Consider the following 53,439-nt stretch of genomic DNA (forward strand, 5'->3'; position numbering starts at 1 on the left):
GGCGGCCCGGGTCGGCATGCGATATGCCTGCCGGGCCGCCCAGCGGGGTCAGTTGAAGATGCGGTGGTCGAAGGCGTGGGAGCCGGCGTTCACGGCCTGCCACTCGCCGTGGGTGCGCTCGTAGAACCGGTGTCCGTCATAGCGGTACTGCCGACCGTCGGCGTTGCAGTACCAGTCCTTACCGGTGCGCTCCCACCTGCGCTGACCGTCCCAGCGGTGGTCGCGGCGGTCGTCCCGGTCGTTCCGGTCGTTCCGTCGGTGGTCGCCACGGTTGTCCCGGCGGCCCTGGCCGTCCCGGTCACCGCGGTTGTCGTCGTGGCGGTTGCCGTACTCGGTCCGGTCCGAGGAGTGGTTGCCGGTGACCGTGATCTGACCGGTCGCCGTGCTCGGCGCGGCTGAGGCGGTGCCGCCCACTGCCAGCAGCGTGCCGACGGCAACGGCGAGCGCCGCTGCCGTGGTGGCCGCACGCCGCGCGACGTGGAGCTTCATGATGGTTCTCCTTGCTGTCTGCGGAGCCTCGGATGGAGGTCCGCTTGGTGGGTGGGGGACGTCACTGTCCCCGGAAGCGATCGGCTCCCTTACCCGGCCGCCGCCTTCCGGTTCGACTGGGCGGGGGCTCTGTGTCCCCGCGGCGACGCGTGTCGGCGGCCTCGGAAGCTTTAGTTGACGCTTCAATGAGAACGTATGAGGACTTAGGTGATACGTCAAGCAAAAACGGGCAAAGGTGCACCAAGTCACTTTGATGACACATCAACTGGTTAGGGCGCGGCAACTGATCGCGTGTAGCCGGTGCCCTCGCGAGAGGTGTTCCGGTGTGGCTCGGCTCAGGCCGATGTCCTGGCCGGGCGCGGGGTCCAGTGCCTGTCGGCGTGGTCCAGGTCGGCCAGCAGCCTTTCCATGTCGATCATCAGTGAGCCGTAGAAGTGCCATGCGCCCGGTTTCACCAGCGTGCCGTGACCGATGAGGTCGGTCATGGTCTGGTGCCAGGCCACCACGGTGTCTATCGCCTCTCGGAGCTGCTCGCGGGCGTCTGCGTCCGCTGGATCGACCGTGGAAGACGGCCTGGCGAATTCCCGGACCGCCGCCCCGGTCAGTCGGAGGGTGTGGGCGTACTTGTCGAGGAACTGCTGCCCCAGATGATGGTCGGCGTGGCTGTCGTGTGCGTTGTCGGCCAAGGTTCGCGCGATACCGCGGACCTGGAGCGAGACCCCGCGCAGGGCCGTGAACGCTTTGCCGTAGGGCATGGAGCTGCTACGTGTTCGGGCGGCGCACCGCGGGTTCCATCGCAGGCTTTCGTCGGTCTGCCGCACGTGCTCCGCCGTGTTCGCCAGCCGTTGCTCCAGCCGGCGTGCCTGGTAGAGCCAGGTGTGCGCCTTCGAGGTGAGTTGCCGTCGGGCGAGTCCGTCACCCATGTCGGTCAGTAGTGTTCCCATGGCTCGGGCGAGGTCGCGCACGGCGGAGTCCGACTCGCTGAGGCGGAGTGGTGGCAGGACGAGCGCATTCACCGTGATGCCCACCACGGTTCCTGTCAGTGTCTGGGACACCGGGAGAACGAGGCCGTGTATCGGGTCGGTCGCCGTGGTGGCCAGGGCGATCACCGCGGTGGAGGCGCTCTGGAGGCGGTCTTCGGTGTTGCGGCGAGGTCCTGCCAGTACCGCGACGAGCGCGATGACCGCGACGGCACCTGCGGTCGGGCCCAGCATCTGTGTCGTCGTCAGGGCCAGGAGGAGCCCTGCCAGCTTCGTGCTGATGTTCCGTGCGGCTTGGGTCACCGACCGGTAGATCGTGGATGCGTTGACCATCAGCAGAGCCGTGGCGACCGCGAGGTAGGGGCGGTCGTGGGCGGACCAGGGGGCTGTGACGGCCCAGGTGAGCGACGCGGCGATCAGCGTCTTGAAGCTGGTCACCGCGGGATCCGGGGCATCGGCGCGGAGGCGGCCGACGAGACGGCGGGCAGTGGCGCGAGGGCCGGCGGACCGTGACGCCGTTTTTGTTGATACATCCACGAATGAGATGATGGCATTTCATATCGGAAATAGCGGGGTGAATCCGGCCACGTCGTCGTCGCTTGCGTGAGGGCCGGGCGGTCATCTGTCTTGCGTGCCGAGGGGTGACTCTTGTGGCGATCATGGCTCAATCTCGTCCCATAGGTTGATCCGTCAACCGGAATGTGCTTCGGTTGACACATCAACCATCCCTCCGTGAACAGGAGCAGTGGCATGAGTGAGAAGAAGGTCATCGCGGTCGCCGGAGCCACCGGTGCGCAGGGAGGCGGCGCCGCGCGGGCGATCCTCGCCGATCCCGACTCGGGGCTCACCGTGCGCGCGCTGACCCGGAACCCCGACTCACCGGCCGCCAGGGAGCTCGCGGAGCTGGGGGCGGAGGTCGTACGGGCGGACTTCCATGACGAGCCGACCGTGCACAAGGCGTTCCAGGGTGCGTATGGCGCCTTCCTCGTCACCAACTTCTGGGCGCATGGTTCGGCGGCCAAGGAGACGGAGGAGATCGAGGTCCTGGCGCGGGCCGCGAAGGAGGCGGGCCTGCGGCACGTGGTGTGGTCGACGCTGGAGGACACCCGCGAACTGCTGCCGCTGGAGGACGAGCGGATGCCCGTTCTCCAGGAGAGGTACAACGTGCCGCACTTCGACGCCAAGGGGGAGGGCAACGAGCTGTTCCGGCAGGCCGGGGTGCCGACCACTTTCCTGAACACCACCTTCTTCTTCCAGGGCTTCCTGTCGATGATGGGCCCCAAGCGCGCCGAGGACGGCGTGCTGACGCTGACCCTGCCGCTCGAGGACGGCAAGCTGCTGGCGGGTGTGGACGTGGATGACATCGGCCGCACGGCGCTCGCCATCCTCAAGGACGGTGAGCGGTTCGTCGGCCGGACCGTCGGCCTCGCCGGCGACCACCTGACCGGCGCCCAGTACGCGCAGAAGCTCGGTGCGGCGATCGGCGAGCCGGTGCGCTTCCAGTCGGTGCCCTACGACGTCTTCCGCTCCCTGGGCGTACCGGCGGGCGACGAGATCGCCAACATGTTCCAGTACTACGGCGACTTCGACCAGGAGTTCACCGGCGCCCGCGACCTGGACCTCCTGCGGGAGATCAACCCGGCGCTCAAGAGCTTCGACGACTGGCTCGCCGAGAACGCCGCGCACATCCAGGTGGGCTGAGCGGGACGCGCACGCGGCCGACTCCGGGCGCCTATTCGGTGAACTGTCAACTACGTTTACACTTGTGCCATGGAACAGACGGTGCGTTGGCTGACGGCGGAGGAGCAGCATGCGTGGCGGAGCTTCGTCCGCATGCATGAAAGGCTCATGGGCCGCTTGTCCCGCCTGCTTCAGACGGAGTCCAACGTGTCGCCCGCGGACTTCGCCGTACTGGTCGAGCTGACCGACGTGCCGGACGGGCGGCGGCGGTTCCTGGACCTGGCCAGGGCACTGGAGTGGGAGAAGAGCCGGATGTCCCACCACATCGCCCGGATGATGAAACGTGGGCTGGTGGAGCGGGACGAGTGCCCCGAGGACGGCCGTGGCGCGTTCGTGGTGATCACGGACGAGGGGCGGGCGATGATCGAGGCCGCCGCCCCGCGGCATGTCGAGGCCGTGCGTGAGCTCTTCCTGGACAACGTCACGCCGGCCGAGCTGCGGCTGCTGGCTCGGATCTCCGAGCGTGTGGTGGAGAAACTCGACGAGGAGCCGGCCTGACCGCAACGGGCGGCCGGCGTGCGGGACAGCCGGGGCGTCGTCGTCGTACGGCGGCCGGCTGCCGCTACTCGTCGTGCGGCGGCGGTACCGGGTGCCTGCTCATGATCGACACGCGATTGAACGCGTTGATGGTGACCGCCGCCCAGATCGCGGCCGAGATCTGGTCCGAAGTGAGAACCTGCCGGGCGGCCTCGTAGGCGGATGTCTGGGCGTCGGCGTCCACCGGATCGGTGGTGGCCTCGGCCAGTGCCAGGGCGGCGCGCTCCGAGGGAGTGAACAGGCCGGTGTCCCGCCACGCGCTCAGGACACCGAGCCGCTGCGGTGATTCACCGGCGCGCAGGGCCGCTCTGGTGTGCACGTCGAGGCAGTAGGCGCAGCCGTTGAGCTGTGACACGCGGAGGTTGATCAGCTCCACGGTGGTGCGGTCGAGCCCCGCCTCGGAAGCCGTTGCCCGGACCGCCTCCGAGACCTGCACCAGGGCATGGAAGGCCTTGGGGCTCTGCTTGTCGATGAAGATCCTGCGGGGTGCGGAGCCGGGGATGGGGTGGTCGTTCACGTCGGGGCCTCCTTCGGGCCACGCTCGCGGTGGCCTGTGCTCGGGTGAGAGCTGTGGCCATCGGCCTGCCTCCGTGGCATCATAGTTGATGTGACAACCAGATCGTGTGGGAGGTGCTCCCGGTGAGCAACGTGGAAACGGACGCCGCGGCGCTGCACTGCGGCGAGCTCGTCGAAGGCGACCGTCCGGCCGGAGCGCCCCGGGTCGATGTCCTGGCCGCACGCGAGGTCCCCCTGGGGGGTCCGCGTGCGATGCGCGTGCGGCGGACGCTGCCCCAGCGGGCGCGCACCCTGATCGGCGCCTGGTGCTTCGCCGATCACTACGGCCCGCACCAGGTCACCGCGGCCGGCGGCATGGACCTGCCCCCGCATCCGCACACCGGCCTACAGACGGTGAGCTGGCTCTTCAGCGGCGAGATCGAGCACCGCGACACCCTCGGCACCCACGCCCTGGTCCGGCCCGGCGAGATGAACCTCATGACCGGCGGATACGGCATCGCTCATTCCGAGGTCTCCACCGCGAACACCACCGTCATCCACGGCGTCCAGCTGTGGGTCGCGCTTCCCGCGGAACACCGCGACACCGCCAGGGACTTCCAGCACCACGTGCCCGAACCCGCGCAGGTCGACGGGGCCGAGATCAGGGTCTTCCTGGGCTCGCTCGCCGGCCGGACCTCCCCGGTCCGGACCTTCACCCCGCTGCTCGGCGCCGAGATCGTCCTCGAACCGCACGCGACGCTCACCCTCGCCGTGGACGCCGGCTTTGAGCACGGCCTCCTCGTGGACAGCGGGGACGTCCGCCTGGTCGACACCGTGCTGCGGCCCGCCGAACTCGGCTACGTCCCGCGCGGCGCGGACGCCCTGACGATGGTCAATGAGACCGACGCCTCCGCGCGGACCGTGCTCCTCGGCGGGCCTCCCTTCGGGGAGGAGATCGTCATGTGGTGGAACTTCATCGGCCGCAGCCACGAGGACATCGTGAAGGCCCGCGAGGACTGGGAGGCCTCCTCGGACCGCTTCGGCGTCATCGAGGACTTTCCCGGCGGCCGCCTCCCCGCGCCGGCCCTCCCGAACGCCGTCATCACACCGCGCCGCAACCCACCGACCCGCTGACCTCCCCTGCGAAAGGCACATCATGAGCGAGTCCTCCACCACCACGGCCGTCGAGCGGGTGGACGGCGGTCACCGGTACGACATCCTGGTCGACGGCCGGCGCGCCGGCCTGACCGCCTACCGTGACCTGGGCGCGCAGCGCGTCTTCTTCCACACGGAGATCGACGAGGCCTTCGCGGGCCAGGGCCTGGGCGCGCAGCTGGTCCAGCAGGCGCTCGCCGACGTGCGCGCGTCCGGAATGCGGATCGTCCCGGTCTGCCCCTACGTCGCCAAGTTCCTCAAGCGGCACGACGAGTTCGCGGACATCACCGACCCGGTCACACCCGATGTCCTGCGGTGGCTGGAGGCCCAGCTTGGCTGAGTGGTCCGGGTGAACAGGGCATCAGGACGGTTCGGTCCGGCGGAGGGTGACGCCTGGCGCTGTCTGGCCCGGATGCAGGAGAGGCTGCACGGCCGGGTGGCTCGCCGTCTCCAGGCGGACTCCGGCCTGTCCGCCGCCGACTACGTCGTGCTCGTCCATCTCACCGAGGCGGTCGGCGGCCGTATGCGCTCCGCGGACCTGGCCAGGGCGGTGGAGTGGGAGAAGAGCCGGATGTCGCACCAGATCTCCCGCATGGTGAAGCGCGGGATGGTCCTCCGGGCGGAGTGCCCGGAGGACGGGCGCGGCGCGTTCGTGGTCGTCACCCCGGTGGGGCGGGAGATGATCCAGTCGGCCGCGCCCGGCCATGTGGCCACGGTGCGCCGTCTCTTCGTCGACCTCCTCACGCCGGAGGAACTCGGCACGCTCGCCGGCGTCGCAGGCCGTGTCGTCGACCAGCTGGACAGACGGTCCGAGTAGCTCCACGCCCGGCGGATGCGGAATAGACATCACCATGCCCGCGTTCCGAGACGGTGTAGTTGATGCATCAACAAAATGGAAAGGGTGAGGACGATGCAGTTCGGCATCTTCACCGTCGGTGACGTGGCCACCGACCCGAACTCGGGTCGCACGCCGACCGAGCACGAGCGGATCAAGGCGATGCTCGCCCTCGCACAGAAGGCCGAGGAGGTGGGGCTGGACGTGTTCGCGACCGGCGAGCACCACAACAGGCCGTTCGTGCCGTCGTCCCCGACCACCATGCTGGGCTGGATCGCCGCGCGTACCGAACGGATCATCCTGTCCACGTCGACCACGCTGATCACCACCAACGACCCGGTGAAGATCGCCGAGGACTACGCGATGCTCCAGCATCTGGCCGACGGCCGCGTCGACCTGATGATGGGACGGGGCAACACCGGCCCGGTCTACCCGTGGTTCGGCAAGGACATCCGGCAGGGAATCGGTCTCGCCGTCGAGAACTACGCGCTGCTGCGGCGGCTGTGGCGGGAGGACGTCGTGGACTGGGAGGGGAAGTTCCGCAGCCCGCTGCAAGGCTTCACCTCCACTCCGCGGCCGCTGGACGGTGTCCCGCCGTTCGTCTGGCACGGCTCGATCCGCTCGCCCGAAATGGCCGAGCAGGCCGCGTACTACGGCGACGGCTTCTTCCACAACAACATCTTCTGGCCCAGGGAGCACACCGGGAAGCTGATCGACCTGTACCGGCAGCGGTACGCGCACTACGGCCATGGCACCCCCGAGCAGGCGATCGTCGGCCTAGGCGGCCACGTCTTCATGCGCCACAACTCTCAGGACGCCGTCCGCGAGTTCCGCCCGGTCTTCGACCACTCACCGGTGATGGGCGGCGGAATCTCCATGGAGGAGTACATGGAGCAGACCCCGCTGACCGTCGGCACCCCCGAGCAGGTCATCGAGAAGACGCTCACCTTCCGCGAGTACGCGGGGGACTACCAGCGCCAGTTGTTCATGGTGGACGGCGGCGGCATACCGCTGAAGACCGCCCTGGAACAGATCGACATGCTCGGAGCGGAGGTCGTACCGGTGCTCCGCAAGGAGTTCGCCGGGAATCGGCCGGTCGGCGTCCCCGACGCCCCCACCCATGCCTCGCTGCTCGCCGCACGCGATGCGGCCGGCGCACCGACCGCCACACCGGCAGGCTGAAACCGTCCTTCACGGGACTTGGGGAACGGAGTTGGACGATGACCGACAACTACAACGCATACCAGGCGACTGACGGCGTGTCACCAGATCGCTGGGCAAGCGCACTCCACCTCTTCGACAACGGGGCCGGCGTACCGCACGAGGAGACCACCAGGGAGCGCTGGGAGCGCGCTCAACTGCTGTTCGAGGCCAGGGACTACATCGGCGCCGCACGGCTGCTCGGAGACGTTGTCGAGGAAGTTCCGGAACAGACGGGCCCCAGGCTCCTGCTGGCCCGTTCCTACTACCACTCCGCGCAACTCGGCCGTGCCGAAGAGCAACTGCGCCAGATCATCGAGCGCGATCCGGTGGAGCACTACGCGCACCTGATGCTCGGCCGGACTCTGCAACGCCAGGGTCGCCAGGACGAGGCGCAGCCGTGGCTGCGTATGGCTGCCGCGTTCTCCGGAGAGTTCCCGCACAGCGACTGAACGATGCGACGGCGAATGTGCGTGCGGCGGTTACCGGTCGGCCGGTGACCGCCGCTCACACATGCGTCCGATGACGCGAGACTGTTTCACACATGCCTCGGCCGTGGGCGGACCGAGTGGTGGGCCCGTCGTGGCAGCGGAAAGCCGCACCGGCGATTCATTTGCGCATCAGACCGAACAGGATCCCGCACCGGACTCTCGGGCACCACATGCGCCGGCCCGGGCCGACGCTCGGTGGGCTTGGGCTTGGGCTTGGGCTTGGGCCTGCGCCTGGGCCTGCGCCTGGGCATGGATGAATTCTTCCAACACATGGGCCACACCGTCCTCGTCGTTGGAAGGCGCGCGATAGCGGGCAGCCGCCAGGACGTCTGGATGGCCGTTGGACATGGCGTAGGAATACCCGACCGCACGCAGCATGGGGAGGTCGTTGGGCATGTCACCGAAAGCGGCGATCTCATGGCTGGCGACGCCCTGCCTGCTGCTCCAGGCGACCAGGGTGGTCGCCTTGGTGACGCGAGGCGCGCTGAACTCCACCAGGGACAGCCCGGTGGAGTGCGTGGTTTCGGCGCTCCGTCCGGCGGTGCGTCGTGCTTGCTCGTAGAAGCCGTCCAGCGGAAGGTCCGGATGGTGGGCGAGGATTTTGACCAAGGGGCTGCCCGCGATACGGGTGACAATCTTTTCGGCCGGAGCGACCAGTTCGACCGCATCCCCTTCGAACGACCACTCCGGATAACCCGGTTCGTGACCGAAAACCTCGCCGAACTCAAGAGCGAAGGACACGCCGGGGATCGCCGCACGCATCCGTCGCACGAGCTGCACGGCTGTGCAGGACGGGATCGGAAACGCCTGAGCGATGGCCCCGTCCGGGAAATGGACCGTGGCGCCGTTCGCGGCTATGACGACGTGGGGTCCGACACGCTCCAACAAGGCAGGCACGCCACGCGGCGGACGGCCCGTGACGAGCACCACGCGTGTCCCGGCCCTCTCCGCCGATGCCAGCGCAGCTCTCGACCGGGGTGACAGCGACCCGTCACTGCGCAGGAGCGTGCCGTCCAGATCCGTGGCGATCAGCTTCGGAGGCACGGCAAGCGGCGGGAACGGCACGTTGGTCACTGGTGGTTGCACCTTCGGAATCGGTGGTTGCTCGCTATGTGCAGCAGTAGCGGGATGTGGCGCCCGCGGTCATGGTCAAGAGGGCGGCATAGAAGATGACGGTGATCGCCACGCCTGTCGCCCAGCGACGCAAGCCGCGCCGCGCCCCCGTTCTACGCGCCGTCTGGTCGCGCGGCGGATCGGGTGGGGTCATGACGCTTCCCGGCCGAGTCCGGGCGATGCCTTCGACCCGGAGGCCCGCTCGGGAGAACGCGGGTGCGTCCAGGCGAAGGACAACGTGGTCGGAAGCATCGGAGAACTCAGTCCCCGGGCCGCCCTGGCCAGTTCCAGAGCGGCGTCGCTCACCGTCGTCGGTGCCCGGCGGTACTGGTGCTGTCGAGGCTGGTGGTCGATCAGCAGTAGGCCACTTGCCTCGGGCCCCGGCAGTGTGACGAGGCCGCTCGTGGGTGGCGTGCTCATGGGACCTCCTCGGCCCGTCCCAGGGTGTCCGGGATAAATAGATGACACATCACCTATGGTGCTGGTGTCAACTATCCGGCCGCGCTCGCGGGGCCGCGGGCAGCAGCTACTTCTTCTAGCCAGCTGCGAAGCCTCCCGCGAGCCCCGCCTGGGATACGTCCACGCACAGGATCACGCGGGGCGCAGCCACGCTCGCATTCGCCACGGCTGCCGATGCTGACGGGATGTCATTGATCTCGTCGGAAGGGCGCTCGGGGTCATTCGGTCCGCGGGGCGTGGGCGCGGCGCCATTCACCGCGCACAAGCAGGGAGAGGAGGATCGTGGTGCAGACGGAGAGAGCGACGATGGCCCATTCGAGGGCTCCGCTGTGCTGATCGGGGTCGATTCCGAACAGCGCCTCGATCCAGGCGGGCCATGCCAAAGTCAGAACGAAGAGGCTTGCACTGACAGCAGCGGCGACCGCCTCGACCCACCCTCGCAGACGCACATCTCGCTTCATGCCGCGCTCCCTCCGCACCGTGCAGGCAGGGACTCCGACAAGACCGTCACATTCAGTAGGTTCCTGTCCGGGGCGCCTGTCAAATTCGTCTCGTGCAGCCGCCGTATCGGCCTGACTGGCAGGCAGGCGGGCGGAGTGGAACATTGGGACGTATGAACGTAGCTGGTGCTGCCACGCGGTGGCACCGATGTCACCGCGGGATGCCGAGGAGTTGTTGGCGCCGCCTCCGCCGCTGTCGATCGTCCTGGGCCTACCGTCAGCCCGACCCGCTGATCTACAGCCAGCAGTACTTGCAGGCACAGGGCTTCGCCGACACGCAGGCACAGGGCTTCGCCGTCACGTGGGACAGTCCCGACCTGGACGGACGCGTTGATCACAGCGCGGCTTCCTCCGGGGCCAGGGCCGGCACCAAAGTCCTTCCAACGGGCGCTCACGGTGCCAGGCAGCCCTGAGGATCGCCCGCACCCGATCCTCGTGCGGGATCCGCCCCGCATCGACCACGTGTCATTCGTACCCGGCACGAGGGCGGTCGTGCGTCGGGACACGGTTGGCAACGTCCCGCTGCCTCCGAGCACGGCAGGCCTCGGCTTGAGTTTGATTCATCCAACACAACACCGTGGCCATTTCGGCCCGCGCGGTGCGCCCGGAGGCCGCGAACGGTTCGGTTGAGGAGTTGGTGTCATGGATCGCATCCGTATCGACACCGCGGAGATCGCGTTCGAGGTCCGCGGGGTTGGCGAGCAGGTCCCGCTCGTTCCCCCGGACAGGTGGGCGGCTCATGACCCCACTTGGCGGCGATTGCCGTGAGTGCCGTCTTGCGTCAGATGCTCGCGATCTTGCTATTCATGCTGCGCGCGCTGCTTTATGACTGGCTGGTCGCGGTGGTTCGGTTGGCCTTGGTGCTCTGGGCGAGGCTGGTCACGGCACGGCGCCGAGGTCGGCTGCCCGATCGCCTCGGTCGTGCTGATCCGGGCCGTTGTGTGCGTGTGAGCGACCCGGCGTACAAACGACCTGACCCGCTCATCTACGACCAGTACTACCTGATGGCTCTCGGTCTGGGCGTTACCTGGGACAACCCTGACATCATGCTCTTCGAGGGCGGCGTTCCCGTCTCGTCCTCCGACATCAAACCCGATACCGACTACGAAATCTCCGCTCGGATTTGGAACGGCTCTACAGAGGCGCCCGTCGTCGGCCTGCCGGTGTCGTTCTCGTACTTGAGCTTCGGCGTGGGCACGGTGAGCCACCACATTGGTGGCGCAACGGTCGACCTCGGCGTCAAGGGAGGACCAGGTTGCCCGGCCACCGCGACGCACGCTTGGCGCAGTCCGGCGACGCCCGGGCACTACTGCATCCAGGTCGAGTTTTCCTGGCCGGACGATCTCAACCCGGCCAACAATCTCGGCCAGGAGAATCTCCTAGTGGTTCCGGTGAACTCGTCGGCTACCTACACGTTCGCGCTCCGCAACGACACCGACCGGACTCAGAACTACCGCTTCGAGGCCGACGGTTATGCGATTCCTGACCTCCTGCCGTGCGAGCCGGTGGGTGATCCGCCCCGGCGGGATGGCGGGGTCCGGTACATGCTGGCTCTTCAGGCTCGACATAGTCGGGAGGTCTTCCCGGTTCCCCGTGGTTGGAGCGTGGGCTTCATACCCGCGGAGCCGACCCTGCGGCCTGGTGAGGAGACCGCGGTCGCGGTCGCGGTCACGCCGCCCGACTCGTTCCGTGCCCGACAGCCCATCAACGTCCATGCCTTTCACGCGGGTGGGCTCGCGGGCGGGGTCACTGTCTACGTGGAGCGTGGCTGATGGCCTTCCGCCAGTACACGAAATGTGTCGCCCCTGGTAGCCATCACGGCAAACAGTATGCCCAGGTCGTGATCACCGCGGCCGCGGCCGCGGTTGTGATGATCGGGGCCGGAGTCGGATTCGCACCCGGGGTCGCCGTCGTCGCGCTGACAGCCATCCTGATCTACTGCCGCTGGTGGCTCTGCGACCGTCTCGTCTGTCTCGACGGAGGCAAGGACGTGTGCGCGGTGGGTCTGGTGATCGGTGTCGAGCCCGCCAATGAGAAGAGCGGGCTGAACTCGTTCGACACCGACTACAGCGTCAACCTTATGCTCGCCGGGACGTCGATCGGCGACGACCGAGCCGCAGCAGAGGCGTCGTTCCAGGGCAACCTGATCAAGAACCAGCTCGGCGGCGTGAAATTCCCGATCAACGAGACGCCTGACTTCACCGGCCATTCGGTCTTCGACGCCGACACCGCAGCCACGATCAAGGGGATCATGGGCAAGTCCGACGACTTCAGTGATTCCGAACAGAAGCTCGTCGATCAACTCGTCCAGCAGCTCCACCTCCCCAACCCGACGGCCGTTCTGCACGTCGAGTTCGAAGGCGGTGGCGTCTATGACCTCATGCTCGCGGCGCTCGCCGCGCTCGCGATCGCCTCTGTCGCGGCGGCCCTGTGCGCGGCCGGGATCATCGGGATCATCGCCTGCCTCATCCTCTCCGCCATCGCCGCGGTGGTGACCGGCATCGGCGCCCTCGTCGGCCTCAGTGACACCGGCAACCCCAACGACGTGAACGCCAACCTCGGCGAGCTTCACCCCATGCGGGACTGGCTGGTGGTCCAGGGCAGCTGGGTCTACGACTCGGCGCATGACGGATGGAACGAGATTCATCCGATCAAGCACTGCCAACGGATCACCCCTGACACGGCCGACGAGGACGGACGCCGTCGGTGGGACGCGGCGATCAGTACCGCCTCAGCCGCAGCGACCGTGTCCGCTCAAGGTGAGCCGACGAACACATGGCAGGTGCACCCCAGCGTCGACGGCTGCCGCCAGAGGACATCGGAGGGCCCGGGGCCGCACATCGGCTGACAGCTGCCGTTCGGGCCACCTCCCGGGGTTGGCGTTCGCTGTCCGTGCCGGCGCACCAGCCGCCAGTCGGAGAGGTGGCGGCGACCAGCGGCGACCGGAGGTTGGGCGCCCGCTGGTCGCGGCCCTGCGACGACCTGGTTCCCTCCCTGTGCGGTTCGGATGTCGGCGCCGACGCACGTACCGGAGTCGGCGCGACCGCCTTGCCTCTCGACCTCCGGGTCGTCATCGCCGCCGAGGTCGGGATCGCCGGCTGATCACCTCCCATCCCTTCCACCGGCCATGCCATCCCGGGGCCGAGTACGTCTGCCGGGACGGCTCCGGCTCTTACGGCGGGGTGATTCGCCAGGTCCTGCCTGAAGCGTGCAGGTCAGCGACACGTGGCATCTGTGCGGGCATCTGTGCGGCAGGGCCCGAGCCGAGGTCCGCTCCCAGTCCGCTCCACCGCCCAGGGACGGGACCGGACGATGAGGGTGCGCTGCTGACCCACAAGGTGAGGTCACTGGTCACGGTTGGTTCCCTGCCCGGCGTCTCGAAGGCATCGGTAGTCGCGGACGACGGTGACTGCCGTGTTCGTGCAGACGCTGACGGCGAGAGCTGCGAGGGTGAAGGTGAGCCAGCTCATCTGCGAGTCCCGGAACGACTGGAGTGCCGTTGCGGAAACGGTCCAGGCGCCCAGAAGCGGGATCCGGCTCCTTTTGATCGTTCGCCGGATGAGGCCGGGCCCGCTGACGCCTGCCCGCACGGTGTTGCGGGCGCCCCCGAGAGCGAGGGGGGCCGCGTAGCGCAGACCGTTGACGAGGCGGCCGAGCCAGGGCGCAGCGTCGTCGCTCAGGATGTAGTGGAGTTCGGCCACCCACTCGCCGTGCAGACGCCGCCATTGGGCCCGACTGACGGTGATGCGCGCCAGATAGAGGATCAGAAACGGCAGACGCAGGGTGATCTTGCGTGTGGCGGCCATGGCGAGTTCGTAGAGGACGGCCGCGACCACGGCTGCGATGAGCGCGGTGCGCCAGGCGACGAGACCCTCGCCGAGAACCGTCGGGCCGCCATCGGTGCCGGCCGCCAGCTGCACCGCTTCCTGTGGAATTCTCACGACGTGTCAGGCCCCCTCGGCGCCCGCGCCGGGCAGCCATCCCGGAGTACGTGCGGGAGGCCGGGACCGCTCGCTCAGCTCGGTGAGTTCGCGATGCGCTGCCCGCGCGCCGTCCCGGGTCATCGTGTAGTAGCGGCGGGCTGGTCGGCCCGCTTCCGCGGGATCGATGTCCTCGTTCTCGCCGGTGATCCAGCCTGCCCGTTCCAGCCGGGCCAGCGCCGGATAGAGGGTGCCGCTGGAGACGCGGGCCTCGTTCATGAGCTGCATGCCGTACCGGGGAGCGTCAGGGTCGGCGAGAAACACCTGAAGCACCCGCACAACAGCAGGCGTGAGCGTGAAATCCATGGCGCGACCGTACACCCAATATCGCGACCCGATATAGGCTTCAACTGCATTGATGCCAGCCGACATAGGGGTCGAGCCATGGTGGGGGTCGAGCGGGCTCGCGAGCCCCGAAACCGCAACCGCTCCTGGGAAAGGCGCTGGCTTCCGGGAGCGGTTGGGGAGTGAGCTGGGTGGGCTGGTGGCATTCGTTCGGGCTAGGGCGGCTGTTACACGCTTCCGGGCCGCGGCACGCCTGCCGGAGACGGGGCGGCCCCTGCGTTCGTGGCGGCGAGCTCGCCGATTCAGCGGGACTGGCTGATGACAGGCCGTCAAATAGTCATGTTCATCGCATACATGCATGTTCCATGCGAGAGTCACAGAAATATCCGTGATTCGTCACGCGCTTCGCGTTTCCCCCGGATCGTGTCGGCCGGCGGGCAGGGTGTGGATGCGCGGCCGACCGGCCGCCAACTCGCCCAACACACCCATCCTGACCTGCGGCTTTGTTGCCGTGTGTCCGGGGGTGTCCGGCCCCGTGAAGGGGGACCCTGTGTCCGTTTCTGTGACCGCCCGCCGTGTCACCGCCGCCGTTGCCGTGGCTGCTGCCTGTGTGGGTGGGCTCGCGTTGCCCGCCGCGGCCGTCGGCCAGGCCGCCGCCCGCCCGCACGACGGGGCGGTGGTGATCAGTGGCGTGCAGTACGACTCCCCGGGCCGTGACGACGGCACCAACTGGTCCGTGAACAAGGAGTGGGTGGACGTCACCAACACCTCCCGGCGGGCGGTGAACCTGGACGGCTGGACGCTGTCGGACGAGGCCGGCGACACCTACACCTTCGACCGCTTCCGCCTGGACGGCCGCTCCACGGTCCGTGTCCACACCGGCATCGGCCGCGACCGCGCCGCCGACGTCTACCAGGACCGCCGCACCTACGTGTGGGACAACTACTCCGGTACCGCGACTCTGCGCAACGATCACGGCCGCTTCATCGACGAGGTCTCCTGGGGCTACCACCGCGGTGGCGGTCACTGGATCGGAGAGGGCGACCACCGCGGCCATGGCGACCACCGGTTCGGTGACGGCGACCACCGCGCCGGCGGTGAACACCGCGGCCGTGGCGACCACCGGTTCGGTGACGGCGGCCACCGTGGTGGTGACGATCGCCGGTTCGGCGGCGATCACCGCAGTGGTGGCGAGCACAGGTTCGGCGGCGACCACCGCGATGAAGGCCGCGGGCTCCATGACCACCGCGGTCTTGGCGATCACCGCAACGGCGGTGACCACCGGCGCTGACCGCCCGTGGCTGCCGGTGGCCGGAAACCCCGGTCCGGTCACCGGCACCCCGCTTTCGGCGGTGCACTTGTCCCCGGGGGAGTACCGCCGGCCGCCGCGGCGTAATGTCTCTTTCCGTCCGGCCCGTCACCCGCTTCCGCCGTGGTGACGGGCCGGACGGCTGCTCAGCATGCGAGGGCACAAGATGGCGGGGCGTCATTCGCGAGTGCCGGCGGACAGTGGCCTGGGGGAGGGGAGTTGGGGCGAGTGGCGGCTTGAGGACGGATCGGCGGGTTTCGCGCGAAGAGGCGAGTCTGGTCAACCCGGCTGTGTGGAGTGGCTGTGTGGAGTGATAGTCAAGTCCTGTGGATCTGAGTCGCTTTCATGACGATACGGGCTTGCGGGCGAGGATCTGGATTGCCGTTGACTCGTGGCCGTTCATGGTGGGCACGGTGATGGTCCGGGTGTCGATGGTGTGGAACCCGGTGAGCAGGGTGGAGAACCACTCGCGAGGGTGGTGGCGGCAGACCGCACCGTCGCCGGTTTCGAACACGCCGTAGCTGCCGTGACGATCAGCGTGGCGGCCGTAACGAATGCGGTTGCGTTCATCGTCTTGCAGCAGCAGATCGCTGATGTAGAGGATCCCGCCGGGCTTGAGGATGCGGTTCAGCTCGGCGATCAACCGGTGCTGGGCTTCATCGCCGGGAATGCAGGTCAGCACGGCGAAGAGCAGAACGGCGTCGAAGCCTGCGTCTGGACTGGGCGCGGCGGGTGGTGCGTCCAGGGCGGCAAAGCGCATGGTGGGGTACAGGCTGCGGGCCCGGTCGATCATTCCCGGTGAGGCATCGAGGCCCGTGAGGTTGGCGAAGCCTCGCTGTTCGAGCTCCTTCATGATGCGGCCGTAGCCGCATCCGTAGTCGAGGATCGCGGCCTGCCTGCTGATCCTGTCGAGCCAGGGGAGATGGAGGGGGTGGGTGAACGTCTTGGTGGCCGCGGCGGCATCCCAGTAGGGAACCTGGCTGTCGAGGTCGGACAAGGCGGGCGCCTTCCTGGGCTTGGCTGAAGCCGGTCATGCTGCCACGGTGGTTGGGCGTTCGACGAGTTGACCGCATTCGAAGCGGGCTCCGGCACGGACGAGGGCAACGAGACGGGGTACGTTCACGGCCCGCCACCGCTGCTCGGCGGACTCGACGAGCTTGAAGACCATGGCCAGGGCGGCGGTGCGGGAGCCGGTCCCGCGGGTGACCTTGGACCGCAGCCGGACGGACGTTGAGGTGGACGCCGTCAGCCCACACGGGCCCGCAGCAGGCCCCCTCGGCCTGAGTGTCGTCGGCACCAGCCAGGCCGAACCGGGCGCAAGCCCCACGACAGTGCGTGCCGTCGGCGTTTCAGTCACCGCGTGCCGCGCGGGTTGGGGGAGGGGCAGTTGCGGCCGGTCATGACGCCGCGTGCCTGCCCAGTTGGGCACTCGGGGTCTCAGCAGCGACCGGTGGGAGCGGTGGATGAGATAATTGATCCGATGTTTTCTTGTATCGGCATTGACCTCTCACTGTCGCGCACCTACTTTGCCTGCATGTTTCCCACAAGACAGCAGGCGCGTCTCGCGAAACCCGTCGACGTGGTGCGCTTATTCATCGGGCCTTATCGGATCGTTGCGGCCTTCCTCTGCACGCTCCTGTCTCTCGGAGCACTGGCTCTGCCCGCACACGCGGCGGCCGCGGTCACCTATTTCGTCTCGCCCGGCGGCAGTGACAGCAATCCGGGGACCAGCGCCGGCGCCCCCTTCCGCACGCTGACCAAGGCGCAGGCGGCGGTCCGAGCGATCGACAAATCAACCTCCGGGCCGATCACCGTGACCTTGGCCGGTGGCGTCTACCGGCTGTCCAAGACACTCACCTTCACTGCCGCTGACTCGGGCGGCGGTACCGCGGGTACCGTCTGGTGGAAGGCGGCGTCCGGACAGTCCCCGGTCATCAGCGGTGGTGCACAGATCACCGGCTGGGCACGGACCAGCGCCGGCAGCGGCATCTGGTCCGCCCCGGCCCCCAGCGGCCTGGACACCCGGCAGCTGTACGTGGACGGCGTGCGCGCCCAGCGTGCGACCGGCACCCTGCCCGTGTCGGTGACGCAGACGTCGACCGGATACACCACGGCCTCCGGTGACCCGTTGGCCGGCTGGCGCAATCCGTCGTCGATCGAGTTCGTCTACCGGGGCGGACTCGGGCTGTGGACCGAGCCGCGCTGTCCGGTCGCCTCGGTCACCAGCACCGCCATCACCATGGCCCAGCCGTGCTGGAACAACTCCACCCAGCGTGTCATGCGCACCGACGACTCGGGCCGCACCTACAACCTGGTCGGCCGCAAGTCGATCACCGAGGCACCGACGGCGGTGGAGAACGCCTACGAACTTCTCGACAAGCCGGGCGAGTTCTACCTGGACAGGAGCGAGCACCGGTTCTACTACGTTCCCCGTTCCGGGGAGGACCTGACCACCGCGGACGTCGAGGCACCCTCGCTCGACACGCTGGTGGCGTCCTCCGGCAGTGCCTCGGACGAGCCCAGCCACGTCGGTTTCCAGGGCATCCAGTTCAGCTACGCCAACTACACGACCTCCGACACCGGCACCGGCTTCTCCGAAATCCAGGCGACGTACCAGGTCACCGGTGCCACGGGCTACGCCACCCAGGGACTGTGCCAGTTCGTGCCGGGCGGTACCTGCCCCTACGGCAACTGGACGAAGATGCCCGGTGCGGTGCGGTTCACCTATGACAAGAACATTCACTTCGACCACGACTACTTCGTCCACCTCGGTGCGGCCGGACTGGACCTCGGCAACGGTTCGCAGGGCGACACGGTGACCGCCTGCGTGTTCACCGACATCTCCGGCAACGGTCTCGACCTGGGAGGCGTGGACATCCCGCAGCCGAGCAGCTCGGCACAGCACACCAGCGGGATCACGGTGAAGGACAGCCACTTCTACGACACCGCCGCCGAGTACCACGGCGGGGTCGCCATCGACGCCGGCTACATCGAGACGTCGACCATCACCCACAACCAGATCGACCATGTGCCCTACACGGCGATCTCCATCGGCTGGGGCGGCTGGCCCGACAAGGTGAGCCTGCCCGCGCAGCCGAACTACTCGAACAACAACACGGTCTCGAACAACCTGATCTACGATCACATGGCGTTGCTCGGGGACGGCGGTGCCGTCTACACCAACGGCATCACCGGAACGTCGATGGCGACCGGCGAGAAGGTCACCGGCAACGTGGTCCACGACCAGCTCAACACCTCCGGCGGCCACGTCCTGTACACCGACAACGGCGCCACCTACGTGTCGATCCTCGGCAACGCGGTGTGGAACATCAACGTCTCACCGTGGGGCAGCAAACACGTGAACTACACGGCGGGCGACGGAACCTACGATCCCACGACCATCGAGGGCAACTACTGGCCGAACGGTCCCTCCGACTACGACTACAAGAACGTCCTGATCCAGAACAACCATGCCGTCACCGGAGCGTCCGGGGTCCCGTCGAGCATCATCGCCGCCGGCGGCATCGAGTCGCAGTACCAGGCGATCCTCTCCTGGCAGCCGGCCTGACGCGAAGGGCTCCGGCCCTGCGGGCTCCCCGGCCCTGTGGGCTCCCCGGCCGCGGGCTCCACCTCGTCGCCGTTCCTGTCCGCGCCCGCGGACGACCGGCGCGGCGGGCGCCTCGTCTTGACGAGGCGCCCGCCGTTCTCCGCGGGAGCGCGGCGCTGAACGGGGGGAGGGGGCCGGGCGGGGCGCGGGGACACGGAGGTCACAGCGACGTCGGGTCGTCCTCGATCGTGAGCGTGGTGTCGTGTTCCACCAGGCGCCGTACGACGGCCCGTTCGTCGGGGGTGTTGTTCGGCTGGTGCAGGGTCAGGGCCAGTCCCCCCTCGGCGAGCCGGAAGATCATTCCGTGGCCGCCGTCCGACGCCCACAGCGCGTGCTCGTCCTGCGTCCACGGGCCGGTGATCCGCCCCGAGGCGGAGTGGGCGAGGCCCGTCGCGTAGCCCTGTTCGCCGTGGCTGGACCAGAGCATGACGAGGTGACCGCTGCCGAGACGGAACAGGAACGGCCCGTCCGTGACGTAGGCGGGGAACCTCACGGACACCCCGGGCAGGGGCCTGGCCCAGGGCGCCTCCGAGGCGTTGAAGAGGAACACGGGTGTTCCGGTGGTGTGCCGCAGGTCCTCGGTGAGGCGCTGCGCGAAGATCGCCCCGTCATGGATCTGGGTCCATTCGTGGCAGTACACGATCCAGGGCGCGCCCGACTCGTCGACGTGCAGGGTGCCGTCCAGGCACTGCCACTTGCGCGGGGTGACGGCTCCCTCGCTCCAGGGGCTGAACGGTCCCTGCGGTGTGTCGCCCACCAGGATCTGCGTGCCGCGGTAGCCGTCCGGGGCGGTGAAGGTGGCGAACATGTACCAGCGGTTCCGGTACTCGTGGACCTCCGGGGCCCAGAAGGAGCCCTCGCTCCAGAAACCGGTGGGCGGCCGGAAGGCGGCGAACGGGCCCTCCCAGTGCACGAGATCGGTGCTGCGGTAGGTGTCGAAGCCGAGGCCGGGGCCGTCCCAGATGTTGGGGTCCGTGCTGCCGTAGAGGTGGTAGGTGGAGCTGGGCCGGTGGTGCAGGACGAACGGGTCGCGGATCTGGATCCGGTCGAGCGTCAGGCCCTGCCGCACGGGTACCGGGGCACCGGCCCCGGCGGTCGCGGGCGGTTCGCTTCCGGTGACCAGCCGGCCGCCGTTGACCGCGCGGACGAGACCGTCCACCAGGGGCTGCGAGATCTTGCCCTGGCTGAGCTCCACGAGCCGGTTGAGGGAGAACACCCTGGCCGGCCCGAGCTGCGCGACGTCCTGGCCCAGCCGGGTGAGCAGCTCCCGGACCAGGGGGCCGCCCGTGGGGTCATCCAGCCAGGCGCCCAGGGTGCTCCGGCCGGTCAGTGCTGTGCTCACACGTGTTTCCTTGTCATGGGGGTGCGGATACGACCGGTTCACGGCCACGGGGTGAAGCCCTCCTGCCGTACCGACCAGCCCTCCGCCGGAAAACCAGGGCATTCGTGGCCGGCCCCGTCCCAGCCGCCCGCCATGAGGGAGACGGCCGCGAGGAGGGCGCCGTTGGAGGGGAGGTACACCGGTAGCAGGCTGCCGATCTGGGGGGTGTGGCCGGTCGGCAGGTAGTGGTTCTTCGGGGTCCGCATGAGCAGCGCGTCCACCGCGAGGTCGGGGCGGCCGACGCGGGTCGCGGTCATCGCCATCACGGGGAAGTCCCAGCCCCACGCGCTGTTCCACTCCCAGTCGGCCTGCACGTCCTGGAGCGTGGCGGCCATGACTGCGGGGTCGACGAGCGGGGTGTCCGGTACGACCCCGAGGGCGCACAGGAGCGCGGGGTGGTCGTCACGCTTCAGGTACGGCTCGGTCGCGACGGCGGTGTAGCGGCCGTCGCGCCGGTGAGGCAGGGCCAGCCCGTCCTGGACCCGCTGCCACTGCTTGTCCCGCTCACGGCCGGAGCGTTCACGCCAGCGCTGGGCGATCTCCAGCCCCCACCACCAGTAGGCGAGTTCGAATGTGGGGTCCTCGGTGGTGGCCGCGTCGTAGAACTCCTGCGCGGGGAGCAGCGGGGCCGGCAGGTGGTAGGTGCCGTCGCGTTCCTCGACGAAGGAGGCCATGAACGCGGCGGTGTCCTCGACGAGTTCGGCGAAGCGCGCCACCAGGTCGCTCTCGGGACGGCCGCGGTGCAGCAGTTCGAGGAGGTAGAGGGGGTGCGGTTGCTGCCAGAGCAGGAACACTCCGATGTCGGAGGGGCTTTCGCGGCCGTCGGGCCCGGTCTGCTTCGGCCAGCGAGCCCCGTCGTGACGCTGGCGGCGGGCGGTGGCGCGGGCCTCGGGGAGGATGGTGAGGTACCAGTCCAGGCTGCGTTCCAGGAGTTCGGGCCGGCCCCACGTGGCGAAGTGGGCCGCGTGCCACCAGTGCATCTCCAAGTGGTGCTTGCCGTGCCAGGAGTTGGTGATCAGACCGGTCTCCTGCGGCGGCAGAGTACCGGAGCAGTTGACCGCCGTGAGGTACTGCGAGAGCACCACCCGCCGCTCCAGCTCGGCGGCCCGCGGATCGGTGCTGCCGGTGAAGTCGATCGCCGCACCGGAGGTCCAGAAGTCCTCCCACCAGGTGGCCGAGACCGTGGCGAGGGAGGCGAAGTCGCCGCCGCAAGAGGGGGCTTCGTCCCCGGCGGAGTAGGACGCCACGAGGTCGAGCGTGTCCGAGTCCGTGGTCAGCACGTACTCGTGCGGGACGCCCGTCGGCCGTACGGCCCCCGCAGACCACGTGAGCCGGACGGTGTACGTGGTGTCGTCGAGGGTGCGGCGGAAGACGCACCCGGTGGCGGTGACCTGTTCGAGGTCGGTGCGATGGCGCTCCGGCGAGGTCCAGTCGCTGGTCCCGAAGAAGCCGTCGCTGGCGTAGGGGAAGCGGACCACGACGCCGGCCAGACCGTCCGCGAGCAGCTCGGACTCGATCCGGAAGGAGACGCGGGACCGGTGCGGGTCGGCGACGGTGGTGACCGCCGTCTCGTGGTCGGCGTAGGTGAAGCGGCTGCTGATCGTCCCGGTCCACAGGTCCAGACACTGTTCGGTGTCCCGCAGGGCGTCGGGGCCGGTCTCGGGCTCGGCGTCGGGCGTGGGGCGCAGCAGGAGGCCGATACGGCCGAGGTCGAGCCGCTGCGGGTTGGCGCTGAGCCAGGCCCCGGGCCGCATCTCCTCGGGCAGGTCGCCGCCCATCATGGCGGCGATCCCGAACCGGTCCGGGTAACTCACCTTCCCCCGCGCCGTGTCGTGCTCGGACATGGCGTCCGGAAGGGTGTACCCCTCGGGGTTGGGCATGGCGTGCCAGCCCCAGGTGCTCATGGTCGCGGTGTTCACGGCGAGACGGCGTTCCGCCATCGCGGCGCTCTGGTCGTGGTAGGCCGGGAAGGTCTGCATGCCGGTGATGTCGCACGAGTAGGCGAAGTCGCCGTTCCCGACGGTGAGGACGTGGGCGGGGTCGGGCTCGGTCAGGCGAACGGTGTGCCGGCGGACCAGCGATTTCCTGTCGATCAACGGGTGTTCCTTCAACAGGTGTTCTTTCAACAGGTGGTCCCTCAACGGGTGCTCATTCAACGGGTGTTCCTTACTCGACGGTGATGACGGCTTCGACCGGCTCGCAGTCCGGCACGGTCGCCAGGACGCGGATCTTTCCGGCGCCCGTAGGCCGTACGACGGCCAGCGCACGGCCCTCGTACGTGTGCCGTGCGGTCGCGTCGAAGCGTTCCTCCGACGCCGGCGCGGCACTGCCGAAGCCGATCAGCTCCCCGGCGCCCGAGACCTCGACGGAGACCGGGCGGTCTGCGGCGGTGTGGACGGTGCCGTCGGCGTCGGTGAGGGCGAGAGCGATGTACGCGAGATCGCCACCGGTCGCGTGGATGATCTGGCGGTCGGTCCCGGCGGTCAGCCGGACGGGCCCGTTGGCCCACTTCAGGCCGGTGCGGCCGGTCTCGACGCCGTCCCGGTAGGCCACGGCGACCAGTTCCCCAGGGACGTACACGATCTCGAACTCGGTGCGGAAGCGGTGCCCGGCACCCGCCGGCCGTCGCCCGAACGAGTTGCCGTTGCCGATCAGTTCGACCTCGTCGGCATCGGAGTACACCTCGACGGTGACCGGTTTGCCCTCGAAGCCCGGCCAGGTCCAGCTCGCAAGGGAGTCGCTCCAAGCCCAGGGGCCGCCGATGGGGGTCAGCCCGTGGTTCCCGGGGCGCCGGACCGCGATGTAGGGCTCGGTGCGCAGACCGAAGACGATCTCGCGGTAGTAGGAGGCGGGGCGCCGGTGACCGGTGATGTCGATGTCTCCGCAGCCCGCGAGGAGGTGCGGGAAGGGCGCGGTGTGTTCGGGGTGCGGGTTCTCCGGCGTCGCGAACTGAGGGCGGCCGATGCCGACTTCGCCGATGTAGTCCCAGCCGGTCCAGGTGAAGTCGCCGATGACGTGACCGTGTTCCCGCACCAGCTTCCAGTTGCCGTCGATCCGGGTGGGGAAGGTCTCGGTGCCGAGGATCATCCGGCTCGGGAACAGCTCGCGGTCGAGGGCGTAGCGGGCCTCGGCGTAGTTCATGCCGGCCACGTCGAGGACGGCGAAGGACTCGGCGGTGCGCTGGGTGACCAGGTCGGAGGCGCTGACGTAGTTGATCATGTCGCCGGCGTCGGTCATCCGGGAGTTGATGCCGCCGCCGTTCTCGTCCCCCTCCGAGCGCTGCCCCCGCAGGGCGGCCAGCTCGGACATGACGGCGAGGAAGCCGTTGACGGCGTTGGTGACATAGCGGGTGGTGTCGAGGGAGCGGACCTTCTCGGCGAGCCTGCGCCCCCATGCGGCGCCGGTCGCCGAACCGGTCTCGGGGATCTCGTTGCCGATCGAGTACATGATGACGCTGGGGTGGTTGTAGTCCTTGGCGACCATCGCCTCGACGTCGCGCTCCCACCACTCGGGGAAGTGCAGGCTGTAGTCGAAGCCGTTCTTCGCGGACGTCCACACATCGAAGGTCTCGTCGACGACGAGCATGCCGAGGCGGTCACAGGCCTCCAGCATGGCCCGGCTCATCGGGTGGTGGGACATCCGGATCGCGTTGAAGCCGGCCTCCTTGAGCAGCTCCACCCGCCGCTCCTCCGCGCGGGCGTAAGTGGCCGCGCCGAGCGGGCCGTTGTCGTGGTGGACGCAGGCACCGCGCAGTTTGACCGTACGGCCGTTGAGCCGCAGACCCTGTTCCGGGTCGAGCCGGAGCGAACGGATGCCGAACTGCACGCTGTCGCTGTCCACCGGGTCACCCTCGGTGCTCAACACGACATGGCAGCTGTACAGATGGGGGTCGTCCACGTCCCACAGCCGTGCCTGACGCACGTACAGGCGGGACCGGACCACGGCGTCCTCACCGGGCAGCACGGTGACCTTGGTGACGTCGCCCGTGACGGCGTTCCCGGCGGCGTCGCGAAGGTTGACCGCGACGTCGAGGGTGCGGATCGCGATCGAGTCGTTGCGCACCCGGGTGGCCACCTCGACCACCGCCCGCTCGCCTTCGAGGTCGAGGGTCGTGACGCGGACGCCGTCCGGAACGATGCGCACCAGGTCACCGGTGAGCAGCCAGACGGGCCGGTAGATGCCGGCGCCGGTGTACCAGCGGGAGTCCTGGTGCGCGCGGGCCTCGACGCGGATCTCGTTGTCCTGGCCGTAGCGCAGGTACGGGTCTGCGTCGACTGTGAACTGCGAGTATCCGTAGGGGCGTTGACCGGCATAGGAGCCGTTGATGTGGACGGTGGCGTCGCGGTAGACGCCCTCGAACTCGAACTGGACGCGTCTGCCGCACAGTTCGTCCGGCACGGAGAACGTCTTGCGGTACTCGAAGACGCCGCCGGGGAAGTAGGCGCCCGCACCTCCCTCCATCGTCACCTCGCCGTCCGGCGCGAGGCGGTCCTGGCCGATCATCGCGTCGTGCGGGAGGGTGACGGCCTGGAACGGCGCCACGGGGCCGGACAGTTCGGCGAAAGGGTTCACCTTGCGCCGGGTCTGCCAGTCGTCGTTGAAGGAGGTGCGGATCATTGCCTGCCTTGTCTGTTCGGGAGGAACCGGAGAGGGGGCGGCGGGTCAGGCCGCCTGGCCCGCCTCGACGGTGTCGATGCGGCGGGCCCTGGGGATGAGGGCCACCAGCACGGTGCCGAGGGCGCAGGCTCCGGCGACGAGCAGGAAGCCGTTCGCGAACCCGCCGTCCAGGTAGAACTGGGTGCCCTTCATGACCACGCCGTCCTGGGCCATGACAGTGAAGACCAGCTGGCTGACGATCACCTGGATCACGCTCTGGATCAGCCACTGGGAGCCGTTGGCGAGTGCCTGCTCCTCGGGGGCCACCGACTCGATGACCATGATCGGCAGCACGGAGACGACCAGGCCCATGCCCGGACCGGAGATCACACCGAGAAGGACGAAGTGCCATATCTCGGTGTGGAGTTGCGAGGCGACGGCGTATCCCGCTGTGGTCAGGGCACCGCCGACGCCGAGCAGGATCCGGGTGTCGACGCGACGGGCGAGCCATCCGGTGAGGACCGCTGTCGCGATCACCAGGACGCTGATGGGTGACTGGACCGTGGCGCTCTTGGTGACGGACCAGCCGAGGCCGTCGGAGACCGTCGGGAGGTGCGGCATGAGAGTGAGGATCATGGTGACGGTGCCGACCGCGAAGGTGGCGCCGGCGCCCACCGAGGCGGCCAGGAAGACCGTCCACACCCGGCGCCGCCTGATCAGCGACAGGGGGAGCAGGGGGTCGGTGGCGCGGGACTCGTAGGGGAGGAACAGCAGCACCGCCAGGGCGCCGAGGCCGATCCAGGTGAGGGTCCGTGCGCTGGTCCAGCCCCAGGTGGAGCCTTCGCCGATGCCGTAGACGACCGCGCTGAGGCCGCCGCCGAGCAGCAGCCCGCCGATCCAGTCCATCCGGCGTGCCGCCTCGCGGACCGGGCTCTCGGGCACGCACAGCAGCTGGAGCAGCAGGCACACGCCGGTGGAGACGACGATGAACCACAGGGCGCCGCGGAAGCCGTGGTGGTCGATCAGCCAGGCCGACAGGAACGGGCCGCCGAGGCCCACCAGGCCGATGCTGGCGGCCAGGACGCCGCTGGCCGTACCGACCAGTCGTCGCGGGAAGACGTCGCGGGCCAGGGCGTAGGCGATGAACACCGTGGCCCCGTAGGCGCCGGCGAGGACGCGGCCGGCGATCAGTGTCGGGTAGTCGGTGGCGAACGCGGCGATCGCGTCGCCGAGCAGGCCGACGGCGGTGGCGACGACCATGACGCGCTTCTTGCCGTACATCGCGGCGGCCTTCATGGCGAAGGGTGTCAGGAACGTGCCGAGCAGTGCGGAGCCCAGGGTGAACCAGGCGATCTGGGTGGTGCGGAAGTGGACGGCCACCTCGGCCTGCGAGTTGCCCGCGAGCAGACCCGCGATGGGGTTCAGTGCCACGGTCCACAGGAGGGCGACGAGCGCGAGCAGATGCCGGGCGGAGAAGCCCGTCGTCTCCGCCTCGGCGGCGTCGGGGGCGGTCTCGGTTGAGGACATGGGATGCCTTTCACGGCTCTGTGAAACGTTTCAGTCGACTGTTGACGACTTCCTGCTGGTGGGGGGTGGGGTTGCTTTCCTGCGCATTGCGCCAGTGATGCGCGTCAGTGACGCGCGTAAGTAGAAAACATCAGTGAAGGTGTGACGGCAAGACGCGAGAAGGTAACGAGCTCGCAACGTGCTGCCCCCGGCCGGGGGCGCGGCTCAGGAGGAGAGCCGCTTGACCAGCCGCAGGCTGTCCCCCGGCCCGCCCGTGACCACGCGCCGGCCGGTCAGGCCGGCCGCCACGGCCTCCGCGCGGTGCCTGCCCGCCTCCTGGAGGTCGAAGTAGACCGTGGAGAGCGGGGGCGCCGCGAAGCGGGCCATCGGGATGTCGTCGGCGCCGACGACCGCGAGGTCGTCGGGGGCGGTCAGGTCCATCTGCCGCATGGCGGCGAGCAGGGCGATGGCGTGCTCGTCGTTGAACGCGCACACCCCGGTGACCTCCTCGTCCTGCCACCGCCGTACCACGCGGGCCAGCGGTGCGATCTCGAGGTCGGCGGCGCCGAGCGCGAGCGGGGGCGCGATGCCCGCGTCCGCGCACGCCTCGGCGACCCCTTGCAGGCGTTCCTCGCCCATGCGCCGGAACCGCGGCGGCGAAGGCAGCAGGTAGCCGATCCTGCGGTGGCCGCGGCCGATCAGGTGCTCCGCCTGCATGCGGCCGAGCGGCGGCATGGCGGACAGCCCGGCGTCGGCCGGCGGCAGCACGACCCGTACGCCCAGACCGTGCAGGGCTTCGACGGTGGCCTCGTCGAAGCCCTCGAAACCGAGCACGGCCGAGGGACCGACGGTGGCGCACACGTCCGGCAGCGACCTGCCGCGCTCGGCCATCAGATGGGTCACCAGGGTCAGGCCCTGGTCGGCGAGGGCGACGGTCAGTTCCTCGACGAAGCGGCTGATGCTGGGTCCGATGGGCAGGTCGGGGATGGACAGCAGCACGATGTCGCTGCGGCCGGCGGCCAGCGCGCGGGCGGAGGCGTGCGGCCGGTACCGGAGCCGTTCGGCGGCGGCCAGGACCCGTTTGCGGGTCTCCTCCGGGATCGTCTGCCCCGGCCGGTTGTTGAGCACGTAGCTGACGGTGGTGCGCGAGACGCCGGCCGCCTCGGCGACATCGGCGCTGGTGATCCGTTTCGCGGGGCGTGTCATGACCCTCTGATCCGTCCGAGCCGTGGGCGCCGCGGCACGCGTGTCCCGCCCGTCGCGTCCCGCCCGCCACCTGCCGCGGTCTCGGCAGGCACCCCGATGATACGCGTCCCGCGGCTCCGTCACTGACGCGCATCACCCCTCGCGGCTCAGCGGCGGCCGGCGACACGGCTACGTTCCATCAGACGCTCCAGCGTCGCGTCCAGGGCGTCGCCCTCGACCAGTCCCACGACCCGCTTCATCGGCACGTCCCGCACCGCCTGGAGCAGCTCCGGCCGGCTGCCCAGCCGGCTGCCCTGGTCCGCGGGCAGGGCGGCGGTCAGTTCCTGGAGGAGGACGGATCCGATGACCGGGTGGGCGATCCACTCCCCGAAGGTCGACTCCAGGGTCAGTTCCTGCGGGGCGGCGTCTCCGGTCAGGGTCACGGACGCCTCGGCGCTCACGTGCTCGGCGTTCTCGCCGACCTGGACCAGGTAGTCGCCGGGCGCGACCGCCCAGACGGCGTCCTGGACGTCGTAGTAGGCGAAGGCGCGGCGGCCGAGGTCGAAGGAGAGCGTCCGCGACTCGCCGGGCTCCAGGCGGACCTTGGCGAAGGCGCGCAGCTCCCGCGCGGGCCGCCGGACCGGGCCGGCCTGCGTGCCGACGTAGATCTGGACGACGTGACTGCCCGCGCGGGTACCGGTGTTGGTGACGGTGAGCGAGGCGCGGGCCGAGTCGTCGCCGGTGCTCTCCACGGTCAGGCCGCCGACCGCGAACGTGGTGTAGGAGAGGCCGTGTCCGAACGGGTAGCGCACCGGCGCGCCCGTCGTCCCGTACCAGCGGTAGCCCACCATGACGCCCTCCCCGTAACGGACGTGCCCCTGCTCGCCGGGGAAGTTGACGAAGCTGGGGTTGTCCTCCAGCCGCACCGGAATCGTCTCCGCGAGCCGGCCCGACGGGTTGGCGTCACCGAACAGCAGGTCGGCGAGCGCGCCCCCGCCGCCCTGCCCCAGCAGGAAGCCCTCCAGGATCGCGTCGACCTCGTCGTGCCAGCCCTCCAGCGAGACGACCCCGCCGTTCGACAGCACCACGACGGTCCGGCCGGCCGCCGCGGCGACGGCCCGGATCAGTTCGACCTGTACGGCTGGGAGGTGCAGGGTGTCCCGGTCGAACCCCTCGGACTCCTCGCCCTCCGCGAGCCCGGCGAAGACGACGGTCACGTCCGAGGCGCGGGCGAGGGCCACCGCGGCCTCCCGCAGCGCCACGGTGTCTCCGGAGCCGTCCGAGGTGAATCCGGGCGCGTACGCCACCGGGTTGTCCCGCTCTGTGGCCAACTCCCGCATCGCGTCCAGGGCGTTGTCGAGCCGGGTCGGGTTCAGGTGCGAACTGCCGCCCGCCTGGTAGCGGGGGGCGGCGGCGAACTCGCCGATGACCGCGATCCGTCGGCCGGGCGCGAGAGGCAGGACATCGTCGTCGTTCTTCAGCAGTACGGCGCACTCGGCCGCCAGTTCCCGGGCCAGCCGGTGATGGGCGTCCGCGTCGAAGCCGCCGGACTGCCCGGCCGCCCCGTCGGCCAGTGCGAGGATCCGTCGTACCGCCGTGTCCACCACGGACTCCTCCAGTTCGCCGTCGCGTACGGCCGCCACGATGCGCCGCGTGTTCTCCGGAGCCGGGCCGGGCATCTCCAGGTCCAGGCCCGCGAGCATCGACGCCACGGGATCGTGGACCGCGCCCCAGTCGGACACCACCGCTCCGGCGAACCCCCACTCCTCCCGGAGCACCTCGGTGAGCAGCCACCGGTGCTGCGCCGCGTGCACGCCGTTGACCTTGTTGTACGCGGCCATCACGGTGGCGGGCCGGGCCTCGGTGACGACGTGTTCGAAGGCCGGCAGGTAGATCTCGCGCAGGGTGCGCTCGTCGACGTCGGCACTCACCCGCATCCGGTCGGTCTCCTGGTTGTTCGCCGCGAAGTGCTTGAGGGAGGCGCCCACGCCCTCGCCCTGCTGACCGCGCACGTGCGCCGCGCCGAGCCGCCCGGACAGCAGCGGGTCCTCCGAGTAGTACTCGAAGTTGCGGCCGCACAGCGGGGACCGCTTGATGTTCACGCCGGGCCCCAGGACGACGTGCACACCTAGGGCACGGGCCTCACGTCCCACCGCCGCCCCGATGCGGGCGGCGACCTCCGGGTCCCAGCTGCTGCCGACGGCCACCGCGGGCGGGAAGCAGGTGGAGGCCAGGCTCTCGTAGATGCCCATGTGGTCGAAGTCGCCGACCTGGCGGCGCACCCCGTGCGGTCCGTCGGTCAGCACGACCGAGGGGATGCCGGCGTCCGCCACCGGGAGGGTGGACCAGAAGTCCTGGCCCGACAGCAGGGCGGCTTTCCGCTCCAGGGACAGACGGGACAGGTCGATGTCGGGCATGCGGATGTCCTTCGGGATCATGACAGCGGCTACTGACGCGCGTCAGTGGCGCGCGTCGGTGGACCATAACCGGAGAACCGGCGGTGGACAAGGCTGCCGGTGCGTGCGGAACGCGGAGTCATCCCGGGGCCGTAACCGCTCCTCCTCCTGGAGGAGGACAGAAACGCGCCGGCTCATGCAGGGACACCAGGCGGGATTGCGAGCACGCGCACGATGTCCGCGCGCCCCGCTCCCGTCAGGCTGGCCGCACACCCGAAACCCCACCTGGAGACCCGTTTCCCGTGGCTACCTTGCTCTACCGTCTGGGCCGGACCGCCTTCCGGCGCCGCTGGCTCGTGGTGCTGTTGTGGGCGGTGATCCTCGGCGGCGCCGGGGCCGCCGCCGTCACCGCACCGGCCTCCTCCGACGACGGCACGTCCTTCATGCCCGGCATCGAGGCGCAGAAGGCCTTCGACCTGATCGGGGAGCGCTTCCCCGGCACGGACGCCAACGGCGCCAACGCCCGCATCGTGTTCGTCGCACCCCACGGCGGGAAGGTGACCGCCTCCGGCAACCGCGCCGCCATCGACGCGCTCGTGACGGAGGCGGCCGACGCGCCGAAGGTCCTGAACGCCGTTGACCCGTTCACCGCGGGCGCGGTGAGCGAGGACGGCTCCACCGCCTACGCCACCGTGACCTACAAGGTGAAGGCCGACGACCTCACCGACGCCGACAAGGCCACCCTGGAGAAGGCCGTCGACCAGGCCCGCGACACGGGCCTCACGGTCGAGGTCGGCGGCACCGCGCTCGCCGAGCAGCCCGCCGCCGGCGGCAGCGCCGAGGCCATCGGCATCGGACTCGCCGCGGTGATCCTGCTGATCACCTTCGGCTCCCTCGCGGCCGCCGGCCTCCCCCTGCTCACCGCCGTGCTCGGCGTCGGGACCAGCATGGCCGCGATCATGGCCCTGGGCAGCGTCTTCGGGCTCTCCCTGACCACGGGCACGCTCGCCTCGATGCTCGGTCTGGCGGTCGGCATCGACTACGCCCTCTTCGTGGTCTCCCGCTACCGGGAGGAGCGGGCGAACGGCCACGCTCCCCGCGAGGCGGCCGGGCTCGCCGTCGGCACGGCGGGCTCCGCGGTGGTCTTCGCCGGCCTCACGGTCGTCATCGCCCTGGCCGGCCTGACCGTGGTCGGTGTGCCCATGCTGACCAAGATGGGGCTGTGCGCGGCGGGCGCCGTCGTCATCGCCGTCCTGGTGGCCCTCACCCTGGTCCCGGCGCTGCTGGGCATGTGGCCGGACGCGGTGCTGGCCCGCCGTACCCGCAAGGGCGGCCCGGTCCGCCGGGCGGCCGACAACGCCGGTTCCCGGTGGGCGCGGTTCGTGCTCCGCCGCCCGGTGACCGTGCTGGTGGCCTGCGTCGCCGGGCTGGGCGTGTTGGCGCTGCCCGCCGCGCAGCTGGAGATGGGCATGCCGGGGGCCGAGTCCAAGCCGGTCTCGTCGACGGAACGGCGAGCCTACGACGCCCTGGCGAACGGTTTCGGCGCCGGCTTCAACGGACCGCTGACCATCGTCGTGGACGCCAGGGGCGCGGCCGGTGCCAAGGCGGCCGTGCGGGAGATCGAGAAGAGGATCGGCACGACCGACGGGGTCGTCTCCGTCTCCTCCGCGCGGTTCAACCCGGCCGGTGACACCGCGCTCTTCTCGGCGGTGCCGGCCACCGGCCCGAACGACGAGCACACCAAGGACCTCGTCCGCGCCATCCGCTCGGAACGCGCCGCCCTGGAGCAGCGGACGGGGGCCACCTTCGAGGTCACCGGCAGCACCGCGATGAACATCGACATCGCCGAGGCGCTCCAGGCCGCGCTCGTGCCCTACCTGGCCGTCATCGTCCTCCTGGCCCTGCTGCTGTTGCTGGTGGTCTTCCGGTCGGTGCTCGTACCGGTCAAGGCGGCCTTCGGCTTCCTGCTGTCGGTGCTGGCCGCCCTCGGTTCGGTCGTGGCCGTCTTCCAGTGGGGCTGGGGCGCCGGGCTGCTGGGCGTGGAGCAGGCCGGGCCCATCATGAGCCTGATGCCCATCTTCCTGGTGGGCATCGTGTTCGGCCTCGCCATGGACTACGAGGTGTTCCTCGTCGCCCGCATGCGGGAGGCGTACGTCCACGGGGACCGGGCGCCCGACGCGGTCGTCTCCGGCTTCCGGCACAGCGCCCGGGTCGTCGTCGCCGCGGCGGTCATCATGATCGCCGTCTTCTCCGGGTTCGTCGGCTCCGGCGAGTCGATGGTCAAGACGATCGGCTTCGGCCTCGCCGTGGCGGTGCTGTTCGACGCGTTCGTCGTACGGATGGCGCTGGTCCCGGCCGTGCTGGCGCTGCTGGGCGACAAGGCGTGGTGGCTGCCGGGGTGGCTGGACCGGCTGCTGCCCCGGGTGGACGTCGAGGGCGCCGGGCTCGCGGCACCGTCGCGGGTCGCCGGTGGCGAGCGCGCGCCGCAGGACCCGGTCCACGTCGGACGCCCGTAGCCGCGGCCGCAGCGCCGGGCAGCTCGGCGCCGCGGGCCGCGATATGTGAGCATGGCTGTCACCTGAGGTTTCGGAGCGTGATGAGCACCAGCTGGCGACACCGGGCGGCGACCCATCCGAGGGCGCTGGACCTCGCAGGACTGGTCCTGCTGTTCGCGGTCACCGTCAGCGGCGTCCTGGTCACCCGGGCACTGGACTCCAGCCCCCAGGTCCTGTGGCCCGGTGTCGCCCTGTCCGCGCTCGCCTGCGCCGCGCTGCACCGGCGGCGAGGACACCCCTTGGCCGTCCTCGCCGTCACCGCGGTGTGCACGATCACCGTGGGCGCCCTGGGCTACCTCCTGACACCTCTGCTGATGGGACCGCTGCTGGTCGCGCAGTACGCCACGAGCCTGCGCACGCCCCGGCGCACGGGGTGGAACAGCGCCCTGGTCGTCACCGGCTGCGTGGTGGTCGGCGGCCTGGTCTTCCCCTCCTTCCTCCACTCCGTGGTCTTCGCCGTCGTCAATCCCGCGGCGTGGATCCTGCTCTGCGCGGCCCTCGGCAGCTACCGGCGGGAGAGCCGCGAGTACGCCGTGGCCCGCGCCGAGCACGCCGACCGGCAGCGCGAGGAGGAGGCCCGCCACCGGGTCGTCCAGGAGCGCATGCGCATCGCGCGCGAACTCCACGACGTGGTCGCCCACCACCTGACGCTGGCCGACGCCCAGGCCGGAGCCGTCAAGCACCTCCTGCGGACCCGGCCCGACAAGGCCCAGGAGATCATCGACAGGCTCCCGGAGACGACGGCCGCGGCCCTGCGCGAACTCAAGGCCACCGTGGGGCTTCTGCGGCAGGACACCGACCCCGCCGACGACCTGGCCCCCGCGCCGGGACTGGACAGGCTTCCCGACCTGGTGGACTCCTGTGCGGCGGCCGGCCTCCAGGCCACCGTCACCGTCGAGGGAGAACGGCGGCCCCTCACCCCCGTACTCGATCTGACGGCCTACCGGATCCTCCAGGAAGCACTCACCAACGTCACCAAGCACGGCACCGGCCGCACCACCGAGGTACGGCTCACCTTCACATCCCGGCGTCTGACCCTGACGGTCGCCAACGACACCGCGCCCGGCCGCACCCCCGTGCCGCCCGGCTCCGGCGGCGGGTTCGGCCTGATCAGCATGCGCGAACGCGCCACCTCGGTGGGCGGCACCCTCCACGCAGGCCACCGCGCCGAGGGCGGCTTCGAGCTCGTCTGCACCCTGCCGCTCGACGCCCTGCCCCCGGACACCCCGCCCAGCAGCGCCCTCGACGGCCACCACGAAAGCCCCGCCCCATGACCATCCGCGTCCTGCTCGCCGACGACCAGGCCCTGCTCCGGGCCACCTTCCGCATTCTCATCGACTCGGCCGACGACCTGACGGTCATCGCCGAGGCCGCCGACGGACGGGAGGCCGTCGAGCTCGCCGAGGCACACCGGCCCGACGTGGTCGTCATGGACATCCGGATGCCGGGCACCGACGGCGTGGCGGCCACCGCCGCGATCTGCTCCCGGCCGGAGCTGGCGGACACCCACATCCTCGTGCTCACCACCTTCGAGAACGACGAGAACGTCGCCAAGGCCCTGCGGGCCGGTGCCGGCGGCTTCCTCGGCAAGGGGGTCAGCCCCGACGTCCTGCTGGCCGGCATCCGTACCGTCGCGGCCGGCGAGGCACTCCTCTCGCCCACCGCGACCCGGGCTCTCATCACCCGGTTCCTGGCCACCCCGGACACCGACGACCCGCTCGTCATCCCCGACGCCGTCAGAACCCTGACCGACCGCGAACGCGAGGTCGTGACGCTGGCCGCGCACGGCAGGTCCAACGCCCAGATCGCCGACCGGCTCGTCCTGAGCCCGCTGACCGTACGCAGCCACATCCAGCGGGCCATGACCAAGCTGGACGTCCGCGACCGCGCGCAACTCGTGGTCGTCGCCTACCAGAGCGGACTGGTGAAGCCGCGCCCCACGACCTCAGATCCGCCGGACACACCCTGACGTTCCGACGACCGCCGGGGTGGGGGGATACCTCGAAGCCGAGTTCCGAACGGCGTGACTCGTGGATACGACTCAGGTCGTCGGCCGGTGCGGGTGTGCTGGATTGACCACACTTCCGCCGTGGGCGCCGAGCCGGAAGGGCGGGGGTCAGTCCAGTCCGTGGCCGTCCGTCGTCAGTGCACGGGTGAGCCGGTCGAGATAGGCACGGTAGTCGGCGAGGAAGTCGAGGCGACCGCCGGAGATGGCCCACTGCACCTGTAGCCCGTCGGAGACGGCGAGAATCTCCCGGGCGACCTGGTCGGGGTCGGTCTCCGGCTTCAGCCGGCCGGCGGCGAGGGCTCCGCGCAGGCCCGCGGCCAGGGCGCGGGCCGCGCCTTCGTTGCGGACGGTGAAGAACACGTGGGCCGGGTGTCCCGGGTCCATCGCCTCAACGGACAACTTGGCGAAGAGTTCGATGAGTCCCGGCTCGGTGAGGTTGTGCGCGGCCAGCGCCAGCACCGCGCGCAACTGCTCGCGGATGTCGTCCTGCGAGACCCCTTCATGGACCTTGACGTAGTTCCGTTCCTCGCGGGCCTCCAGCACCGCCATCAGCAGCTTCTCCTTGCTGCCGAAGTGGTGCACGACCACGGTCGCCGACGTGCCCGCGTCGGCGGCGATCTTGGCGAGCGAGGAGTTGAGGTACCCCGCCCGTGCGAAGTTGGACGTCGCCGCCTCGAGGATCGCGGCCCGCCGGGCATCGGCCGCCGCGTAGGTGCCCGTTGAGCGACGCCGTCTCTTCGGCCGCTGGGACCCCTCGTGGGCCACGGATGTGTCCGGTCTCTTCTCCATCGGCGTCAGCCTACCGATCCGGCGGGTGTGGTCTGCGTCACCTCCTAAAACTATTTATGGCGTTCAGTTTTTAACTTACTGTTCACGGCACCCAGCCACCGACGCACGTCGCCAGAGCCGTTGGAGTGCACCATGAGCGAACAGGACACAGTGGGCAGAGCGGATCCGGCCGAGGCCGGCACCGCCCGGGTCACGGCGTCCCTCGGCAGGTACATCGCGGGGCTGATCGTCGCCCAGTGCCTGTCTTTCATGGCCCTGTTCACGCCGATCCTCATCTCGCTCTCCGTCCGCGTGGGACAGCTGGACCCCGGCCACAGGACGGCATCCCTGAGCCGCGTCCTGGCCGTCGGCGCGGTCCTCGCGATGATCGCCAACCCGCTGTTCGGCGCGCTGTCGGACCGCACCACCTCACGCTTCGGCCGGCGTCGACCGTGGCTGCTGGCCGGCGCGCTGCTCGCCGCCCTCGGCACCCTCGTCTGCGGGACCGCGGCAGACCTGGGCACCCTCACCGCGGGCTGGGCCCTCACCCAACTCGGCGCCAACGCCGTGTTCGCCGCCCTGCTGGCCACCGTTCCCGACCGGGTCCCCGTCCATCTCCAGGGCCGCGTCTCCGGGGCGGTGGGCATGACGCTGTACATGGCCATGGTGCTCGGCACCGTGATCGCCCAGCCCCTCGTCGGCAGCACACTGCTGCTGTTCCTGGTGCCGGGGCTGCTCGGCCTCGCCGGCGTGACCGTGCTGGTGTGGATCATGCGGGACGACGCCCCGGCCGACCCGGCCGCCCTGCCACCCTTCCGGTGGGGCGGGCTCGTGAGGTCCCTCTGGGTCTCGCCCCGCCGGCACCCCGACTTCGCGTGGAACCTCTGCGGACGGTTCCTGATGTTCTGCGGTATCTCGACGATGACGGGCTACCAGTTCTACTTCGCCGTCGACCGCCTCGGGCAGAGCGTGTCCGGGGCCTCGGCGACCGTCGCCGTCGCCGCCGTGGTGACCATGGCCGGCACCGCGATCGGCTCGCTCGGCGGGGGCTGGCTGTCAGACCGCAGCGGACGCCGCAAGATCTTCGTCTTCATCGGGGCGCTGGTATCGGTCGCCGGACTGGCGCTGACCGCCTACGCCCACACCACCGCGTCCTTCTACACCGCCGTCGCCGTGTTCAGTCTCGGACTCGGCTCCTACATGGCCGTGGACACGGCGCTCGCCATCGCCGTGCTGCCCGACCGGGCCGAGGCCGCCAAGGACCTCGGCGTGCTCAACATCGGCAACGCGCTGCCGCAGTCCCTGATCCCCGCCCTCGCCCCCGCATTCCTCGCCATCGGCAGCACGGCCGGCACCAACTACGCGGCGCTGTACCTGTTCGGCGCCGTCTGTGCCTGCGCCGGCGCCTTCGCCATCCACTTCGTCCGCGCGGTCCGCTGACCGCCCCGCCCACGCACAGCCCATCTACAACCCACGTACGACCCCCATAGACCCACATGCAAGGAGACGACCACGTGCGCTATCGCGACAAGGACCTGCCCGTCGGTGAACGCGTCGAGGACCTTCTCGGCCGGATGACGCTGGAGGAGAAGGCAGGCCTGCTCTTCCACACCATCGTCACGCCGGGCACTGACGGCTCACTGGTCGAGGACCCCGCCGCGGCCCCGGCGGCTCCCGCGCGGACGATGATCGACGGCCTCGCCATGAACCACTTCAACGTCCTCGGCTCGGCCGGCCCGCGTCAGATGGCCCAGTGGCACAACCGTCTTCAGGAAGCCGCCGAGAACACCCGCCTCGGTATCCCGGTGAGCCTCTCGACCGACCCGCGTCACGCCTTCACCGACAACCCGGGTACCGCGATGCTGGCCGGCGCGTTCTCCCGGTGGCCGGAGTCGCTGGGCCTGGCCGCCGTCGGCGATCCCGCGCTGGTGCGGCAGTACGCCGACACCGTCCGCCGCGAGTACCTGGCCGTCGGACTGCGGGTCGCCCTGCACCCGCAGCTCGACCTCGCCACCGAGCCCCGCTGGTCGCGCATCTCCGGCACGTTCGGTGAGGACGCCGGCCTGACCTCCCGGCTCGTCGCCGCCTACATCGAGGGGCTGCGGGGCCCCGGTGACGGACTCGGCCCCGACAGCGTCGCCGCGATGGTCAAGCACTTCCCCGGCGGCGGACCCCAGAAGGACGGGGAGGACCCGCACTTTCCCTACGGCAGGGAGCAGGTCTACCCGGGCGGCCACTTCGACTACCACATGCGGCCGTTCCGGGCGGCGATCGCCGCCGGCGCCACCCAGATGATGCCCTACTACGGCATGCCGGTGGGCACCGAGCACGAGGAGGTCGGCTTCGGCTTCAACCGCGGCATCATCACCGGCCTCCTGCGCGAGAAGCTCGGCTTCGACGGCATCGTGTGCGCCGACTGGGCCGTCCTCAACGACCATCCCGTCATGGGAGAACCGCATGTCGCCCGGGCCTGGGGCGTCGAACACCTCACTCCCGCGGAACGCCTCAGCAAGGCCCTGCACGCCGGTGTCGACCAGTTCGGCGGCGAGCACTGCCCCGAACTCGTCCTCGAACTCGTCGGATCCGGGCAGCTGGCGGAGTCCCGCGTCGACGCCTCGGCCAGACGGCTCCTCGCCGAGAAGTTCCGCCTCGGCCTCTTCGACGAACGCCGGTACGTCGATCCAGACGCCGCCGAGGAGATCGTCGGCCGCGTCGACTTCCGCGCCGCGGGTGCCTCCGCCCAGCGCCGCTCGCTGACCCTGCTCAAGACAGGACCGCTTCCGCTGTCCGGCCGCCCCCGGCTCTACCTCGAAGGCGTGGACGCGGCGGCCGCCGCCCCGTACGCGCAGCTCGTGACCGATCCGGCCGACGCCGACCTCGCCGTCCTGCGCCTGGGCACGCCGTTCGAGCCCCGGCCGGGCCGCTTCGAGGCCTTCTTCCACGCCGGCCGCCTGGACTTCCCCGAGCACCGCCTCAAGGAGATCCTCGGCCTGCTCGACACCGTCCCCACCATCGTCGCAATCCATCTCGAACGCCCGGCCGTCATCCCGGAGATCGCTGATCGCAGCGCCGCACTGCTCGCCGTCTACGGCGCCGACGACACGGCACTCCTCGACGTGGTCTTCGGCCGCTCGCGACCGGAGGGCCGGCTCCCGTTCCAGCTTCCCCGCTCCATGCGCGAAGTCGAGGCGGGCCACCCGGACACCCCCCAGGAAAGCACCGACCCCCTGTTCCCCTTCGGACACGGACTGCGCTACCCGAACCCCTGAACACTCCGAAACCCCTGAACACTCCGACCCACCGGCTCCGACCCACCGGCTCCGGCCGCGCGGTCACCGGCCGCGCGCCACAGAAGCATCACAGAACAAACCGAACACCACAGAACACCACAGAGAGAAGAAGTCATGCCGCCGACCAAACCTCCGACAGCCCCGGCCGACCAGCTCCAGTGGCTGGTCGACCGGGCCGCGATCAGCGACCTCCTGGTCGACTTCGCCCGGGCCCTGGACGACAAGGACTGGCAGGGATACGCCGCCGACTACACCGAGGACGGTGTCCTCGCCATCGGCCCCGGCATCACCCACACCGGCCGGGACGGCATGGCCGAGTTCGTCGCGGCGAGCCTCGGCCGCTACGCGGGCACCCACCACCTGAGCACCAACCACGCCATCACGGTCGACGGGGACAGCGCCACGACCCGCTCCTACCTCGTCGCCGCCCACGTCCTGGACGCCGACGACCCCTACCGCCACGCCGACGGCGCCGGCTGGTACCGCTGCGAACTGCGCCGCACCGCCGACGGCTGGCGGTTCACCCACGTCACCCTGGAGATCCGCTACCTCTCGGGCGAACCCCTCATCCACTGACCGGCCGTCCGCCGGCGCGCCGCAGGTACGTCTCGCCGGGGTGGTGTTCACCCACGGGCCAGGCGCCGCAGCACGGCTCCTCGGACGGCGGCGGGCAGTACGCGCAGGGTGCGGGTCAGCGCTGCCGTCGTCGCGGGGAACGCTGCGTCGGCTCGTTCGGCTTCGATCGCGCGCAGCGCCGCCGTCACCGCGGTCGCGACGTCGATCTCGAACGGTTTCGGCAGCCCGTCGTCGGCGATCCGCTCGGTGGCCACGAAACCCGGGTAGAGCGAGGTGACGCGGATGCCGTCGGGGGCCAGTTCGGCACGGGTGGCGTCCAGCAGCAGTTTCGCGGCGGCCTTCGCCGCGCCGTAGGGGCCCTGGCGCGGCACGCCCAGAACTCCGGCCAGGGAGTTGGTGTGCACGATGTGCCCGCCGCCCCTCCGGCGCAGTTGCTCGATCGTCGGCACCAGGACGTTGACGAGTACGTCGTAGTTGAGGCGGGTCATCGCCGCCACGTCGGCCACGGAGACCGACCGCATCGGAAGGTCGGGCCCCTGTCCCGCGTTGGCCCATACGACGTCCAGGCCGCGCAGTGCTTGTGCGGCCTCGCCGACGACCGCGGCTGCGGCCCGCGGGTCGCTGACGTCGGCCGCCCAGGTGTGGCAGGTGCTGCCACCGGCCCGGACGCGGTCGGCCACCGCTTCGAGCCGGTGGGCCCGCCGTGCGACGAGGCCGATCCGGTTGTCGCGGTGGCCCAGCCGGACGGCTGCTTCCGCGGCGATGCCGGAGGAGGCACCGACCAGGAGGATCGCCTTGCCTGTCAGCTTCATCGGGACCTCATCCGTCGGTTCGTCGAGACCTCGTCCGTCGGTCGCGTCCATAGCGGCGGGCAGGGCCGCGACGCTCCGGGCGAGCACCCGGCCGCCGCGGCCGGACGCTCCAGCCGAGCACCCGGCCGCGGCGCGTCCGGTGGCGGTCGCGACGGTGAAGGCGTGGATGTGACCCTCCACATCCTGCACGGTGACCGATACTCCGTCTCGACCGGCTGGCCGGCTGGCTGGCCGACCGACCGGGACGGAGCGGGCGAGGGCCCTCGCCGAAGGGCCGCCGCTCGGCGGTGCCCGCCGCGTCAGGGGAGACGGGCACCGGTCCGCGTCACTTTGTCGACGTCGGTTCCAGCGTGTCCGTCGCCGCGGGAGTACCCAGCCGGTTCCACACGGCGCGGACGAGTCTGTTGTCCCGGCCGCCCCGCAGCAGCGTCAGGCTGACCAGGGTGCATACGGCGGCCACGACGATCGGGTAGGCCACACCGGCGAGTTGGTTGCCGGTCAGGGCGGTGAGGGAGAGCGCGACAAGGGGCATGAACCCGCCGAAGACCCCGGCGCCCAGGTGGTACGACACCGACAGACCGGTGTAGCGGATCCGGGGCGGGAAGAGTTCGGTGAGGTAGGCGGCGGTCGGCGCGTACACCATGGCGCTGAACACGATCTGCAACGTCACGGCCACGATCACCTGCGCCCAGGACTGGTCGGCGGCGGCCTGGCGTATCCATGCGAAGAGGGGCAGGAAGCCCACGGCCGACAGGGCCAGTCCCGGGACGATGACCCGCAGCCTGCCGTACCGGTCGGACAGCCGGCCGAACAGGACGTAGGACGGGGTGCCCAGCACCAGTGCGACGGCCATGCAGACGTTGCTGGTGAGGAAGTCCACCTTGAGCACGCTCTGAAGGAAGTACAGGGCGTAGAACTGGCTCGTGTACCAGACGGCTCCCAGCCCCGCCGTCAGGCCGAACACGGTCAGCAGGACGAGAGCCAGGGACCGGGGATCGCCGAGCGTCTCCCGGACGGGTGCCTGCGAGAGGGTGCCCTGTGCCTGCATGCGGACGAACACGGGTGACTCATGGAGCTTCATCCGCATCCGCAGGGACAACACGACGAGGACGGCGGAGAGCAGGAAGGGCAGCCGCCAGCCCCATGCGGTGAACGTGTCCTCGCCGAGCAGGAGCCGGCAGGCGACGACGACGCCGATGGACAGCAGCAGCCCGAGACTGGCTGTGGTCTGGAGGAAGCTGGTGTACGTGCCCTTGCGGTCGGCGGGGGAGTGCTCGGCGACGTAGGTGGCGGCGCCCCCGTACTCGCCGCCCACCGCGAAGCCCTGCACGAGTCGCAGCAGCACCAGCAGCACGGGTGCTGCCGCTCCTATGGTGGCGTACTTGGGGAGGCAGCCGATCAGTGTGGTCGCCGCGCCCATGACGACGAGCGTGGCGAGGAAGGTCTTCTTGCGGCCGACGCGGTCGCCGAGCCGGCCGAAGAACACCGCTCCGAGCGGACGGACGACGAAGCCGGTGCCGAAGGCCGCCACGCTCACCAGCAGCCCCAGGCCGGACTCGCCGGAGGGGAAGAAGAAACCGGAGAAGACGACGGCGAGGGAGCCGTAGACGAAGAAGTCGTACCACTCGATGAGCGTGCCGGTGCTGGACGCGGTGATGATGCGCCGCAGATCTCGCGGCGATGTCTGCGGGGGCCGGGGACTGGACATGGCGATCCCTCCCGACGCCGGTGCGGCGGCGTCGCGTGAGTGCGGGGACGAGCGGGGCTGAACACTGGTGGAGCCCTGTGTGATGCGCCGGGGGCGGCGTCGCTCAGCCGCGGCGTCGGGGGCGGCGTGACTCAGCCGCGGCGTCGGGGTGGCGTGACTCAGCCGCTGAGCGCCGCCTTCCGCGGTGCCCCCCGGCCCAGCCGGACCGCGGCGTCCCGAGCCATACGGCGCACGACGTCCCCGGCGGGCACGATGTCCCGGACCAGACCGACGCCCTCGCCCACGATCAGGTGCGCGACGTCGAAGTCCTCCGCGGAGACGGCGGCACCGAACTCCGCGGCGGCCTGGGGGAGATGTGCGTCGAGCTCCGGTTCCCGGCCGTGCCAGCGGTCGGTGAACCGGTTGCGCAGCAGCCGCCCGTTGTACTCGGCGGGCCAGTCGTACCGGCGCACGATGTCGTAGACGCTGGTTCGGACGGTGGCGTCGCCGTCGGCCGCCACCGCGTGGGCCTGGGCGCGGGCAGAGGCCCCAGCCTCCTGGGTCGCCCAGAACCGGGTGCCGACCAGGACGCCGTCCGCACCGAGGGCGAGTGCGGCGGCGAGTCCGCGGCCGTCCGTCACCCCGCCCGCGCCGAGGAGCAGTGTGTCCGGGGAGCGGTCGGCGACCAGGTCCGCGACGTCGGGTACGAGGGTGAACGTCGACCGCGTTCCGACGCCGTGCCCGCCGGCCTCGCCGCCCTGCGCGACGACGACGTCCGCTCCGGCGTCCAGGGCCCGGCGAGCCTGCTCGAGCGTGTGGACCTGGCAGAGCAGCGGGACGCCAGCGCTGCGGACGGGATCGGCGAACGGTGCCGGGTCACCGAAGGAGAGCATGACCGCGGCGGGCCCGTGTTCCAGGGCGAGGTCGAGCAGTCCGGGGCGACGGGCCAGACTCCAGGTGATGAAGCCGCATCCCACGCGGGTGCCGGCCGCCGCGGCGAACTCCCGCTTCAGCCACTCCGCGTCCCCGTAGCCTCCGCCGATGAGGCCGAGACCGCCGGCGGCGGTGACCGCCGTGGCGAGCCGCGCACCGGAGACGAGGTCCATGGGGGCGAGCACGATGGGGTGCTCGATTCCGAAAGCGCGGGTGAGGCGTGTTGTCAGCACGGCGAAGTCCCCTTCGTCCAGGCAACCGCCCGACCGTCTGCGCGGCGGGCGGTGCGGCGTCAGGAGGCCAGTAGGTTCGCCGGGATTTCAGATCCAACGATTGGTTGCGATGGGAGTCATCGCCTGCTGAGAACCCCCGGGGCCGAGCCCGGTCAGGCCGGTGAAGCGACCGGTCGAGGCGAGGCGTCGGCGACCCCCCGCGGGCCGGGCGGTGCCTGCCCGGCGGCGCGCGCGTGCCCCAGGAAACGGGTCAGGGCGGGCGACGGCGGTGTGTCGACACGCCGGGCGAAGACGGTCACCGCGTGTGCCTCGTCGTCCGGCAGCTCGTGCACCCGCACCTGGTCCCGCGAGGCGTGCCGCTCGACGACTGCGGCCGGCAGCAGGCTGATGCCCATGCCGGCCGCGACACAGCCGAGGATGCCGTCCAGCGACCCGAAGGCCATGCATCGGACGCCGACGGCCCCCCGAGCCCGCAGGACACTCTCCAGCCGTCTGCGATAGGAGCATCCGGTGCGGAAGACGAGGGCCCTGGGATCGTGCAGCACGGCGTCCAGACCGGCGACCCGGCGGGCCGTGACGAGCACGAGCCGCTCCTCGAACACCGGCGTCTCCACCAGGTCGGGCCGGAGCACCGGGCCGCTCACCAGCGCGCCGTCGAGCCGGTGTTCCAGCACGTCCCTGACCAGTTGGCCGGTCGGGCCCGTGACCAGGGTGAAGTCGACGCGAGGACAGTCCTCCGCGAACGCCGCCAGCACCGCGGGAAGGCGCAGGCCGGCCGTGGTCTCCAGGGAACCGATCCGCAGCGGACCGCACGGATCGGTCTCGTCACCGACGACGTGCCGCGCCTCGTCGACGAGCCGGCTGATGCGTTCGGCGTACGGCACCAGCTGCCCGCCCGCGGTCGTCAGCGCCACACCACGGGCGTGCCGGCGGAACAACGGCGCGCCGAGCTCCTTCTCCAGCGCGTGGATCCGGGCGCTGACGTTCGACTGCACGGTGTGCAGTTCCTGGGCGGCCTTGGTGATGCCCTGGGTACGCGCGACGGCCAGGAAGATCCGCAGGTCGGACAGTTCCACGACAGCCTCCACTCGGGACCGGGGACGGGAGCGTACCCGCGGACGGTCGCGCAGCGGCCTTCGTCAGTGGCCGGGGACGGCCAGGTCGCCCTCGACGTACTGGGCGCGACCGAAGCCGAACGACCAGTCCTGGGGGTTGTTCTCCATGATGCTGACGAAGATGTCCGCACCGGCGACGCCGAGAGCTTCCAGGTGCTTGGCGATGGTCCGGAAGAGCTGTTGCTTGACCTCGGTGGTGCGCCCGGTCGGGGTGAAGATCTGGATCATCACCAGCTGGTCGCTGCGCTCGATGCCGAGGCCGGCGTCGAGGGCGATGACGTGGTCCGCGTCGTGTTCGGTGATGACCTGGAACCTGTCCCGGACGGGGATTTCCAGGACGTCCACGATTCCCTGGTGTGCCGCGTCGGCGATGGCCCTGATGTCTTCGGGCCGGCGGCCGCGGATGAGATCGATGCGTACGAAGGGCATGGCTTTCGTTCCCTGCCTCTCTGTCTGTTGCGAGGGGGTCAGGGGGCCAGCGGCATCCACGTGCCGTGGGGCGTGACCCGCAGGTGGGAGGAGAGGCCGGCCTCGTGGAAGGCCAGTTCGATCTCCGGCAGTCCTTCGGAGAAGTGGGCCCAGCCGTCGTAGTGGGCCGGGATCACCGTAGCCACGCCGAGCACCGCTGCCGCGGCGGCGGTGCCGTGACCGTCCAGGGACAGCGGGCGGCCGTCGAACTTCGTCGGTACGCGGGCGGCTCCGGCGTGCAGCACGGCCACGTCGATGTCCGGGACCCGGCGGGAGATCTCCGCGACCGTCCGGAGAGAGGCGTTGTCGCCGCTCACGTACACGGTGGGAAGGCCCTGGCCGTGCAGTACGAACCCGATGACCTCGCAGTTCACGTAGCCGTCGGCGTCGCGTTCGCCGTCCTCGGGGCCGTGGACGGCCGGTACCGCCAGCACGGTCAGGTCACCGCCGCCGTCCGGACGGGGCAGGGTGTGGCTGGTCCACGGAGACAGGCCGACGGCAGGCGCACCGAGCCGCTGGGCGGACGCCGGCCCGGTCAGCACCACGGGGGCGGCCTGCGCGAACGCGCGACCCCGGTCGTCGAGGTTGTCCGGGTGTGCCTCGTGGCTGACCAGGACCAGGTCGACCGGCCCCAGCGCGTCCTCGTCGACGGCGGGCCCGGCGGTCTTGGTGAGATATCCGTGGGGTCCCGCCGCGTCGAAGGTCGGATCGCTGACGACACGCAGCCCCCCGAGGTCGATGACGGCCGTCGGCCCGCCCAGAACGGTGACCGCGCCTTCCTGGCGGGGGAGTACGGGGCTCATCGGATCCCTCGCCGTGCGCTGCTGGTTTCTTCGCTCACGTGACAGACGTTAGTGATCGTCCGGACGGCTGGGAAATGCCTGGAGCGGCCCGTCCATAAGGGGCGGGCATAGACGGTGGTCAGGACTCGTCGCCGGGCGCCCGTGCGGGTACGGCCGCCTCGACGGCGGCGTCCAGGAACCGGCGGACGAGCGTCCGTTGCGCGCCGGGCAGGTGGACGAGACGGACCGGGCTGGGCGGGGCGTCGGTGAGCGGCACGTAACGGACGGCGGGGTGCTGCGTCCGCCGCCTGGCGACCTCCGGGACGATGCCGATGCCCCGGTTGGCGGCGACCGACTCCAGCCACTCGTCGTAGTTCGACGTCTCGATGATCCGGTCCGGGCGCTGGTCCGCTGGCCAGGACCACGGGCCGGTCGTGCCACTGACCGTGTTGACGACCAGGGTCCAGTGCCGGACGTCCGTCCAGTCGAGATGGTCGAAGCGGGTCAGATCCGAGTGCTCGGAGCAGACAGCGACGCGCGGCTCGTCGAACAGGTGCACCGTCCGCGCTCCCGGGGGTGTGTCGAAGGCGCCGCGGACCACCGCGATGTCGAGTGCGCGCCGGCTCAGTGCCTGGAGGGGATCGTCGGTCCGCACCAGGGCGACGGTCGCTCCCGTGCTCTCCTCGAACCGGCCGACGGCCCGCTGGGCCCAGGGATCGGGCAGCAGCCAGCTGAAGCCGAGCCGGAGGGTGACGCGGCGGCCGGCGGCGGCGAGCGCCTGGTCCAGGGCCGCCAGGACCTGTTCCGTGTGGCGGAGGAACTCAGCTCCGGTGTCGGTGAGTTCGACGTGCCGTGACGACCGGTCGAGCAGCCGGACGTGCAGGACGCCTTCCAGTTGCGCGATCGTACGGCTCAACGCGGGCTGGGTGATCAGCAGTTCCTCGGCGGCCCGGGAGAACGAGCGGTGGCGGGCCACGGAGGCGAAGGCCCGCAGGTGCCGGAGCTCGACGTCCGTGCTCATCGCGTCCCTTTCCGGCATTCATGCATGTCATGCATAGCAGCAGCCTAACCGGCATTTCACACGGTCGGACGAGGCGTTCAGCGTGACGTCCGGGTACCGGCCCCCCCGCGGAAGGAGTCGTCATGCCCGGACTGCCGGCCGACCTCGGAGCCGACCTCCGGATCCTCGCCGCGCCGATGGCCGGCGGACCGAGTACGACGTCACTCGTCCTGGCGGCCGCCCGGGCCGGTGGCCTCGGATTCCTGGCCGGCGGCTGCCAGAGCCCGCAGGCGCTGGCCGGGCAGATCCACACCATGCGCACGGAAGACGGGGCGTTCGGCGTCAACCAGTTCGTCCCCGACCCGGTGCGAGTGTCCGACGAGGCCTACCGGCGTTACGCCCGCGAGGTGCGGGCGGAGGCCGAACACTACGGCCTGGCCTTGCCCGAGGCGCCGATCGAGGACGACGACCACTGGACCGACAAGATCGACTTGCTGGTCTCCTCGCCTGTGCCGTGCTTCACCTTCGGCATCCCGGCCCGTGCGGTCGTCAGCGCGCTGCGCAAGGCCGGGAGCACCGTCGTGCAGTCCGTCACAACGGTCGACGAAGCCCGCCGAGCAGCCGCTCACGGGATGGACACGCTGATCGTCCCGGCTCGATCCGGCCTTCGAAGGAACCGTGGTTCTGTGGGCCGGGACCGGTCACCGCGAGGCGAGGGCCGAACCGTCCGCTACCACCTTCGAGCGGCTGTCCGGCCTGCTGCGAGGCCAGTCCACGGCGCCTCCGCAGCCGCTCGGCGCTCCGCTAGACGACTGGTCTACTCGGGAGCTATCGTTTTCCGCATGCCAGTCGCCACGCGCACCACGGACACCCGTCGGGCCATCCTCGACACCGCCCAGCGGATCATGGCCCACAAGGGCTATTCGGCTGTCGGTATCAACGAGGTGCTCGCGGAGGCCGGTGTTCCGAAAGGGTCCTTCTATCACTACTTCCCCTCGAAGGACGCCTTCGGTGAAGCGATCCTGAAGAGCTACTTCGCGGACTACCTCACGGACATGGACCGCGTCCTCGCCGGCTCCGGCCGGTCGGCTGCCGAGCGGCTGATGGCCTACTGGCAGCAGTGGCGCGAGACGCAGAGCCTCGAGGAGTGCCAGGGCAAGTGCCTGGCCGTGAAACTCGGCGCCGAGGTCGCGGACCTGTCCGAGTCGATGCGCCTGGCTCTGAAGGAAGGTACGAGCGCCGTCGTCGCCCGCGTCGAGCGGACGATCACCGACGGCCTGGAGGAGGGCTCCCTCTCGGTCGACGGCGACGCTCACGACGTCGCACAGGTCCTGTACGACATGTGGCTCGGCGCGAGCGTCATGGCGAAGATCCATCGCAGCCCGGCCCCGCTCGACACCGTCACGGAGGCGACCCGCAGGCTTCTGCACCTGTAGCCGGCCCCCACCCCGTGACCGCTCCGGTCACGGGACCCCGTTCACCCATCACAAGTAGACTGGTCTACTCACTCGAGGAGAGTGTCATGAAGGTCCTGATCGTTCTCACCTCACACGACGAGCTGGGGGACACCGGCGTCAAGACCGGGTTCTGGCTGGAGGAGCTGGCCGCGCCCTACTACCGCTTCAGGGAGGCCGGCTGGGAGATCACGCTCGCCTCGCCGAAGGGCGGCCAGCCGCCCCTGGACCCCAAGAGCAACGAGCCCGGGTTCCAGACCGACGACACCCGGCGCTTCGAGGCCGACCCGGAGGCGACCAAGGCACTGGCGGACACCGTGCGCCTCGACTCGGTCTCGGCCGGCGACTTCGACGCGGTCTTCTACCCCGGCGGGCACGGACCGCTGTGGGACCTGGCCGAGGACACCGTCTCCGCCCGGCTGATCGAGACCACCCTCCGCTCCGGCAGGCCGGTGGGGCTGGTGTGCCACGCCCCCGGCGTCCTGCGGCACACGGTCAACGAGGACGGGACCCCGCTGGTGGCGGGTAAGAAGGTCACCGGATTCGCCAACTCCGAGGAGGAGGCCGTCCAGCTCACCGACATCGTCCCCTTCCTGGTCGAGGACGAGCTCACCAAGCTCGGCGGCGTCTACTCCAAGACCGGCGACTGGCAGCCCTATGTCCTTACAGACGGTCTGCTGATCACCGGGCAGAACCCTGCCTCCTCGGCTCCCGCTGCCGACGCCCTGATCGAGCTGGTCACCCAGGCCGGCTGATGACCGCCTGCGTCGTCGTGCTGAGCGCACGCGTGACGGACCCGTCCGAGCCGGCTCCCCCCGCCGGCTCGGACGGGCGGCCCCGGGGCGGCCACCAGGTGACCCCCGTCGCCGACCGCCGAGCGGTCCTCTCAGTCGCGCTGGAGCGGCGGGCGCGCAGCCAGGTCAGGACCTCCCTGGACGTGCTCGTCCGACGGGAAGACCGGTGAGAAGGCGTGCCCACCGGCCCGCGCGTCCTGTACTCGAACGGCACCGAGGACCAGGCCGTGGCCCGTGGTCCCGGTGGAACCTCTCCGTGGCGGGCCACGTCCTCCCTGCTGAAGATCATGGGCACAAGGGGAGGACACGAAGTGAGTGACCCTGAGCGAGGCCGGCACACCGAAACCACGCCCGCGGGAGACGCTCCGCGGTGGGCCGGGCTGAGGCCGGCCGGAGGAGTGGTCCTCGCCGTGAGCGGGGCGGCGCTGCTCCTGTGGCTCGTCCTGCGTGGAGGCACGGCCGACCACGACTGGGCCCGCTACTACGGGGCCGGCAAGATCCTGGCCATCGGCTGCGTCCTCGTCGGTACGACGCTCCTGACCCGCCGCCGCTGAACAGCCCTCCCCGGCACGCCCGTGCGGTCCCGGCCACGGTGTGACAGACGCCCGCCCCTGATGTCGGCAGGAGCAGGCGTCTGTGATGCACTGATCCGGCCTGGACCGGCCGTCGCCGCTTCGTCCCGTTGGCCGGCTGTCATGCCGGAACGTCTTTGGTTTCCGCGTTCGCTTCGGCCTGTCCGTCGTCTTCGTCGCCGGCCGGTGAGGCGACGCCCTGACAGATCGCCAACGCCAGGAACAGGACCTCGACGCCCGCGGCGATGCCGGCCAACCGGAACTTCCCCGAACCCGTCGTGGGCGTGCCCAGCAGCACCGGGATCTTCCCACGGGGATCCACGGTGACGGTGATGGTCTGGCCGGCCTTCAGGCCGTCCCCGGTCACCACGCCCGGTAGTGGCTGTCCTGACGGATCGTCCAGGTCCGCGACGTGAGTCGGCGCATCGGCGCCCTGGTCGACCCAGTACACCTTGGCCACCGTCGCCCGCTCCACCCGGCCGTCGGCGTGCAGCACCCGCTGGTCCAGGCCCGAAATGGTCAGGTGCATCACGACCAGAGCAGCGACGGGCACCACGATCATCGCCGCGACGGCCCAGCCCTTGGGCTCGTCCATGTCCGGCACCAACAGCGCGAGGAGAAAGAAGGAGAGGAGATAGAGCGCCGGATACAGGAGCAACGTCAGCCAGATGTTCTGCGTGATGTGCAGAAGGACACCGACGCCGGCCTCGACGCCCAGGAAAACCACCGTCGAACGCACCAGCAGCAGAGCGGCCACGCCCATCGGACGGCCCCACGTCACCATTCGTCCCGCCACAACACCCCCCACGCCATCGAATGTTCCACGTCAACCCGCAGCCAGGAAGCGCGAACCGACCCCCTTTCGCGCGCCCGTTCGACGTCCATGGAACAGTGCACCACCGACCTCGGTGACTACAAGCCTTGTCGACAAGTGCCTTCACGCGCACAGCCGTTCACGCCCGACGGTCCCCGAAGCCCGCACGAGTCAGCGGCGTCGCTGGTCGGCGCGCGGTTCGAAGTCGCCGTAGCTGTCGTCGACCGGGTTGACGGTGACCCCGGGGTGGATGATGCGGATCGACTCGGCCTCGTCCTCGTTGCCCCAGGGCCGAACATCATCGCGGCACCGATCCGAAGGAGGTGCGGTCACAGAGGCGCGGTCACCTGGCTCAGCCGGGCCTAGGTCCGACTGGGCCACCTTGGCCGGGCGCAGGGGCGGTTCGAGGAGAAAGACTGGTGGGGCGCGGTCAGGTCGCCGGAAGAACCGCCCAGGAGCCGCGCCCCCTGAAGGGGACACCGGTCTTCGGCGGTACCCGCCGCCCCGGCGTCTCCGTCCCGTCGTGAGAGGAATCGGCATGACCGACGCCGTTGCCCAGCGCAACCTTGACAACACGCTGCTGCTGCTCCAGGAGGCGATGCCCCAGGGCGACTTCGACCTCATCCGCTCGCTGGTGACTCCGGACGCTCCGATCCGCCGGGCCGGCTTCGCGGACCTGTACGCGCTCACCGGGGACGCGATCCCGCAGAGCGGCAACTTCGTGGAATGGCTGGAGGCGGGCTGGAAGGTGCTGTCCGCAGCACTGACCGACCAGACCGCGCAGGCCCGCGACATCGTGGCCTCCGGTAACACCGTCATGCTCCAGTTCCGCATGACCGCTCTGCACTCCGGCACGTTCGCCGGTGCCCCGGCCACGGGCCGGCGCGTGGAGTGGGAGGAGATCGGCGTGCTGCACTTCGACGACGAGGGCAAGATCACCGACCTGTGGTTCATGTGCCAAGAGCTGAGCCTCGCCGAGCAGATCGGCTACAGGACGCGGCTGAGCTGACTCACGGCCCATGCCGTCCCGTGCTCGCCTGCGTCGGCTCCCAGGGGCCGCGCATGGCAGGTCATCCGTGCTGGAGCAGAGGGAAGCCGCTGACGATCCGCTGGAGGTGCATGACCTGCCGGGGAACGAACTCGGCGATCGTGAGACCGACGACGTCCGCCGCTTCGCCGATGTCGGCGACGATGCGCCGTACCTCGCTGCTGGTGAGCCCGCCCGGTACGAACCCGAGCCCGAGGCCGGCCTCGTCGCTGTCGATGGTGTCAACGTCGAAGTGGACGGCGACGCGGGTGCAGCCGGTGGCCCGCACCCAGTCGAGGAGGGGCTCGGTGGAGGCCCGCAACCGGTCGGGGCTGTAGGACCGGATGCCCCAGGCGGCGATGTTGGGGAAGTCGTCGTCGGTCCACTCGTGCAGCCCCACCAGGGCGAGGCGGTCCGCGGCCACGGTGGCCGGCAGCAGCCCCTGCACGTCGGGGTCGCCGTGGCCGGTGAGAGCGGCGACGGCCATCGCGTGGTAGCCCTTGTACGCGCTGTCCGGGGTGCCGATGTCGGGGTGCGAGTCGATCCAGATGACGGCCAGGTCGTCGCCGTAGCGGTGGGCGAGTGCGGCGAACGGGGCGACGCTGACCGCGCACTCGCCGCCGAGCGTGGTGATCCGCGCCGGATCGTGACGGCGGATCACCTCCAGGGCACTCGCGAGCTGCTTCAGCACCACCGCCTTGGCCTCGACTCCGTCGCGCTCCTCCAGGCCGTCGTCGCTCATGGTCACGGGGACGGTCGCGGTGGGGCCCTGGTGCGGCGGCAGGACCGCTTCGAGCACCGTGGTGCCGACCGCGTAACCACGGCGCGCGATGCCGAGCGGGAACTCGGGCGCCAACTCTTCGACCACGGCGGCGCCGGCTCCCTGCCACTGGGGCCACAGGAGACGCAGATGGTCGCCCGCGACACGGGACGCGTCGCCGGAAGCGCTGATGTGGCTCATGGGTTTCCTTTCACGGGCCGGACGACAGGACGTGAAGGTGAACGAGCACGCCGGCCCACGTACACGGCCGGCGCGCCTCGGTCACTCGGGGTGTGCCGCGGTACCGGGCCGGTCGGCCTGAAACGCGGCGTCGCCGCGGACGGCGGCGGGGGCGCTCCAGCTGGCGAGGAGCGCGAGGGCCTGCGCGGAGGCGGTGCCGGGTTCCGCGGTGTAGACGCAGACGGTCTGGTCCGGGTCGGCCGGCAGGGCCAGGGTCTCGTGGTTCAGGGTGAGCTCGCCGACCACCGGGTGCCGGAAGTGCTGGACGCCGTGCGCGCACTGGGCGACCCGGTGGCTGTCCCACCAGGTGCTGAACTCGGGGACCCTGACGACGGCCTCGCCGATCAGTTCGTTGAGCAGGGCGTCGTCGGGGTGGCGTCCGGCTTCCAGACGCAGGTTGGCCACGACGACCTGCGCGACCTCGTCCCAGTTCCGGTACAGCTCTCGGGCGGCCGGATCGAACAGGGCGAACCGCGAGAAGCTGCGCTCCCGGTAGGGCAGTGCCTCCCAGTCGGTGACCAGGGCCTTGGCCAGATGGTTGGCCGCGAGTACGTCGCCGCGGTGGTTGGCGACGAAGGCCGGGGAGACGCTGTCGAGAACGTCCAGCATCCGGTGGACCTCGGGGCGCACGCGCTGCACGGGCTGGGGGCGGCTGTGCTGCGGCTGCGCGGTACGACTGCGGGTGCGGGCGAGGTCGAAGAGGTGAGAGCGTTCGTCGGCGTCCAGGCGCAGGGCGTGGGCCACGGCGTCCAGGACGGCCTCGGAGACGTTGGGGTGGCGGCCCTGCTCGAGGCGGGTGTAGTAGTCCGCGCTCACCCCGGCGAGCTGGGCGACCTCCTCGCGGCGCAGGCCCGGGACCCGGCGGACGCCGATGCCCGGGGGCAGTCCCGCATCGGCCGGGGTCAGGCGGGCCCGGCGGGTGCGGAGGAAGTCGGCCAGCTCAGCGTTCTGCTCCATCTCTCCAGTATTCGCGCGTGACGGCGGGTGCGCCGGGGCTCAGGGTGGCCCAGCTGGACCCAGTCTCGGCTGGGCCAGGTTCGGCCCCTGATCCGCTGCGCGGCGGCGCGAACCTGGATCACGCGGCAGTGCCACCCGGCCGGGCCGTCCTGCTCGCGTGACACGACACAACGCTCCGCGCTCCGGGCAACGCCACGTCCCCGGCCTCGAAGGGACACCTGCCCCCCGCAGCAGCAGATCCGACCTACCCACCCCCCCCGCCGCAGCAGATCCGACCTACCCGCCCCCGACCCGCCCCCCGACCTGCCCACCCCCCCCCGCCGCAGCAGATCCGCAACGAAACGGAACCACCATG

48 protein-coding genes and 1 pseudogene are annotated in these 53,439 nt (G+C 70.3%); 22 read left to right on the plus strand and 27 right to left on the minus strand.

What is annotated here, in order from left to right; all coding sequences use genetic code 11:
- Window positions 1-48: 48 nt before the first annotated feature.
- Window positions 49-489 carry a hypothetical protein gene (locus AAW13_RS24715; RefSeq protein ID WP_046731788.1) on the minus strand — a complete coding sequence of 147 codons (441 nt, stop codon included), beginning with the start codon at window positions 487-489 and terminating at the stop codon, window positions 49-51.
- A 335-nt stretch (window positions 490-824) separates the two neighbouring features.
- Window positions 825-1,907, minus strand: coding sequence for an aromatic acid exporter family protein (locus tag AAW13_RS24720; protein ID WP_046731789.1), 1,083 nt, complete (start codon window positions 1,905-1,907; stop codon window positions 825-827).
- Between the two features lie 312 nt (window positions 1,908-2,219).
- Between AAW13_RS24720 and AAW13_RS24725 the strand changes: the two genes are divergently transcribed.
- Together AAW13_RS24725 and AAW13_RS24730 are read left to right on the plus strand one after the other, a co-directional pair.
- The gene (locus AAW13_RS24725) at window positions 2,220-3,170 is read left to right on the plus strand and encodes an NmrA/HSCARG family protein (RefSeq protein ID WP_046731790.1); all 951 of its coding nucleotides are present in this window, start codon (window positions 2,220-2,222) and stop codon (window positions 3,168-3,170) included.
- 69 nt (window positions 3,171-3,239) lie between these two features.
- On the plus strand, window positions 3,240-3,707 hold the full coding sequence (locus AAW13_RS24730) for a MarR family winged helix-turn-helix transcriptional regulator (protein ID WP_046731791.1): 468 nt from the start codon (window positions 3,240-3,242) through the stop codon (window positions 3,705-3,707).
- 64 nt (window positions 3,708-3,771) lie between these two features.
- Here AAW13_RS24730 and AAW13_RS24735 read toward each other — a convergent pair whose 3' ends face one another.
- Window positions 3,772-4,263: a carboxymuconolactone decarboxylase family protein gene (locus AAW13_RS24735; protein ID WP_046731792.1), complete on the minus strand. Its 492-nt coding sequence runs from the start codon at window positions 4,261-4,263 to the stop codon at window positions 3,772-3,774.
- Between the two features lie 122 nt (window positions 4,264-4,385).
- Here AAW13_RS24735 and AAW13_RS24740 point away from each other — a divergent pair, with 122 nt between their 5' ends.
- The 5 genes from AAW13_RS24740 to AAW13_RS24760 all read left to right on the plus strand — a co-directional run bounded on the left by AAW13_RS24740 (window position 4,386) and on the right by AAW13_RS24760 (window position 7,883).
- Window positions 4,386-5,375, plus strand: coding sequence for a pirin family protein (locus tag AAW13_RS24740; protein ID WP_046731815.1), 990 nt, complete (start codon window positions 4,386-4,388; stop codon window positions 5,373-5,375).
- Window positions 5,376-5,397: 22 nt separating this feature from the next.
- Window positions 5,398-5,736, plus strand: a complete 339-nt coding sequence (locus tag AAW13_RS24745) for a GNAT family N-acetyltransferase (protein WP_046731793.1) — start codon at window positions 5,398-5,400, stop codon at window positions 5,734-5,736.
- Between the two features lie 9 nt (window positions 5,737-5,745).
- A complete protein-coding gene (locus AAW13_RS24750; RefSeq protein WP_046731816.1) occupies window positions 5,746-6,213 on the plus strand; it encodes a MarR family winged helix-turn-helix transcriptional regulator in 468 nt (155 codons plus the stop codon).
- Window positions 6,214-6,306: 93 nt separating this feature from the next.
- Window positions 6,307-7,413, plus strand: a complete 1,107-nt coding sequence (locus tag AAW13_RS24755) for an LLM class flavin-dependent oxidoreductase (RefSeq protein ID WP_046731794.1) — start codon at window positions 6,307-6,309, stop codon at window positions 7,411-7,413.
- Between the two features lie 38 nt (window positions 7,414-7,451).
- Complete coding sequence (locus tag AAW13_RS24760) at window positions 7,452-7,883, plus strand: tetratricopeptide repeat protein (RefSeq protein ID WP_046731795.1); 432 nt, start codon at window positions 7,452-7,454, stop codon at window positions 7,881-7,883.
- A gap of 168 nt (window positions 7,884-8,051) precedes the next feature.
- On the opposite strand, the gene AAW13_RS24765 is transcribed toward AAW13_RS24760, so the two are convergent.
- Complete coding sequence (locus tag AAW13_RS24765; RefSeq protein ID WP_079178947.1) at window positions 8,052-8,996, minus strand: HAD family hydrolase; 945 nt, start codon at window positions 8,994-8,996, stop codon at window positions 8,052-8,054.
- A gap of 716 nt (window positions 8,997-9,712) precedes the next feature.
- On the minus strand, window positions 9,713-9,955 hold the full coding sequence (locus AAW13_RS24770) for a hypothetical protein (protein WP_046731796.1): 243 nt from the start codon (window positions 9,953-9,955) through the stop codon (window positions 9,713-9,715).
- A gap of 845 nt (window positions 9,956-10,800) precedes the next feature.
- Between AAW13_RS24770 and AAW13_RS24775 the strand changes: the two genes are divergently transcribed.
- The 3 genes from AAW13_RS24775 to AAW13_RS24785 all read left to right on the plus strand — a co-directional run bounded on the left by AAW13_RS24775 (window position 10,801) and on the right by AAW13_RS24785 (window position 13,096).
- Window positions 10,801-11,766: a hypothetical protein gene (locus AAW13_RS24775; RefSeq protein WP_143145042.1), complete on the plus strand. Its 966-nt coding sequence runs from the start codon at window positions 10,801-10,803 to the stop codon at window positions 11,764-11,766.
- Entirely contained in the window at window positions 11,766-12,842 is a 1,077-nt protein-coding gene (locus tag AAW13_RS24780; protein WP_071659678.1) for a hypothetical protein, read from the plus strand. The genes AAW13_RS24775 and AAW13_RS24780 overlap by 1 nt, the downstream gene beginning before the upstream one ends.
- Before the next feature lie 74 nt (window positions 12,843-12,916).
- A complete protein-coding gene (locus AAW13_RS24785; RefSeq protein ID WP_046731799.1) occupies window positions 12,917-13,096 on the plus strand; it encodes a hypothetical protein in 180 nt (59 codons plus the stop codon).
- Window positions 13,097-13,338: 242 nt separating this feature from the next.
- On the opposite strand, the gene AAW13_RS24790 is transcribed toward AAW13_RS24785, so the two are convergent.
- The gene (locus AAW13_RS24790) at window positions 13,339-13,914 is read right to left on the minus strand and encodes a hypothetical protein (RefSeq protein ID WP_046731800.1); all 576 of its coding nucleotides are present in this window, start codon (window positions 13,912-13,914) and stop codon (window positions 13,339-13,341) included.
- Window positions 13,915-13,941: 27 nt separating this feature from the next.
- A complete protein-coding gene (locus AAW13_RS24795) occupies window positions 13,942-14,280 on the minus strand; it encodes a PadR family transcriptional regulator (protein WP_046731801.1) in 339 nt (112 codons plus the stop codon).
- A gap of 529 nt (window positions 14,281-14,809) precedes the next feature.
- On the opposite strand from AAW13_RS24795, the gene AAW13_RS47825 reads away from it, so the two are divergent.
- Entirely contained in the window at window positions 14,810-15,550 is a 741-nt protein-coding gene (locus AAW13_RS47825; protein ID WP_420855492.1) for a lamin tail domain-containing protein, read from the plus strand.
- Window positions 15,551-15,911: 361 nt separating this feature from the next.
- Here the strand turns inward: AAW13_RS47825 and AAW13_RS24805 are convergent, their stop codons facing one another.
- The gene (locus tag AAW13_RS24805) at window positions 15,912-16,565 is read right to left on the minus strand and encodes a class I SAM-dependent methyltransferase (protein ID WP_046731802.1); all 654 of its coding nucleotides are present in this window, start codon (window positions 16,563-16,565) and stop codon (window positions 15,912-15,914) included.
- A gap of 33 nt (window positions 16,566-16,598) precedes the next feature.
- Window positions 16,599-16,808, minus strand: a pseudogene (locus AAW13_RS46965) (IS256 family transposase); the annotation flags it as partial.
- Window positions 16,809-17,102: 294 nt separating this feature from the next.
- On the opposite strand from AAW13_RS46965, the gene AAW13_RS24815 reads away from it, so the two are divergent.
- Window positions 17,103-19,136: a fibronectin type III domain-containing protein gene (locus AAW13_RS24815; protein WP_206306274.1), complete on the plus strand. Its 2,034-nt coding sequence runs from the start codon at window positions 17,103-17,105 to the stop codon at window positions 19,134-19,136.
- Between the two features lie 199 nt (window positions 19,137-19,335).
- Here AAW13_RS24815 and AAW13_RS24820 read toward each other — a convergent pair whose 3' ends face one another.
- From AAW13_RS24820 to AAW13_RS24845, 6 genes are all read right to left on the minus strand, one after another.
- Complete coding sequence (locus tag AAW13_RS24820) at window positions 19,336-20,517, minus strand: glycoside hydrolase family 43 protein (RefSeq protein ID WP_206306275.1); 1,182 nt, start codon at window positions 20,515-20,517, stop codon at window positions 19,336-19,338.
- A gap of 38 nt (window positions 20,518-20,555) precedes the next feature.
- Window positions 20,556-22,652, minus strand: a complete 2,097-nt coding sequence (locus AAW13_RS24825; protein WP_052768668.1) for a hypothetical protein — start codon at window positions 22,650-22,652, stop codon at window positions 20,556-20,558.
- 70 nt (window positions 22,653-22,722) lie between these two features.
- Window positions 22,723-25,173 carry a glycoside hydrolase family 2 TIM barrel-domain containing protein gene (locus AAW13_RS24830; protein WP_046732067.1) on the minus strand — a complete coding sequence of 817 codons (2,451 nt, stop codon included), beginning with the start codon at window positions 25,171-25,173 and terminating at the stop codon, window positions 22,723-22,725.
- Window positions 25,174-25,218: 45 nt separating this feature from the next.
- Entirely contained in the window at window positions 25,219-26,679 is a 1,461-nt protein-coding gene (locus AAW13_RS24835) for an MFS transporter (RefSeq protein WP_046732068.1), read from the minus strand.
- A gap of 204 nt (window positions 26,680-26,883) precedes the next feature.
- The gene (locus AAW13_RS24840) at window positions 26,884-27,864 is read right to left on the minus strand and encodes a LacI family DNA-binding transcriptional regulator (RefSeq protein WP_046732069.1); all 981 of its coding nucleotides are present in this window, start codon (window positions 27,862-27,864) and stop codon (window positions 26,884-26,886) included.
- Window positions 27,865-28,010: 146 nt separating this feature from the next.
- Complete coding sequence (locus AAW13_RS24845) at window positions 28,011-30,260, minus strand: glycoside hydrolase family 3 C-terminal domain-containing protein (RefSeq protein WP_046732089.1); 2,250 nt, start codon at window positions 30,258-30,260, stop codon at window positions 28,011-28,013.
- A gap of 281 nt (window positions 30,261-30,541) precedes the next feature.
- On the opposite strand from AAW13_RS24845, the gene AAW13_RS24850 reads away from it, so the two are divergent.
- The 3 genes from AAW13_RS24850 (at window position 30,542) to AAW13_RS24860 (ending at window position 34,763) form a co-directional block, all read left to right on the plus strand.
- Complete coding sequence (locus tag AAW13_RS24850; protein WP_046732070.1) at window positions 30,542-32,755, plus strand: MMPL family transporter; 2,214 nt, start codon at window positions 30,542-30,544, stop codon at window positions 32,753-32,755.
- A gap of 80 nt (window positions 32,756-32,835) precedes the next feature.
- Entirely contained in the window at window positions 32,836-34,068 is a 1,233-nt protein-coding gene (locus AAW13_RS24855) for a sensor histidine kinase (RefSeq protein ID WP_046732071.1), read from the plus strand.
- Window positions 34,065-34,763, plus strand: coding sequence for a response regulator (locus AAW13_RS24860; RefSeq protein ID WP_046732072.1), 699 nt, complete (start codon window positions 34,065-34,067; stop codon window positions 34,761-34,763). Before AAW13_RS24855 ends, AAW13_RS24860 begins: the two co-directional genes overlap by 4 nt.
- A gap of 147 nt (window positions 34,764-34,910) precedes the next feature.
- Here AAW13_RS24860 and AAW13_RS24865 read toward each other — a convergent pair whose 3' ends face one another.
- Window positions 34,911-35,591: a TetR/AcrR family transcriptional regulator gene (locus AAW13_RS24865; RefSeq protein WP_079178950.1), complete on the minus strand. Its 681-nt coding sequence runs from the start codon at window positions 35,589-35,591 to the stop codon at window positions 34,911-34,913.
- Between the two features lie 132 nt (window positions 35,592-35,723).
- Between AAW13_RS24865 and AAW13_RS24870 the strand changes: the two genes are divergently transcribed.
- The 3 genes from AAW13_RS24870 (at window position 35,724) to AAW13_RS24880 (ending at window position 39,436) form a co-directional block, all read left to right on the plus strand.
- Window positions 35,724-37,010 carry an MFS transporter gene (locus AAW13_RS24870; protein ID WP_046732073.1) on the plus strand — a complete coding sequence of 429 codons (1,287 nt, stop codon included), beginning with the start codon at window positions 35,724-35,726 and terminating at the stop codon, window positions 37,008-37,010.
- A 74-nt stretch (window positions 37,011-37,084) separates the two neighbouring features.
- On the plus strand, window positions 37,085-38,839 hold the full coding sequence (locus AAW13_RS24875; protein WP_240528723.1) for a glycoside hydrolase family 3 protein: 1,755 nt from the start codon (window positions 37,085-37,087) through the stop codon (window positions 38,837-38,839).
- A 135-nt stretch (window positions 38,840-38,974) separates the two neighbouring features.
- Window positions 38,975-39,436 carry a nuclear transport factor 2 family protein gene (locus tag AAW13_RS24880; RefSeq protein WP_046732075.1) on the plus strand — a complete coding sequence of 154 codons (462 nt, stop codon included), beginning with the start codon at window positions 38,975-38,977 and terminating at the stop codon, window positions 39,434-39,436.
- A gap of 47 nt (window positions 39,437-39,483) precedes the next feature.
- Here the strand turns inward: AAW13_RS24880 and AAW13_RS24885 are convergent, their stop codons facing one another.
- The 7 genes from AAW13_RS24885 to AAW13_RS24915 all read right to left on the minus strand — a co-directional run bounded on the left by AAW13_RS24885 (window position 39,484) and on the right by AAW13_RS24915 (window position 46,487).
- The gene (locus AAW13_RS24885; protein ID WP_240528724.1) at window positions 39,484-40,437 is read right to left on the minus strand and encodes an SDR family NAD(P)-dependent oxidoreductase; all 954 of its coding nucleotides are present in this window, start codon (window positions 40,435-40,437) and stop codon (window positions 39,484-39,486) included.
- Window positions 40,438-40,573: 136 nt separating this feature from the next.
- Window positions 40,574-41,956: an MFS transporter gene (locus AAW13_RS24890; RefSeq protein WP_046732076.1), complete on the minus strand. Its 1,383-nt coding sequence runs from the start codon at window positions 41,954-41,956 to the stop codon at window positions 40,574-40,576.
- A gap of 158 nt (window positions 41,957-42,114) precedes the next feature.
- Window positions 42,115-43,101 carry an NAD(P)H-dependent flavin oxidoreductase gene (locus AAW13_RS24895; RefSeq protein ID WP_046732077.1) on the minus strand — a complete coding sequence of 329 codons (987 nt, stop codon included), beginning with the start codon at window positions 43,099-43,101 and terminating at the stop codon, window positions 42,115-42,117.
- A gap of 152 nt (window positions 43,102-43,253) precedes the next feature.
- On the minus strand, window positions 43,254-44,177 hold the full coding sequence (locus tag AAW13_RS24900) for a LysR family transcriptional regulator (protein ID WP_046732078.1): 924 nt from the start codon (window positions 44,175-44,177) through the stop codon (window positions 43,254-43,256).
- 63 nt (window positions 44,178-44,240) lie between these two features.
- Window positions 44,241-44,645 (minus strand): tautomerase family protein, encoded by a 405-nt coding sequence (locus AAW13_RS24905; protein WP_046732079.1) that lies wholly within the window; start codon window positions 44,643-44,645, stop codon window positions 44,241-44,243.
- A 38-nt stretch (window positions 44,646-44,683) separates the two neighbouring features.
- On the minus strand, window positions 44,684-45,487 hold the full coding sequence (locus AAW13_RS24910; RefSeq protein ID WP_046732080.1) for an MBL fold metallo-hydrolase: 804 nt from the start codon (window positions 45,485-45,487) through the stop codon (window positions 44,684-44,686).
- Between the two features lie 118 nt (window positions 45,488-45,605).
- Entirely contained in the window at window positions 45,606-46,487 is an 882-nt protein-coding gene (locus AAW13_RS24915) for a LysR family transcriptional regulator (protein WP_046732081.1), read from the minus strand.
- Window positions 46,488-46,609: 122 nt separating this feature from the next.
- Here AAW13_RS24915 and AAW13_RS46970 point away from each other — a divergent pair, with 122 nt between their 5' ends.
- The 3 genes from AAW13_RS46970 (at window position 46,610) to AAW13_RS46975 (ending at window position 49,268) form a co-directional block, all read left to right on the plus strand.
- Complete coding sequence (locus tag AAW13_RS46970) at window positions 46,610-47,902, plus strand: nitronate monooxygenase (protein WP_240528725.1); 1,293 nt, start codon at window positions 46,610-46,612, stop codon at window positions 47,900-47,902.
- An 86-nt stretch (window positions 47,903-47,988) separates the two neighbouring features.
- Complete coding sequence (locus AAW13_RS24930; protein WP_046732082.1) at window positions 47,989-48,675, plus strand: type 1 glutamine amidotransferase domain-containing protein; 687 nt, start codon at window positions 47,989-47,991, stop codon at window positions 48,673-48,675.
- Between the two features lie 449 nt (window positions 48,676-49,124).
- On the plus strand, window positions 49,125-49,268 hold the full coding sequence (locus AAW13_RS46975; RefSeq protein ID WP_240528726.1) for a hypothetical protein: 144 nt from the start codon (window positions 49,125-49,127) through the stop codon (window positions 49,266-49,268).
- A 139-nt stretch (window positions 49,269-49,407) separates the two neighbouring features.
- Here the strand turns inward: AAW13_RS46975 and AAW13_RS24945 are convergent, their stop codons facing one another.
- Entirely contained in the window at window positions 49,408-50,043 is a 636-nt protein-coding gene (locus tag AAW13_RS24945; protein ID WP_143145043.1) for a hypothetical protein, read from the minus strand.
- Between the two features lie 228 nt (window positions 50,044-50,271).
- Complete coding sequence (locus tag AAW13_RS46025) at window positions 50,272-50,433, minus strand: hypothetical protein (RefSeq protein ID WP_167391734.1); 162 nt, start codon at window positions 50,431-50,433, stop codon at window positions 50,272-50,274.
- Between the two features lie 205 nt (window positions 50,434-50,638).
- Here AAW13_RS46025 and AAW13_RS45045 point away from each other — a divergent pair, with 205 nt between their 5' ends.
- Window positions 50,639-51,109, plus strand: a complete 471-nt coding sequence (locus AAW13_RS45045) for an ester cyclase (RefSeq protein WP_046732085.1) — start codon at window positions 50,639-50,641, stop codon at window positions 51,107-51,109.
- A 61-nt stretch (window positions 51,110-51,170) separates the two neighbouring features.
- Here AAW13_RS45045 and AAW13_RS24955 read toward each other — a convergent pair whose 3' ends face one another.
- Together AAW13_RS24955 and AAW13_RS47470 are read right to left on the minus strand one after the other, a co-directional pair.
- Window positions 51,171-52,088 (minus strand): arginase family protein, encoded by a 918-nt coding sequence (locus AAW13_RS24955; RefSeq protein ID WP_046732086.1) that lies wholly within the window; start codon window positions 52,086-52,088, stop codon window positions 51,171-51,173.
- Window positions 52,089-52,169: 81 nt separating this feature from the next.
- On the minus strand, window positions 52,170-53,084 hold the full coding sequence (locus tag AAW13_RS47470) for a helix-turn-helix transcriptional regulator (RefSeq protein WP_046732087.1): 915 nt from the start codon (window positions 53,082-53,084) through the stop codon (window positions 52,170-52,172).
- Between the last annotated feature and the right edge of the window lie 355 nt (window positions 53,085-53,439).

This window comes from Streptomyces humi (assembly GCF_001005085.2).
Taxonomy (GTDB): Bacteria; Actinomycetota; Actinomycetes; order Streptomycetales; family Streptomycetaceae; genus Streptomyces; species Streptomyces humi.

What these genes read in the sequence shown, in the direction of transcription:
- AAW13_RS24715 (WP_046731788.1), bottom strand. Translation starts at nt 489, where the DNA reads ATGAAGCTCCACGTCGCGCGGCGTGCGGCCACCACGGCAGCGGCGCTC.
- AAW13_RS24725 (WP_046731790.1), top strand. Translation starts at nt 2,220, where the DNA reads ATGAGTGAGAAGAAGGTCATCGCGGTCGCCGGAGCCACCGGTGCGCAG.
- AAW13_RS24730 (WP_046731791.1), top strand. Translation starts at nt 3,240, where the DNA reads ATGGAACAGACGGTGCGTTGGCTGACGGCGGAGGAGCAGCATGCGTGG.
- AAW13_RS24745 (WP_046731793.1), top strand. Translation starts at nt 5,398, where the DNA reads ATGAGCGAGTCCTCCACCACCACGGCCGTCGAGCGGGTGGACGGCGGT.
- AAW13_RS24755 (WP_046731794.1), top strand. Translation starts at nt 6,307, where the DNA reads ATGCAGTTCGGCATCTTCACCGTCGGTGACGTGGCCACCGACCCGAAC.
- AAW13_RS24760 (WP_046731795.1), top strand. Translation starts at nt 7,452, where the DNA reads ATGACCGACAACTACAACGCATACCAGGCGACTGACGGCGTGTCACCA.
- AAW13_RS24770 (WP_046731796.1), bottom strand. Translation starts at nt 9,955, where the DNA reads ATGAAGCGAGATGTGCGTCTGCGAGGGTGGGTCGAGGCGGTCGCCGCT.
- AAW13_RS24775 (WP_143145042.1), top strand. Translation starts at nt 10,801, where the DNA reads ATGCTGCGCGCGCTGCTTTATGACTGGCTGGTCGCGGTGGTTCGGTTG.
- AAW13_RS24780 (WP_071659678.1), top strand. Translation starts at nt 11,766, where the DNA reads ATGGCCTTCCGCCAGTACACGAAATGTGTCGCCCCTGGTAGCCATCAC.
- AAW13_RS24795 (WP_046731801.1), bottom strand. Translation starts at nt 14,280, where the DNA reads ATGGATTTCACGCTCACGCCTGCTGTTGTGCGGGTGCTTCAGGTGTTT.
- AAW13_RS24815 (WP_206306274.1), top strand. Translation starts at nt 17,103, where the DNA reads ATGTTTCCCACAAGACAGCAGGCGCGTCTCGCGAAACCCGTCGACGTG.
- AAW13_RS24830 (WP_046732067.1), bottom strand. Translation starts at nt 25,173, where the DNA reads ATGATCCGCACCTCCTTCAACGACGACTGGCAGACCCGGCGCAAGGTG.
- AAW13_RS24835 (WP_046732068.1), bottom strand. Translation starts at nt 26,679, where the DNA reads ATGTCCTCAACCGAGACCGCCCCCGACGCCGCCGAGGCGGAGACGACG.
- AAW13_RS24840 (WP_046732069.1), bottom strand. Translation starts at nt 27,864, where the DNA reads ATGACACGCCCCGCGAAACGGATCACCAGCGCCGATGTCGCCGAGGCG.
- AAW13_RS24845 (WP_046732089.1), bottom strand. Translation starts at nt 30,260, where the DNA reads ATGCCCGACATCGACCTGTCCCGTCTGTCCCTGGAGCGGAAAGCCGCC.
- AAW13_RS24855 (WP_046732071.1), top strand. Translation starts at nt 32,836, where the DNA reads ATGAGCACCAGCTGGCGACACCGGGCGGCGACCCATCCGAGGGCGCTG.
- AAW13_RS24860 (WP_046732072.1), top strand. Translation starts at nt 34,065, where the DNA reads ATGACCATCCGCGTCCTGCTCGCCGACGACCAGGCCCTGCTCCGGGCC.
- AAW13_RS24865 (WP_079178950.1), bottom strand. Translation starts at nt 35,591, where the DNA reads ATGGAGAAGAGACCGGACACATCCGTGGCCCACGAGGGGTCCCAGCGG.
- AAW13_RS24870 (WP_046732073.1), top strand. Translation starts at nt 35,724, where the DNA reads ATGAGCGAACAGGACACAGTGGGCAGAGCGGATCCGGCCGAGGCCGGC.
- AAW13_RS24880 (WP_046732075.1), top strand. Translation starts at nt 38,975, where the DNA reads ATGCCGCCGACCAAACCTCCGACAGCCCCGGCCGACCAGCTCCAGTGG.
- AAW13_RS24890 (WP_046732076.1), bottom strand. Translation starts at nt 41,956, where the DNA reads ATGTCCAGTCCCCGGCCCCCGCAGACATCGCCGCGAGATCTGCGGCGC.
- AAW13_RS24905 (WP_046732079.1), bottom strand. Translation starts at nt 44,645, where the DNA reads ATGCCCTTCGTACGCATCGATCTCATCCGCGGCCGCCGGCCCGAAGAC.
- AAW13_RS24910 (WP_046732080.1), bottom strand. Translation starts at nt 45,487, where the DNA reads ATGAGCCCCGTACTCCCCCGCCAGGAAGGCGCGGTCACCGTTCTGGGC.
- AAW13_RS24915 (WP_046732081.1), bottom strand. Translation starts at nt 46,487, where the DNA reads ATGAGCACGGACGTCGAGCTCCGGCACCTGCGGGCCTTCGCCTCCGTG.
- AAW13_RS46970 (WP_240528725.1), top strand. Translation starts at nt 46,610, where the DNA reads ATGCCCGGACTGCCGGCCGACCTCGGAGCCGACCTCCGGATCCTCGCC.
- AAW13_RS24930 (WP_046732082.1), top strand. Translation starts at nt 47,989, where the DNA reads ATGAAGGTCCTGATCGTTCTCACCTCACACGACGAGCTGGGGGACACC.
- AAW13_RS45045 (WP_046732085.1), top strand. Translation starts at nt 50,639, where the DNA reads ATGACCGACGCCGTTGCCCAGCGCAACCTTGACAACACGCTGCTGCTG.
- AAW13_RS24955 (WP_046732086.1), bottom strand. Translation starts at nt 52,088, where the DNA reads ATGAGCCACATCAGCGCTTCCGGCGACGCGTCCCGTGTCGCGGGCGAC.
- AAW13_RS47470 (WP_046732087.1), bottom strand. Translation starts at nt 53,084, where the DNA reads ATGGAGCAGAACGCTGAGCTGGCCGACTTCCTCCGCACCCGCCGGGCC.